The sequence below is a fragment of the Arthrobacter sp. sptzw42 genome (assembly GCF_059089685.1).
Genome location: NZ_JBNHEX010000012.1, coordinates 56,483 through 108,357, shown reverse-complemented (window position 1 = coordinate 108,357; position 51,875 = coordinate 56,483). Strand labels below are relative to the sequence as shown.

Genomic DNA, 51,875 nt, shown 5'->3' with positions numbered 1-51,875 from the left:
CACCCGGGAGGGTGTGGGAGAGTAGGTCACCGCCGGACAACCATTACCAGTAGGGCCCTGACAAACGACGTCAGGGCCCCACTGCTTTAACCACCACACCCCGGCGAGCATGGCCGGGCCTTGACCAACCGTCAGGGCCCCACCGCTTTAACCACCACACCCCCGGCGAGCAGGGCCGGGTAGAGTGGAGCACCATGAACAGCCTCTTCAGCCACGGCAACGACCCTTTTGGAAGCGATGAGAAGAGTCCCTTGGATCTCCTCGAACCGGTGGTCAACACGGTGGTAGTGCCAGGAAGCGTGGCCCATGCCTTCGCCGGATTCACGGACCACACGCATCTCTGGTGGCCCCTGGAAACGTTCGGCGTGTACGGCGCGGGATCGTACGTCGAGTTTGAGGAGAACCTCATCCTGGAAACAGCCGATGACGGCCGGACCAGCATTTGGGGCACCCTTGATGACTGGCAGCCGCCCCTTTCCTTTCACGCAACCTGGCATCCCGGCTCCAGTGCGCTGTGGTCCACGGAATTGGTGGTGGTATTCCGGGCAGTGGAGGACGGCACGGAAGTACGCGTCTTCCATGACGGCTGGGAAGGGGCTGAGAACCCGGCCGCAGCCCGCGCCCAGTACCTCGCCGCGTGGCCGCTGATTCTTGCCAGGTATTGCCGTTTCATGGGCGCCCCTGAAGCCGGGGCGGAGGCCTGACTCGGCGGAATGAAAGAGGCAGGGTCAGGGCAACCGGCGCAACCGTAGGTGAAGGCCGCGGGTCCTAGACTTGTGGGACATGTGCGGCGAGGGATGGAGGCTTTGTGGGTAGCGTGGTTGAGGAGCTGGAGACCGTGTTGGCAGCCGGCCAGGTGGACCGGACGGAAGCAACGCTCAGCCGGTACGCCGTGGACCAGGCGCCCATCCTCGACTACCAGCTGCCACTGGCAGTGGTCTTCCCGGAGTCCGTGCCGGAGGTGCAGGCCGTGGTACGGATCTGTGCTGACGGTGCTGTTCCCATCGTGCCGCGGGGGGCGGGAACCGGAGTTTCAGGCGGTGCCCACGCCACCAGGGACTGCATCATCCTGTCCCTCGAACGCATGGACCGCATCCTGGAACTGAACCCGGACGACGAAACAGCAGTAGTGGAACCGGGAGTCATCAACGCCGTGCTCAACGAGGCCGCTGCGGTGCATGGACTTATGTACGCCCCGGACCCGGCAAGCTTCCGCAGCTCCACCATCGGCGGCAATGTTGCCACCAACGCGGGCGGTTTGCGCTGTGCCAAGTACGGGGTTACCCGGGACTCGGTCCTCGCGCTGGACGTGGTCCTGGCGGACGGCTCGTTCATCCACACCGGCCACCAGACCTTCAAGGGCGTGGCCGGCTACGACCTGACCGGGCTGTTCGTCGGCTCGGAGGGAACGCTTGGCATTGTTGTGGGGGTGACGGTGCGCCTGAAGTACCTGCCCCGGGAGGTGCACACTGTCGCAGCTTTCTACCCGGACTTCCGTCTCGCTGCTGCCGGCGTCCTGGCAGTGGGAAGGGCCCGGGTGCAACCGGCCATCATGGAACTGCTCGACGGCGGTACACTCACCCAGCTGGATGAGATCCACGGATCGGACCTCACCGGGCGCGGCCGGTCTCTCCTTTTGATCCAGACGGACGGCTTCGGTGCTGCGGCAGAAGCCGAGGTAGTCCGGGAGGTTTTGAGCGCAGGCGGGGCGACCGTTACCACGGAAGCAAGTACAGAGGCAGAACGGCTGGTGGAGCTTCGCCGGCACAGCAGGGGTGTGGAGGTCGACGACGAGTATCGGGTGGGAGAGGACGTAGCCGTTCCCCGGTCGCGCCTCGTTGACTACGTCGCGGCCCTGGAAGCCATGGCCGCCGGTTACGGGGTGCACCTCAAGGTAGTAGCCCACGCCGGCGACGGCAACCTGCACCCCACCTTCTGGATAGACCGGAAGGACAACACGGTGGACACCGGGGCCATGGCCAGGCTCCAGCAGGTCCTGGACGAGTCCATTACTGCAGCCCTGCAGATGGGCGGGACAATCACCGGGGAGCACGGCGTAGGGCAGTACAAACTGCGGTGGCTTGGCCAGGAACAGGCGGAACCCGTCCGGGAGTTCCAGCGCAGGATCAAGGGCCTGTTCGATCCCGCCGGCATCTTCAATCCCGGTAAGGCGATCTGAACCTAGTCGTCCGAGTCCGGGTACTCGTCTATTGACTCGTCTTCGCCGTAGCGGGACTCTTCGGTCTCCACCTCAAGGATCTTGAGCAGTTCCGTGTCCGGGTTCAGCATAATGGCGGCTTCGTCGCGGCGGTGCCGCAGGATGGAGTCGATGTAGGACTGTACAGCTTCCGCCAACGGGATGTGCCGCTCCTGCTTTTCAGACATGTACCAGCGGTGCTCCAGGACCTCGTGCACCACTTCGGCCGGTTCGAGCTTGCCGGACAGGTCCCGCGGGATGGACCTGACGATCGGCTCGAAGATCTGGCTCACCCAAAGATGGGCGCTGTATTCCTCGTCCATGTCGGGGTTGTTGTCTGCCCGGAAGGAGTCCATGTCGTTCAGGAGCCGGCGTGCCTGGTTCTCCTGGGCGTCGATACCGGTGAGCCGCAACAGGCGGCGCATGTGGTGCCCGGCGTCCACCACCTTCGGCTGCAGCTGGATGGTGGCGCCGTTTTGGGTGGTCTTAATTGCATACTCCTCGACGTCGAAGCCGAGTTCGTTGAGCCGCCGGATGCGGGCGCCCACACGCCAACGTTCGCCCAGTTCGAAGGATTCCTTCTCCGTGAGCTCGGTCCAAAGGCGGCGGTAACTGTCCATGATCAGTTCGCTGGTGGCCACGGGGTCCACCTTTTCCTCGATCAGGCCGCCGTCCAGCAAGTCCATGAGCTCGCCCGCGATGTTAACCCGTGCAATTTCCAGGTCATACTCGCGTTGACCGGTAGAGAGGTCCGGATAGAGCTCACCGGTCTCGGCGTCCACCAGGTAAGCGGCAAAGGCGCCGGCGTCGCGGCGGAAAAGGGTGTTGGAAAGCGAAACGTCGCCCCAGTAAAAGCCGATCAGGTGCAGCCGCACCAACAGCAGCGCCTGTGCGTCGATAAGGCGAGTGAGCGTGTCCTTGCGCAGCATCTGCGAGAAAAGGGCTCGGTAAGGCATGGAGAACTTCAGGTGCCGGGTCACCAGCACGGGGTTCAGCGGCCGTCCGTCCAGGGTGGTACGGCCGGTGATGACGGCGACGGGCTCCACGCAGGGAACGTCCAGCCGGGCCAGCTTGCGGAGCATGTGGTATTCGTGCCGGGCAATGTGTTCCGAGGTTTCCTTGATGGCGATCACCGAGCCCCCGAGGTGGGCGAACCGGACGATGTGCCGGGAGATACCGCGGGGGAGTGCGGCCAGGTTCTCTGCAGGCCAGTCCTCCAGCGCGATGTGCCAGGGCAGGTCGAGCAGTTCGGGATCAGCCGCTGCCGCAGTGATGTTCAGGGAACTGTAGACCGAAGCTTTGCCGTCGTCCGCGCTGGCCGCCACGAACCGGGGGAGTTTCCCCACCTGCGCATAGTCGGTGGGTTCATCGTGCCACTGGGCGCTGTATTCCTCGGTCATGGGTCAATTCTTCCGTACAAGGGCGTGGCCAGCTAATCCTTCTGCCCGCGCAGTTAAAGGCCGACGGCGGCCCGTCCAGTAAGGAGGGGCCGCCGTCGGTTCATACGGAGGTTAGGGTGCCGGTGGGGAGGACTAGTCGCCCAGGCGCAGGCCGGTCTTGGTGTCGAACAGGTGCACGTGGCCCGACTGCGGGCGGACGTAGATGGACTCGCCCTTCATCGGGGGGCGGCGGCCGTCGACGCGTGCCACGATGTCGTGGTCCTTGCCGTCAAGGGTGGTGTGGCCGTAGACGTAGGCGTCGGCACCGAGCTCTTCGACGACGTCGACCTCTACCTTCAGGCCTTCGCCGTGCGGTGCGGTCTCGAGGTCCTCAGGGCGGGAACCGAGCGTCACGGTGGAGCCGTGGGCCTCTTCGAGGACGGAACGGGGTACCGGGTAAACCGTGCCGCCGAACTGCACACCGCCGTCGACCACCGGCAGTTCGAGCAGGTTCATGGCGGGGGAGCCGATGAAGCCGGCCACGAAGACGTTCTTGGGCTTGTCGTACAGGTTGCGCGGGGTGTCCACCTGCATCAGCAGGCCGTCCTTCAGCACGGCCACGCGGTCGCCCATGGTCATAGCCTCAACCTGGTCGTGCGTCACGTAAACGGTGGTGACGCCCAGGCGCCTGGTGAGGGATGCGATCTGGGTGCGGGTCTGCACACGGAGCTTAGCGTCCAGGTTGGACAGCGGCTCGTCCATGAGGAAGACCTGCGGGTTGCGGACGATGGCGCGGCCCATGGCCACACGCTGGCGCTGACCGCCGGAGAGTGCCTTCGGCTTGCGGTCCAGGTAGGGCTCGAGGTCAAGGAGCTTGGCGGCTTCACGGACGCGCTCGGCGCGCTCTTCCTTGGAGACGCCGGCGATCTTCAGTGCGAAGCCCATGTTGTCGGCCACAGTCATGTGCGGGTACAGCGCGTAGTTCTGGAAAACCATCGCGATGTCGCGGTCCTTCGGGGGAACGTCGGTGACGTCGCGGTCGCCGATCAGGATGCGGCCTGCGTTGACGTCCTCGAGGCCTGCTAGCATGCGCAGGGAGGTGGACTTACCGCAACCGGAGGGTCCCACGAGGACCAGGAATTCGCCATCGGCGATGTCGATGTTGAGCTTATCGACGGCGGGCTTTTCTGTGCCCGGGTACAGACGCGTAGCGTTATCAAAAGTAACTGTAGCCACAGTTATCAATCCCTTCACCGGCAGGTACGTGCCGGACGATCCGTTGTGAATGGTTCATGTTTATTCAGTTTTGTGGTGCAGGCGCTCCCGCATCAGTACTTGGGAGCGCCGAGTGACGCCGCACGGTGTCTGTGCGCCACATCACAAGCAAGAGTATGTCAGATGTTGTGCATTTGGGCTCAAATGTTACGGAGGTCACATGTGAGCTTGCTTAACTGCGGCCCTGGAAGCCCTGCTGGTCCTCCTCTGCGACCACCAGGCTCCGCTCCTGCAGCAGCACCTCCAGCATCTCTGCCACGTGCACCGGCGCCTCCACCCGGTACTGGGCCTGGGTGAAGTCCAGCCCCACCTTCACGCCCACGTCCCCCGGCTCCAAACGGGCCAGCGCGTCCTCGTCCGTGGTGTCGTCGCCGGCAAACAGGACAGCCGTGGCGCCGGTGACCTGCCGCAGGAAGGTGACCCCCTCACCCTTGGAAGCATTGACAACCGATGTTTCCAGGACCCGCTTTCCGTCCTTGAGGAAGACGCCTTTCCGGTCCTGCAGCAGTGAGCGCGCGGCGGATACGGCGTCCTGGGCTACGTCATCCGCAGCCTGGCGGGTGTGCAGCACCACGCCTGCCGGCTTGTCCTCGAGCATGGTGCCCGGCGCCTCCGCGACGATCTCCGCCAGGATGCCGCGGACCTCGGCCAGGAGGGCCTTTTGTTCCCCGTCCAGGGTCAGCCCGGTGGATCCAGGCCCCAGCCAGGCCTCGGCCCCGTGGCTGCCGATCAGCAGGGTGTCCACCGGCGGGGACGCTACGGCGCGCAGGCTGGCGAGGGCGCGTCCGGAGATGAGGGCCGTCGTCGTGCGGGGCAGCACGGCGAGTCCGGCGAAGGCCGTGGCTGCACGGGGAAGGGGACGGGCGTCGTCGGCGTGGCCCACGATGGGAGCCATGGTGCCGTCGAAGTCCAACGCCACCAGCAGATTGTCCGTCCTGGCGATGGTGCGGAGGGCTTGCCGGAGCTCCGGTGTCAACGCCAGCCTGCCGTTGCCGGCCCGGCTGTCAGGAGTCATCACGGACCACTTTTTCCTTCAACGCCTGCAGGAAGTCAGCGGACCAGTGGTCCACATCGTGTTCAAGGATCTGCTTGCGCATTGCCCGCATGCGCCGCGAAGCGTCCCGCGGCGACATCTCGACCGCCCGCATGATGGCGCTCTTCAGGCCGTCGATGTCGTGCGGGTTCATCAGCAGGGCCTGCTTGAGCTGGTCTGCGGCGCCGGCGAACTCGCTGAGCACCAGCGCACCGTCGTTGTTGGTGCGTGCGGTGACATACTCCTTTGCCACCAGGTTCATGCCGTCCCGCAGGGCGGTGACCAGCATGACATCGGCGGCCAGGTACAGGGCCACCATCTCCTCCACGGGGTAGCTGTGGTGGAGGTAGCGGACCGCGGTGTTCTCGAGGGTGTCGTAGGTGCCGTTGATGTGGCCTACCGTGCCTTCCACTTCCTCGCGCAGGAGCCGGTACTGCTCAACGCGCTCGCGGCTGGGGCTGGCTACCTGGATCAGGGTTGCGTCGGACACGGACAGCTTGCCGTCGGCCAGGAGCTCCTCGAAAGCCTTCAGCCGGTGCCGGATGCCCTTGGTGTAGTCCAGCCGGTCCACGCCCAGCAGGATGGTTTTTGGGTTGCCAAGGTCCTGCCGGATCTGCCGCGCCCGCTCGATGATCTCCGGCTTTTGGGCCAACTCGCTGATCTGCTGGACATCAATGGAGATGGGGAACGCCTGGGCCCGGGCGATGTGCGTTATCTTCCCGTCCTGGCCCTTGACGTGCACCTGCTGCTGCTTGACGCTGGCGCCCAGGAAGCGGCGGGCTGAACGCATGAAGTTTCCGGCGTCGCTCGCCCGCTGGAAACCCACCAGATCTGCGCCGAGGAGGCCGTCGATGATGGCCTGGCGCCAGGGCAGCTGGGCGAAGATCTCTGGAGGCGGGAACGGAATGTGGTTGAAGAAACCGATCCGGAGGTCGGCCCGCGCTTCCCGGAGCATCCGCGGCACCAGCTGCAGCTGGTAGTCCTGGATCCACACCGTGGCGCCCTCGTCGGCATGGCGTATGACGGCGTCGGCGAACCTTCTGTTGACCTTGCGGTAGGCGTCCCACCACGTCCGGTGGAATTCAGGGGGCGCGATGACGTCGTGATAGAGCGGCCACAGCGTGGCGTTGGAGAAACCCTCGTAGTAGAGCTCGACGTCGTCCGCGCTGAGCTGCACCGGGACCAGGTCCATTTCGCTGTGGCTGAAGGGCTCCACGGTCTCGTCCGGGGCGCCGTGCCAGCCCACCCAGGCGCCGTCGGTCTTGGTCATCATTGGTGCCAGCGCGGTCACCAGGCCACCGGGGGAGCGGCGCCAGCCGGAGCCGTCGTCGCCGTTTTCGCCGGGGGCGCAACGGTCTACGGGCAGTCTGTTCGAGACCACCATGAAGTCATACTTGGTTTCTCCGCCATGGCGTGAGCCGGCGGCGCCGGACCCGGCTGCGGTGGAAGGTTTTTCCTGGACGGGTGTTTGCATTGCGGCCCCCTGGGGTTGCTTGTGGCTCTTAGTTCACCCTAACGGGACGGAATCTTCCGTGCTATTCGTCCGTTGTCTATCCGGCAGAATACTTGAACAGGCAAGCTCTCAGTTTTCTCCCCTAAAATGGGAGGGTTGCCACGAAATGGTCCCCCTCGTCGATCGACCCAAGGAACACATGAGCCCCGCTAACGAAGTACGTAAGTCCAAAGCTGAGCGCACCGCGGAGGCCCGCGAAAAGGCGCGGCTGATCCGTGAAGCCCAGCTGAAAAAGGACAAGCGCAACAAGCTGCTGATCGGGTGGGGAATTGTGGCGGCCGTGGTGGCCATCCTGGCAGTGATCGCATTGGTGGTAACCACCGGAATCCGGCAGAACACCCCCATCGCGGACCAGGGACCGGTGCCTGCCAGCGCGAATGTGAACGGCGGTGTGACCCTGCTGGCGAACACCGAGGTCAAAAAGACGGACCCGGCGACGGTGGACTTGGCAAACCTTCCGGCCAAGCCTGATACGCAGCCCAGCCCCGTGGTGGCGCCCGGCGCCGAGGCCGAGCAGGGCCAGCCGGTGAAGGTCATTGCCTACATCGACTTCATCTGCCCGGTCTGCCTGCGGTTCGAGAACACGTACAACGAAGCGCTCACCACGCTCCGTAATGAAGGCAAGATCTCCATGGAGTACCGCCCGCTGGGCTTCCTGGACCGCCAGTCCACCACGAACTACTCCTCACGCGCAGCCAACGCTGCAGCCTGCGTGGCGGACAAGGCACCGGAAAAGTATGCGGAATACGTTGACGTCCTGTTTGCCAACCAGCCCGCCGAAGGCGGAGCCGGGCTCTCCGACGACAAGCTGAAGTCCCTGGCCACTGACATCGGGGCCGATATCAACAGCTGCGTGGACGACAAGACCTTCCGCCCTTACGTGAAGTACTCCACGGAGCTGGCGGCCAACAGCGGCATCACCGGAACGCCCACCGTCTTCATTGACGGCAAGCAGTGGGACGGCGCTGCCGACCTTAACGCTGAAATCCAGGCAGCAATCGACGCCAAGGCCTGATCGCGTCCGGCCGAAAGGGCCCGCCGCCGGACACGGTCCGGCTGCGGGCCCTCCCTTTTGGCGCCGGCATCCGCCACGGCAACCAAAACCCGGGCGTTTTTACCACCGGGAGGACTTGGGCTAACCTTATCTAGCGCCGTTCAGGCGCCTGCCCGCCAGGGCACGCCTCCTTAGCTCAGTTGGCCAGAGCACCGCTCTTGTAAAGCGGGGGTCGTCGGTTCGAATCCGACAGGGGGCTCTTTTTCTTCCCCCGCCTCCGCGGCCCCGGGCGGTAGGCCAACTAAGTCCCGGTCAACTAAGTCCCGGTCGGCGGGATGTTGTGGTTCAGGCGCAGCAGATTCTTCGGATCGTATTTGTCCTTGAGGGCAACGAGCCGCTGGTACTTGTCCGGGCCGTAGGCGCTGCGCGCAGCGTCCGCCTCCTTGACCCCGAGCTCTGCCCCCAAAAAATTCACATATTCCCCCTGCTCGGCGAACGGACGCATCAGCGCGTAGGCCTTGCGGGCGAAGGCGGTCAGCCGCTCGTCCTCGCCGGCGTCACGCCAGAACCCGTAAACGTTGAGCCAGTAACGCGCCGACCGGTTCGGGAACGCAGTCGCCTCCTCCGGAACCCGCCCGAAGACGCCCTCCAGATGGTGGATGTCAATGCCGGTTCCCTCCCATGCCAGTTCGGAGGCGAATCCCGCCACCACATCAGCCACCTCCTCATCCAGCCGCGAGAACGAAACGTTTTTCCAGTAGCCGCGTGAGCCCTTGGGAAACACGGCGTCCATGGCGGATTGCCAGTCCAACCAGGGAGTTGGTCCAACTTCCGCTTCGTCCGGGGGAGCGACCTCCCGGAGTTGATCCACAATGGCGAGGCCGGCCTGGTGGTCCTCGCCGGCCCAGGCGAAGCCGAGGACCATCCACGGCTCACTGCCCATGCCGAATTCCGCCGGAAAGACCAGGAAGGAGATGATCGGGTTCATCTGGTCAGGCAGGTCCCGGGTCCAGGCATCGAACGCGAGCAGGGCGTTCTTCCAGTGCTGTCGCCGGTAGAACAGGTTGCCACCCAGGGGCGCCGCCGGCAGGGGCATCGCACGGAAGGTGAAAGAGGATACGACGCCGAAGTTGCCGCCACCGCCACGCAACCCCCAGAACAGCTCAGGGTTTTCTTTTTCGCTTGCGTGCAGGTGCTCGCCGCCGGGAGTAATTACATCCACAGCGGCAAGATTGTCCAGGCTCAGCCCGCCTGTTCGAGTCAGCCAGCCCACTCCGCCGCCGAGGGTAAGCCCTGCCACTCCTGTCCCGCTGATGACTCCCAGGGGGACCACCAACCCGTAGGCGGCCGTGGCCCGGTCCACGTCAGCCAAGGTGGCTCCCGGCTCGACAGTGACGAGGCGGCTTTCGGCGTCGACAGTGACAGCACGGAGCAACCCCAGGTCCAGCACCAGCCCGCCTTCGACAGTGCCGTGGCCGGCGATGTTGTGTCCTCCGCCGCGCACCGCCAGCGCAAGGCCGCTTCGGCGTGCAGTATCCAGGGCAAGGTCAATGTCCGAGACGGCCTTCGCCCTGGCGATGGCGCGGGGACGGAGATTCACCATGCCGTTCCACACCGCCCGGGCTTCCTCGTACAACGGATCCTGCGGCTCGATCAACGTTCCCTGCAGCTGTCCACCCAGGTCACGCAGTGACTGCTGGACCTCAATCTCCGGGGTATTGGAATGAGCTGTGGCCATCGCTGTTACTTCCACATCAGAGGGCAAGGGCACTCAACCTGAAATGCCGATGGCGGGAGTTTAGGAGCAGTGCCCTTTGCGGGTCAACAGCCTTTGTGAATCCCGCTCCCTGCATCAGCAGCGGGATTAATATGTCCGAGACGGGGACGAAACGCGGCCACAACATTGGCTGCGTACGGTCGCGGCATGACAGCTCAATTTCCGGCCCGGATCCGTGCCTGGTTCGCGCATACCTTCTACTGCGAAACCCCTGGCCAGGCTGCAGATGACATGGCCGATGTGACGCGGTGGGCCTGGCTGCCGGCGCTCAGCGGCGTGGCAGTCGGTGGTGACCACGCGTATGCACGGCACGCCGAGGCCGCGGCGGAAGATCTGTTGGACCATACTGGCGCCCGCGGAAAGGCAGAATGACCTAAACTGCCTGAGGTGCCTGAAACGGCGCTGTGCAGCAAGGAAAGTGGAACACGCTATGGCTACCGATTACGACGCTCCGCGCAAGCAGGAAGAAGAGTCTCCTGCCGACTCCCTGGAGGCCCTTCAGGCCACCCGCGGCGCCACCGTGCAGACCGCGGTGATCGACCTCGACGAGAACGACACCGCCGAGGGCATCGACCTGCCCGGCGCCGATCTTTCCAACGAGGAACTGACGGTTGTTGTTGTTCCGGAACAGTCAGATGAGTTCACCTGCTCGTCATGCTTCCTGGTCCGCCACCGCTCCCAGGTGGCCCGCGAAAAGAACGGCATGAAGTACTGCCGCGACTGCGAAGGCTGACTTTCATACCCCGGGAGCGCCGGCCACCCTTACCGGGAGTGCGGCGCCCTTGAGTCCCTTTCGGACGTCGTTATCCGGCATAACGGCCGGGTCCAGAAACGGCACCGGAACGGTTAAAAAAGGCGGCGAAAGAACCCCGGATTTACAGTTGTGTGATGCGGATTCCGGCTTCCTTACGGTTCCGCGCCGAAGCGGCCACAGGCCTCGTATTCAGTAGTGCAGCGCTCCTACGCTTGAGCTATCCAACCGCTCCACTCCTCTGGATGGCACCACAATGAAAAAACTCCTCATCTGGCTCACGGCTCTCCTCATGGCTGTCGGGCTGGGAATTCTGGTTCCGGGGCCTGCCTCGGCTACCACATCGTATTGCGGTCTCCAGTGGGGGTCACTGGCAAAAGCCAACCCCACCTACAGCACCGCTTCTGTCACCAACGTCCGGACCGGGCAGCACTACTGCTTTGACCGGATGGTGGTTGACCTCAACGGCCCGGCTACGGGCTACACCGTCAGGTACGTCCGGAACATTGTCCAGGACGGGTCCGGCTTCACCATCCCGGTAAAGGGTGGCGCACGCCTGCAGGTCTCCGTGCATGCGCCGTCCTATGACCAGAACGGCAACGCCACGTACAACCCGCCGGTGAAGGCCGAACTGTCCAACGTGACCGGGTACCAGACCTTCCGGCAGGTGGTTTACGCCGGAAGCTTCGAGGGCCATACCAGTATTGGCCTGGGTGTCCGCGCACGGCTGCCGTTCCGGGTCTTTACGCTGGACGGCCCCGGATCGGGTTCACGCCTGATTGTGGACGTGGCCCACTTCTGGTGACCCAACAAAAAGGTGCCGCATCCCGGAAACGGGTTGCGGCACTTTTTGGGTATGCACGAAGGAAGACCGGATTACTCCGGAACCACCAGGGCGGGGGTGTCCCGCTTGAGGGTCCCGCCGCGGAAGAAGGCGGGACGCAGCCGGGACATCACCAGCATGAACACCGCGCCCAGGGCCAGGATGCCCACCCCGAGGACAAACACGAGTCCCACCCCGAACACCTCGGAACCACTGCCGAATTCGGGAGCCCAGCTGTCCACGGCGGTCTGGAGGAACACCACGAACAGTCCCACGCCGCCGAGCACCGGGCAAAGGAACCGCAGCAGGAAGTTGCGGAGGCCCTGGAAGGCGCTGTTGCGGAAGTACCAGGCGCAGGCAATGGCCGTCAGCCCGTAGTAGAAGCAAATCATCAGGCCAAGCGCCAGGATGGTGTCGTTCAGGACGTTCTCGCTGACTACGTGCATCACTGCGTAGAACCCCGCGGACACCAGGCCGGCGGCAACCGTGGCGTAGCCCGGCGTCGAGAAGCGCTTGCTCACCCGGCTGAACGGCTCCGGCAATGCGCCATAGTGGGCCATGGCCAGCAGGCTGCGGGACGGGGACATAAACGTGGATTGCAGCGAGGCGGCGGAGCTGGAGAGCACTGCCAGGGACATCAGGATGGCGAAGGGGCCCATGATGGGGGAGGCCAAAGCCGTAAAGATGTTCTCGTGGTTCTCGGTGTTGTTCAGGCCGTTGCCGGTGTCCCCGACGCCGGCGTACATCATGGTGGCGATGCTCACCAGCAGGTAGATCGCCAGGACAATCAGGGCGGTCAGCGTGCCCGCGATGCCTGCAATCTTTTTGCCGTTGGCGGTTTCCTCGTTCACGGTGAGGCAGACGTCCCAGCCCCAGTACACAAAGATGGACAGCGAAATGCCTGCGGCGATCTGCCCGAACGTCTCGATTTTGGTGACGTCGAACCAGTCCCAGCTGAAGGAGATGGCCGTTGCAGAGGCGGACCAGTTGGCGAAGGCCATGGCAACAAATAGCCCCAGTACCAGCAGCTGGAAGCCCACGAGGCCGTACTGCACCAGTTTGGTGGTGTGCAGGCCCCGGTAGCTCACCCACACCGCCAGGGCAACGAACACAAAGCAGGTCAGAACGTTCAGCGGCTTGTTTGCGGCCAGGTCGGCCAGTTCAGGCGAACCCGTGAGCTGGGAGAGGAAGAGGTAGAAGAAGTCCACGGCCACGCCGGCCAGGTTGGACAAAACGATGATGTTGGCGGCGAGCAGTCCCCATCCGCCCATCCAGCCAACCCAAGGACCGAAGGCCTTGGTGACCCAGGTGAAGGTGGTGCCGCTGTCCGGGGAGTCGGCATTGAGCTCCCGGTAGGCCAGGGACACCAGGATCATCGGAATGAACCCGATCAGGAAGATCACCGGCAACTGCAGCCCGGCTTCGTTGACCGTGGGGCCAAGCGCGCTGGTGAGCGTGTAGGCCGGGGCAATGGTGGAAATGCCAAGAACGACGACGGCGAGGAGCCCCAGCTGCCCGCCCTTCAGGCCCTTGGGGGTGATTCCGGAGGCGGCGCCGGGGGCATTCCTGCCGGCAGAGGAATCCGTGCGGATGGTTTCTGTCATGACACCACTTTCTGGAAGGCAGCAGGTTGCTGTTGGGTGATGCAGTGGATACCCCCGCCGCGGGCAAACAGTTCGCGTGCGTCGATGGCAACGATGCGCCGCCCGGGGTAGGCCTCCGCAAGGATCTGCAGGGCCTTGTCGTCCTGGGGGTCATTGAAGCTGCAGGCGATGACTGCGCCGTTGACCACCACGTGGTTGATATAGCTGTAGTCCACGAACCCTTCCTCGTCCCGGAGCATTTCCGGTGCGGGGACTTTGATGATGTTCCACTTCCGGCCCGCGGCGTCCGTGGTGCCGCTCAGGAACTCGATGATCTCCCGGCTGACCTCGAAGTCTGGGTGTTCCGGGTTTTCCTGGGCATGGACCAGCAGCGTGCCGGGGGAGGGTATGGCTGCAACGATGTCCACGTGCCCCCGGGTGCCGAAGCGCTCGGAGTCGCGGGTCAGGCCGCGCGGCAGCCACACCACGTGGGTGGCGCCGATGGTGCGGGCCAGTTCCTGCTCGACGTCGGCGCGGCTGAGGCCGGGGTTCCGGCCGGGATCGAGCTGGACGGTTTCGGTGACGAGGACTGTTCCCTGACCGTCCACCTGGATTCCGCCGCCCTCGTTGACGAGCGTGGACAGGATATGGCGGGCTCCGGAGCGGCCGGCCACCTCACCGGCGATCAGGGCATCCTTGTCCCATTGCGCCCAGTCCTGCCCGCCCCAGCCGTTGAAGACCCAGTCAACGGCACCAAGCTGCCCCTCACCATCCAGGACAAAGGTTGGACCGATGTCGCGCATCCACGCATCGTTCAGCGGGGCTGCGAGTACCTCAATCCCTGGGTGCAGGTAGGCGGCGGCCGTTTTGACGTCACCGGGGTCCACCACCATGGTGACGGGTTGGAATTCGACGGCGGCATTCGCCACTGCGGCCCAGGTGGACCTGGCTGCGTGGGCGGCTTCCGGCGATTCACCAAGGGTGTAGCCGCCGGCGGGAAAGGCCATCCAGAGCCGCTCCTGTCGGGCCGTTTCGGCGGGCATCCGCCACTGCGGGGCCTGCTCCGACTGCGCTGGGGTGCTGACGGCATGACGGAGCCCGGCGGCGGTCACGAGCACACCTCCGCGAACCCGCGCTCGCCGCCAATGGATTCGTTCAGGCGGACGGGTTCGGTGAGGCGGCCATAGGTATCAGGACGGCGTGTGGCGAGGAACGGGAACAGGGTCAGCCAGTCCTTCCGCTGGTCCAGGTCCAGGTCAGCCACCAGCACTGCAGAGGCGTCGCGGGGTGCCTGGGCGAGAATCCGGCCGTAGGGATCGGAGATGAAGGACGAACCATAGAAGTCCAGGGTGCCTTCGTTGCCCCAACGGTTCGGGGCAACCATAAAGAGTCCGTTGGCGATGCCGTTTCCGACGATCACCTGCTGCCAGAGCGGCTGGGTGTCGAAATCGGGGTGGTCAGGTTCGGAACCTATGGCCGTAGGGTAAACCACGATTTCCGCACCGCCCAGGGAGTAAAGCCGGGCCACCTCGGGGAACCATTCGTCCCAGCAGGTGGGCATGCCGAGCCGTGCGCCACCGAGTTCGGCGGGTGCATGCACCTCGTACGCGTCTGCTGAGGCCGGGCCCTTACGGAAGAACTTGTCCTCGTAGTAGCCGGCGGTCACGGGGATGTGGAGCTTGTGGGTCCGTGCCAGAAGTTCACCCCCGGGCGAGACCAGGATGGCTGTGTTCAGGCCCAGTCCGTCATCCTGTCCGTCCGGGTCCCCGGCGCGCTGGTACAGGGAAGCGTGGACAGATACCCCATGGCGCCGGGCAGCGTCTGAAGCGAATTGGAATGTGGGGCCTGTGAGCAGGTCCTCGGCGAGATCCGATGGCCGGGACCGGCCCGGGCCTTCAGCGGGATCGTTGTGCGGGCGCGTGTCGGCAGGGTATCGCGAGAGCGTCAGCTCAGGCAGGAAAACTACGGCCGCGCCCAGGTTGGCGGCGCGGCCGATGCCCTCGTCCAGTTCAGCCTCGACGGCGGCTTTGTCGGTTTGCCACCGGTGCTGGACCACGCCGACGCGCAGGGCCGGGCGGCCGGACGGCGATGTCCGGGCCGGGGAGGCGGGTGCGCCGAGGCAGGAAATTTCGATCATGTTGGCTACTCCAGTGAGACGATGGTCACTAAATGAATGACGTTCATTTAGTATGCGGTTCAACCGGCCCGGATGCAAGGAGAATATGAACCGCGTTCGTTTATTTCGGCGGAAGCACAATTAGTAAGCTCACTGAGAAATTTTGCCGGCAGGCCCGCCAGGGCCGCCCGCCGGGCTGGTAGCGTCGGAATCACAGGAACAATCGAGGAGGATGCATATGAAAGCTTCACCGACACTGACCAACAACCTGCAGGCCGTGCTCACTGACCTGATCGACTTGCACATCCAAGGCAAGCAGGCCCACTGGAACATTGTGGGGACCAACTTCCGGGACCTTCACCTGCAACTGGACGAGATTGTTGACGCCGCCCGCCAGTTCGCCGATGACACGGCCGAGCGGATGCGCGCCCTGCATGCCCTCCCGGACGGCCGCAGTTCCACGGTGGCCGAGTCCACCAGCCTCGCTCCCTTCCCCGAAGGCCTGATCAGCACCAAGGACGCCATCGAGCGGATCGTTGCGGCACTTGAGGCTGCCGTAGGCACCATGCGGAAGGTCCACGATGAAGTCGACGAGGAAGATCCCACCTCGGCCGATCTCCTGCACGAGTTCATTCTGAAGCTGGAACAGTTCGCATGGATGGTGAACGCCGAAAACATGAAGCCCACCGCCAGCGTCACTGCACCTGACGCACAGTAGTCCCGCTGCCCGCACGGGCAGGATCTGCAGGCGCCCGGCGTCGGAGGTTGTCCTCCGGTGACGGGCGCCTCTTGCTGTCCGGGCCGCGCCTCTTACGGCGCCTTGGGCACCTTCCGCAGCACGACGGCGGCGAAGACTGCCGCCGTCGCCATCAGCACCAGCCCGATTGCGGCGGTGATATGGACGCCGGAGTCGAACGCGGCGCCGGCTGCCTGCCGGAGTGCGTCAGCAAGGGGTGCCGGAAGGCTTGCTGCGAGCTCCATCGCTCCTGCCAGGGTTTCGCCGGCACGTGCGCTTTCGTGCCCGGGGGCGGCAGCAGCAAGGCCTTCCGGGAGCCGCAGGTTGTGCTGGTAGGAGGCTGTGAGAATGGAGCCCAGCACGGCGGTTCCCAGCAGGGCGCCCACCTCATAACCCGTCTCTGAGATCGCTGATGCTGCCCCCGATTTTTCCGGCGGTACGCTGCCGAGGATGAGGTCATTGGAGATGGTCTCCGCTGTTCCTACGCCAAGTGCCAGGACCAGCAGGGCAGCGAGCAGCAGTGCCGGGCCGTTGGTATGGCTGCCGAAGGTCACCATGCTGTAGCCGGCGGCACTCATGGCCAGTCCGGCGCCAACCACAAAACCCGGACGGATCCTCCGCACCACCGGCACCACCGCCAGGCCCGCCACAACGGTTGCCACCAGGGCCGGAACCATCGCCACTCCTGCTGCGGAAGGAGACATTCCCTCGAGGAGCTGAAGGTGCTGGGCCAGGAAGAGGATGAAACCGTTGAAGGAGAACAGCGCCAGGACATTGGCGGTGATGGCCATGCTGAACACGCGGTTGCGGAACAATGACATGTCCAGCAGCGGGCACTCGAGCCGCTGTTGCCGGCGGACAAAAACGGTACCCATTACCAGGCCGAAGGCCGTACTCCCCATTGCCAGTGCGCCGAAACCTTCAGTGGCGGTTTCCTTGATGCCGTAGACCACCGGAACCATGGTGAGCAGCGAGAGCAGGATGCTCGGCACATCCACCCTTCCAGGCGCCGGATCCCGGGATTCAGGGATAAACGCCGGGCCGAAAACCAGCAAAGGGATCATGATGGGCACAGCGACCAGCAGGACCGCTCCCCACCAGAACTGCTCAACCAGCCACCCGCCAAAAATAGGCCCGAGCGCCGCGCCTCCGGAGAAGCCCGCAGCCCAAATGGCGATGGCCAGCCGCCGGCGGTTCGGGTCCACGAAGATGTTGCGGATCAAGGACAGGGTGGAGGGCATCAGCATTGCCCCGAAAAAGCCCAGCGCGGCCCGTCCGGCTATCAGCCAGCCGGCGTCGGGTGCGAAGGCGGTTACTGCTGATACTGCCGCGAAACCAATGCTGCCGGTAATGAGCAGCCGGCGGCGTCCGATCCTGTCGCCGAGGCTTCCCATTACCACCAGCAGCCCGGCCAGCACCAGCGGGTAGGCGTCCACAATCCATAGGAGTTCCACTCCCGTGGTGCCCAGCGCACTGGCTATGGCGGGCAGCGCGAAGGTCAGCGCCGTATTGTCCACGGCAACCAAAAGAACCGGAAACATCAGGAGGGCCAGTGCGAGCCAATCGCGGCTGCCGCCGTTCGCAGAACCGGCGCGCCGCACGGTGGTGGCGGTGATGTTCGATGGGGAAGCAGGGGAAGACATCATCCTGGAACTATACCGTCCGGACGGTACAGTTAAGAAACCGGCCGCGACAATGCATGATGGAAGCCATGCCCCGAAAACCTGTAGCGCGAGACGCTGTCCTGGACGCCTTCGAAGAACTCCTGATTGACGTGGGCGAAAGGGCAGCCACCTTGGAGGCGGTGGCCAAGCGGGCCGGTGTTTCCAAAGGCGGCCTGCTGTACCACTTTCCCAACAAGGACGCCCTGATCACCGCCACCCTGGAACGGCTGGACCGGCTCGCAGGGGAAGATTTCGCTGTCATGGCGGCCGCGCCGGAGGGGGCGGCGGCGTACTTCATCCGGTCCTCGCTCTGGTCTGACACCCCTATGGACCGTTCCTTTGTGGCCGCAACGCGCCTGGCTGAGGTAGCCCATGAAGATGCCCGGCGCCGCTTTGCCGCCATCCAGCAGCAATGGCTGGACCTCATCGGCAAGGACGTTGGCGCGCCGATGGCAAAAGCAGTGCTGTACATGGGGGACGGGCTGTACTTCAACGCCATGTGGGAAAGCGGGCCATCGGGAAACCCCGCTGACAGGCAGGCGGAGGTGGACGAACTCCTTGCCGCCGTCCACCGGCTGAGGGGTTAGCCGGTATTTGCTCCTGCGCCCGGGGCGTAGGAGAATTGGCCATGTGCGGGCCGTGACCGGCCGCAAGAAAAAACAAAATGAATAGCCTTTGATCTGCGGCGGGAGAGTTCTGCCGGAAGGTACTGGCAGGCGCCGTAGGAGCAATACCTCCCCAGGAATCTCACAGGCCCATGTACCGCCGCGGCGAGGCAACTCTGGAAAGCAGCAGGCTGTCCGCAGAGGCATCCGGAATTTGGATACCAGGACTGCTGTGCTCACCGACGGTGCAAGCGGGCAGGCGGAAGCCGGCGTCGCGGAAACTCTCAGGTCCAATACAGAGCGGGGAGGGACCCGAATCGATGCGGCATACCCTGACGCCGCCATAACCATGGAGTTCCTCGTGACTGTATCCTCGGCCTCCGCCACTGCCGCCACCGCAGGCCACGCTTCTTCAGCTGCGGCCGCCGCTTTCGTTGACCGGCACATCGGCGCCCGCCGGGAAGACGACGTCGCCACCATGCTCAAGGCCATTGGCTACGACACCGTGGACGCGCTGGTTGACACCGCCGTCCCCAAGGACATCCGGCAGGACACTGCACTGGAACTGGCAGGCGCGCTCAGCGAGGTGGAGGCGCTGGCTGAACTGCGAAGGCTCGCAGCCAAAAACAAGACCGCCGTGCAGATGATCGGCCAGGGGTACTACGACACCGTGACGCCCCCGGTGATCCGCCGCAACATCCTTGAGGGCCCGGCCTGGTACACCGCCTACACCCCCTACCAGCCCGAGATTTCCCAGGGCCGCCTGGAGGCGCTGCTGAACTTCCAGACCATGGTCCAGGACCTGGTGGGCCTGCCGATCGCGAACGCTTCCCTGCTGGACGAAGCAACCGCGGTGGCCGAGGCCGTCCTGATGATGCGCAGGGCAAATAAGAATACAGAAGCCCGCGACGGCAAGACGGTGTTGGATGCCGACTGCCTGCCGCAGACCATCGCCATCGTCAGGGGCCGCGCCGAGGCGCTGGGTTTTGAGGTTGAGGTCGCAGACCTCTCCAAGGGCCTGCCCGACGGCGTCATCAACGGTGTGGTGCTCCAGCAGCCCGGTGCTTCCGGCCGGGTCTTCGACCACACCGCCGTGATCGCCGACGCCAAGGAGCGCGGTGCCCTGGTGACAGTGGCGGCCGACCTGCTCGCCCTGACCCTCATCACGCCTCCGGGGGAGCAGGGCGCGGACATCGCCGTCGGCTCTGCCCAGCGCTTCGGCGTCCCGCTGTTCTACGGCGGACCGCACGCCGCCTACATGGCCGTGCAGAAAGGCCTGGAGCGTTCCATGCCCGGCCGCCTGGTGGGTGTTTCCAAGGATTCCGCCGGGGTTCCTGCCTACCGCCTGGCCCTGCAGACCCGCGAGCAGCATATCCGCCGCGAGAAGGCCACCTCCAACATCTGCACCGCCCAGGCGCTGCTGGCCATTGTGGCCTCGATGTACGCCGTCTACCACGGCCCGGAGGGACTGAAGGCGATCGCCCGGTCCGCCCACGCGCACGCCAGGATCCTCGCCGCTTCCCTTGAAGGCGCCGGCTTTGAGGTGCTGCACAGGAGCTTCTTCGACACCGTCACCGTCTCCGCGCCCGGCAAGGCTGCGGGCATCGTGGCTGCCGCCGAGGCCAAGGGCATCAACCTGCGCAGTATCGACGCGGACACGGTGGGCTTCTCCACCGATGAGACCACGACGCCGGATGTCGTCGACGGCGTCCTGGCCGCCTTCGGTGCCCCGCCGGCAGAGGTGACAGGAGCGTTTGTCCTGGACGCCGCCGTCGAGCGCTCCTCGGACTTCCTGCAGCATCCGGTGTTCAACACCTACCGCTCGGAGACGCAGCTGCTGCGTTACATCCGGAAGCTTTCAGACCGGGACCTGGCGCTGGACCGCACCATGATCCCGCTGGGCTCCTGCACCATGAAGCTGAACGCCACGGCCGAGATGGAAGCTATCTCCTGGCCGGAGTTCGCCTCCATCCACCCCTTTGCCCCGGACTCGCAGACCGAGGGCTGGCGTGAGCTGATATCCGGGCTCGAAGCGGATCTTGCGGAGATCACCGGATACGACCAGGTGTCCATCCAGCCGAACGCCGGCTCCCAGGGTGAGCTCGCGGGCCTGCTTGCCATCCGTGGCTACCACCACTCCCGTGGGGACCAGCAACGGAACGTCTGCCTGATCCCGGCGTCGGCCCACGGCACGAACGCGGCCTCCGCCGTCCTCGCGGGCATGAAGGTGGTGGTGGTCGCCACCGCGGCCGACGGCACCATTGACCACGCCGATCTGTACGCCAAGATCGAGGCCAACAAGGACGGGCTGTCCTGCATCATGATCACCTACCCGTCCACCCACGGTGTGTACGACGCCGACGTGCGCGAGGTCTGCGACGCCGTCCACGCCGCGGGCGGCCAGGTGTACGTCGACGGTGCCAACCTGAACGCTTTGGTTGGCCTCGCACAGCCGGGCAAGTTCGGCGGCGACGTCTCCCACCTGAACCTGCACAAGACCTTTTGCATCCCGCACGGCGGCGGGGGCCCCGGCGTCGGCCCGGTCGCTGCCAAGGCACACCTGGCACCGTTCATGCCCGGCAACGCGGCCACCTGGACTGAAGGGAAGGACGTCCCGGTCTCGGCCTCGAAGTACGGTTCCGCCGGCGTGCTGCCCATCTCCTGGGCCTACGTAAAGCTCATGGGCGGTCAGGGGCTCACCGAGGCCACCAAGTCCGCCCTGCTCGCCGCGAACTACATCGCCGCGCGCCTGGACGATTCCTTCCCGGTCCTGTATACGGGAGAAGGCGGGCTGGTGGCCCACGAGTGCATCCTGGACCTGCGCGAACTGACCGCAAGGACCGGTGTCACCGCCGAGGACGTGGCCAAGCGCCTCATCGACTACGGCTTCCACGCCCCCACCCTGGCGTTCCCGGTAGCAGGGACCCTGATGGTGGAACCCACCGAATCGGAGGACCTCGCGGAGATCGACCGGTTCATCGAGGCCATGATCACCATCCGCGCGGAGATCGACCAGGTGGCCGACGGCGACTTCGCTGTCACCGACAGCCCGCTGCGCAACGCTCCACACACCGCCGCGGCCGCCATCAGCAGCGACTGGAACCGTGCCTACCCGCGGGAGCAGGCGGTGTTCCCGGTCAAGTCGCTCCGGCAGGACAAGTACTTCCCGCCGGTGGGCCGCATCGACGGCGCAGCAGGGGACCGGAACCTTATCTGCTCCTGCCCGCCGCTGTCCGAGTTCGAGAACTGAGGACCGGCGCCATGACGGAGAAGTACACCGCGCTCTACGACGAGCACAAAAAACTGGGCGCGTCCTTCACGGACTTCGGCGGCTGGCAGATGCCCCTGAAATACAGCTCCGAACTCGCAGAACACCACGCCGTCCGCAAGAGCGCCGGCCTGTTCGACCTCTCCCACATGGGCGAGGTCTGGGTCACCGGCCCGGATGCCGCAGCGTTCCTTGATTACTCCCTGGTGGGGAAGATGTCCGCCATGGCTGTGGGCAAGGCCAAGTATTCGCTGATTTGCAACGAAGACGGCGGCATCATCGATGACCTCATCGTCTACCGGCGCCCCGAAGGCACCGGAAGCGACGGTACCAACGTCTTCCTGGTGGTGCCCAACGCAGGCAACGCCGCGGTAGTGGCCGCCGCCCTTGCCGAACGCGCCGCCGGCTTCGACGTCGTGGTTGACGATGCGTCCGCAGCCACCTCGCTGATAGCCGTCCAGGGCCCGAAGGCGCAGGAGCTGCTGCTCCGCCTCGTCCCCGCAGCGCACCACGCCCTGGTGACGGAACTGAAGTACTACGCTGCCGCTGAGGTTCCGCTCCTGGTGTCCGGTGCCGGGATGGATCTTCTGCTGGCCCGCACCGGCTACACCGGCGAGGACGGGTTCGAGATTTTTGTAGCGAACGACGACGCCCCCGGCCTTTGGCAGGCACTCCTCGCCATCGCGGAGGACGGGGAACTGACGCCGGCGGGCCTGGCCTCCCGCGACTCCCTCCGCCTGGAGGCGGGGATGCCGCTGTACGGCAACGAGCTGTCCCTGCAGAGTGACCCCTTCGCCGCCGGGCTGGGACCCGTCGTCGGGCTTTCCAAGGAAGGCAACTTTGTGGGCAAGGCAGCGCTGGCGGCCAAAAAGGAAGCCGGTGCGGGCACGACGTCCGGCCGCAGGCTGGTGGGGCTCAAAGGCCTGGGCCGGCGCGCCGGCCGGGCACACTACCCGGTCCTCAACGACGGCGCGGTCATTGGCGAAGTCACCTCCGGCCAGCCGTCACCCACCCTGGGATACCCCATCGCCCTGGCGTACGTCGACGTCACGTTCACCGAAGCCGGCACCGCCCTCGAGATTGACCTCCGAGGCAAGGCAGAGCCCTTCGAAGTCGTCAACCTCCCGTTCTATCGACGCCCCACGTAGGTTTCCGTGGTTACCTTGGCCCGCCGCCTTGGTGATGCCTTGGCCGCTCCACCCAACCCGATCACGCACGTTTTAGTTAGGAACCACCATGGCTGTCGGAGTCTTTGACCTTTTCTCGATTGGGCTCGGGCCGTCCAGTTCTCATACCGTGGGGCCGATGCGGGCTGCCGCCGTGTTCGCGGAGGAGCTCAAGGGCCTCGGCAAGCTGACGGAGGTGGCGTCGTTGCGGGTTGACCTGTATGGGTCGCTCGCGGCGACGGGCCATGGGCATGGGACGATGACGGCGATCCTGCTGGGGTTGGAGGGGTTCCATCCGGAGCTGATCCTGCCCGATGAGGTGGAGGAGCGGCTGGCGGCCATTGCAGAGACGGGGATGCTGCAGTTGGCTGGTGCGGTGGCCCTGCCGTATGGAGTGAAGGACATGGTGCTGCGGCCGTTGACGGTGCTGCCGCGGCATACCAACGGGATGACGTTCACCATTTTTGATGCGGAGGAACAGATCCTGCATACGGCGACGTTCTTTTCGGTGGGCGGCGGGTTCATTGTCCGGGAGGGTGAGGAGGACGCGGCCCGGCAGGAGCTGGAGGAGTCCAAGAAGGAGCTGCCGTTGCCGTTCCGGACCGCTGCGGAGCTGTTGGAGCATTGCCGGGAGACCGGCCTGGGTATCAGTGATGTGATGCGGGTGAACGAGGAGGACAGCCGGACTCCGGAGGAGATCCGGGCGGGGCTGCTGCACATCTACTCCGTCATGGAAGGTTGCGTAGCCACCAGCCTGAAGCGTGAAGGCGTGCTGCCCGGGGGGTTGAAGGTCCGCCGCCGGGCCCCTGACTGGTATGACCGGCTGAAGAAGGAAAGTGCCCGCCCGGCCGCGGATGGCCAGGACACCGAAGGCCAGGAGGGGGAGTTCCATGACCCGAAGTACTGGCAGGAGTGGGTGAACTTGATCGCCCTGGCGGTGAACGAGGAGAACGCCTCCGGCGGCCGGGTGGTCACCGCGCCTACGAACGGTGCGGCGGGGATCATCCCGGCGGTGCTGTACTACGCGCTGCATTTCGCGCCGGGGATGGAGAACGCCAGCCAGGAGGACCGTGAGGATGTGGTGGTGAAGTTCCTGCTGGCCGCCGGTGCTGTCGGGGTGCTGTACAAGGAGCAGGCCTCGATCTCGGGGGCCGAGGTGGGGTGCCAGGGGGAGGTGGGTTCGGCGTCGTCGATGGCCGCGGCGGGCCTGGCCGAGGTGATGGGTGGTACCCCGGCGCAGGTGGAGAACGCTGCCGAGATCGCGATGGAGCACAACCTGGGCCTGACGTGTGATCCGATCGGCGGGCTGGTGCAGGTGCCCTGCATTGAACGGAACGCGATCGCCGCCGCGAAGGCGATCAACGCGGCGAAAATGGCGCTCTGGGGTGACGGCTCCCACCGGGTGTCCCTGGATGAGGTCATTGTAACCATGCGCGAAACCGGCAAGGACATGAGCTCCAAATACAAGGAAACGGCCATGGGCGGACTCGCCGTCAACGTGGCCGTGTGTTGAGGCGCCGCGCCCTTACTGGACACCCGTTCCGTGGTATCGCTCCGCGTCAGTTGTGAAGCGCAGCCCACCAGTTGAGCGTTGCCGCGAACACCAGCCAGCTGATGTACGGCAGCAGGAGCAGCCCTGCGGCACGGCTGATCGGGCCGAAATACAGGACGGTCACCGATACCGCGGCGATGAGTGCAAGGATGACGATCAGCGCAAGCCATAGGGCAGCTGAACCGATGGCGGGGTAGAGACCAAAAAATACCGGAGTCCACGCCATGTTCAGTACGAGCTGGACTCCGTAGACCGTCAGTGCACGCCCGGTACCTGGCTCCTGCTTCCGCCAGACCAGCCAGGCCGCCACGGCCATCGCTGTGTAGAGGACGGTCCAGACCGGGCCGAAGACGCTGTTGGGCGGCGACCAGGGCGCCTTGTCGGCCGTGGCATACCAGCCGTTCACATTATTGAACGTGGCGAGGGAACCCAACCCTGCAACGAGGAACGACGCCGCCAGGAGGGCAAGCAAAGCCGCTGTCTGCCTGCCGGCCCCCGGCCGCCCGGTGTTCTTGTCCTGCGGATCCGCCAACTTTCCCCGATACGGTTGCATGGCCCAACCCTTGCCAACGCCGTTTCCGGAGTCAAGGTGGCACTGGCGGAGCAGCGCGCACCCCCGCTATCTGAAAAGTCCGGACCCGCCGGACTGGAATGCCGGAACGCCGCCAGGCTTTAGACTTGAGGCTGCATGTCCGCACGCAGCCACGAGTACAGAACCGCGCACAACCCTGATTGGACACGGCCCCCTTGCGAGAATTCACCGCACGTTTTGCCACCGCCGAGGAAATTGAAAACTGGGACAAGCACGTCACTGCCAACCCGAACGGCGGCAACATGCTGCAGTCGGCTGCGTATGCGTCGGTTAAGAACGGCACTGGCTGGAAGGTCCGGTTCCTGGTGCTGGAAAGCCCAGGCGCCGCCAGCTACAACCTGGTACTCGAGAAGCGGTTCCCGGTGCTGGGCCGCCTCTGGTACCTCATTAAAGGCCCCGACCTCGCGGCCCCCGGGGACCTGAAAGCGGCCCTCGCCGCCTGTGCCGGCTTTGCCCGAGCCAGGAAACTGAACGTGTTCACCATCAAGATCGAACCGGACATCATTGACTCAGCCGGTGCCCAGGCGCAGCTCGCTGAAGCAGGTCTGGTAAAAGCTCCCAACATCCAGTCCAACGACTCCACCGCCCTGCTGGACATCTCCGGCCCGGAAGAAGCCGTGTTCAAGGCCATCTCCTCCCGCGCCCGCAACGCCATCCGCCGCGCTGAGCGGGAAGGCTGCCAGGTGCTCCGAAAGGAACACGGCCCCGAAACCTACAGGGCGCTCTATGACCTCATGGCGGACACGGTCAGCGCCAAGGGGTCCATGCCGCTGCGCAGCTACGACTACTACGCCGCATTCTGGGACGAGTTCTGCAACCGCGGCCAGGGCAACTTCTTCTTCGTCTACGAGGACGGCAAACCCAGCGTGGGGGCCTTCGTTATCAACTACGGAGCCAAGGCCACCTACAAGGACGGCGGCTCAACCCAGAACCGCAAGCAGTACGGTGACTCCCACCTGGTCCAGTGGGCAGCCATCAAGCGCATGCAGGAACTTGGCTGCACAGAATACGACTTCTGCGGCACGCCCCCCTCAGCCCGCATCAAGGACAAGAGCCACAACCTCTACGGCATGGGGATGTTCAAAACCAGCTTTACCAAAACCGTCACGGATTTTGTCGGATGCCACGATTACGTTCTTGCTCCCCTGAAGCACCGCCTCTGGGTCAAGGGCGCCGAAAAAGTCTTCCGGCGGATCGAAACCGCGCGGACCGGCCAGCAGTTCTACTGACCTGAGACACCCGGGCCAACCGCTGCCCGCTCCATACCCGTCATAGCCCTGCGCCCTTCATGCCACGGCCGCACTACCGCGAATGAGGAAAATCCCTTGAATCCAGTTACCACCGGCACCGATCTTGAATTTGCCATCCTCAGCGACGCGGAGTTTGGGACTTTCGCCCTGAAACACCCGCAAAACAGCTTTCTGCAGTCCGTTGACTTTGCGGCTTTCCAGCGCGCCCGCGGCCAGCAGGTGGAGCTTTTCGGCATCCGCCGCAACGGCGAACTCGTAGCTGCCGGAAAACTGAATTACACCACCACCCGTCTTGGCTACACGGTGTGCGAATGCGCCAAGGGGCCGCTGATGGACTACACCGATGCCGACCTGGTGAGCGCCGTCGTCGGGCTGCTCCGTCAACGCGCGGCGGAACGTAAAGCCGCCGAACTGCGGATTTCACCCAACCTTAAATACATTGCCCGCGACGCGGACGGCGCCGAACACCCGGAGATCGAGGACAACCGCCCGCTGGTGGCCCGGCTTGCGGCGCTGGGATTCCAGCACCAGGGGCTGGACATGAATTTCGTCAACGTGAACTGGATGTTTGTGAAGAGCCTTGCCGGCGTCAGCGACGCCGAAGAACTCATCATGGGCACCAGCTACCGGACCCGCAAGGCCATCCGCAAAGCGGAGAAAAACGGCGTGTTCTTGGAGCAGGCAACCCTGGAAACCCTGGACGAGTTCTACGGTGCACTGAGTACGGCCGGGGACGAAAAGGGCTTTGTCTACCGCGAACGCGCCTACTACGAACACCTGCTCCGCACCACATCCGCTGAGTTCACAAAGCTCATGATGGCCAAGATCGACATCCCCGCCTACCGGAAATCCATCACGGAGCGGCTGGAAGCGGAATCGGCGACGGCAGCCGAACTGCGCCGCGAAGTGGAAGAGACCGGCAGCAAGAAAAAGGCCAACCGCCTCAAGGTGGTCCAGGACCTCGTTGACAGCTACGAACGGAGCCTGAAGGACATCGAGCGGTTCCCCGACTCCGTGGGAGTGGCCACCGTAGCCGCCATCCACTTTGTCTGCTACGGCGATGAGGTGGTCTGCGTTATCGGCGGCACCGTTCAGGACTACATTTACTTCAACGGCGCCACCTCCCTGTACTGGGGCATGATGCTCCACGCCCTGGAAAAGGGGTACCCGCGGTACAACTTCTACGGAACATTCGGCATCTCCGGCCAGGACGAGGAAGGCCACGGCGGGTACGAGTTTAAGAAAGGCTTCGGCGGAGAAGTGGTCCAGCTGGTGGGTGACTTCGTCACTCCGGTACGTCCCGCCGTCTTCCACGCCAACCGGCTGGCCCGTACCGCAGCCGCTGCTGCCCGCACCCTGCTGGGCAAGCTGCCCTTGAAGAAGCATTCCGCCTGAAATACCAACCACCGCACAACACCGCGAAGAGGCAACCTTGACTGACCGGCCCGAACGTCCCGGGCGCAGGCCGCACACGGACGGCCTGCCCAAAACAGAGCCGCTGACCCCTGCCCAGGTCCGGCAGAACGCCGCTGCCAAGAGGATGCTGCGGCGCCTGGTGCAGGGCGAAAACCCGCCCACCGCGCCCATGAGCATCGTGGACCGGCTCACGGGAAGCCCGTACGCCAACCCCATGATCCAGGTGGGCGGCGTTGACACCTCCGCCCGTAAAACCCTCGACTTCGCACTGCACCTGGCCGAAACCATGTTCCGGTACGGAGCCGGCGCGCTCGAAGTGGAAACCAGCATCATCGCCGTCACCGCGGCCCTGGGGCTGAAAAACATCGAAGTGGACATCACCAACCAGTCCGTGGGCATCAACTACGCGCCCAAGGACCAGACACCCATTGCGCTGCTGAGGGTGGTTCGTTCCTGGACCAACAACTATGCCGGCCTGGCCAAGGTGCATCAGCTCGTGACGGACATTGTGGCAGGGGGAGTGGGCCGTGATGAGGCAATCCGCCGGCTGGATGAGGCCATTACCAGCCCCAAACCCTTTCCCCGCTGGATGGTTACAGTGGCGTTCGGTACGTTCGCGGCTGCTTTCGTGGGGGTTCTGGGCGGCGGACCCGTCGCCTCGACCATCGCCTTCGCGGCCAACATCGCCATCAGCCTGCTGGCCCGCCAGCTGGGGAGGTGGCGCGTGCCCGACTTCTTCATCACGGCCAGCTGCTCCTTTGTGGTGACACAGCTGGCGCTGGTGCTGTGGCAGTTCGGCTTGACCTCGTCGCCGGCCATCGTGGTGGTGGGAGGCATCCTCCTGCTCCTGCCGACAGGACGCCTCGTTTCATCCGTGCAGGACGCCATTAATGGCTTCCCCGTGACAGCGGCCGGCAGGTTCCTCTCAACCCTGCTCACCTTCGGCGCCATCGTGGCAGGGATTGCTGTCGCTTTCGTGGTGGGCGAGCTGAGCGGGATGCAGCGCATTGACGTCACACAAACCTTTCCGCCCGCGTACGACCTGTGGGTCCTGGTCATTTTTGTGGCGGTGGCCGTGATGGCCATCGGCATCACCGAACAGACCACCTGGCAGCTCCTGTTGCCCACAGCAGCCGTGGGAGTGGCCGGCTATCTCGTGCTGCTTGCCGCCGGCCAGCTGGGCGTGGGTGACCGGTTTTCCCCTGCAATTGCAGCTGTGGTCATCGGCCTGCTGGCGCGTGTGGTGGCGTTGAGGATGGGGGCGCCGCAGCTGGTGGTTGCCGTGCCGGCAGCACTGATCCTGCTGCCCGGCCTCACCATTTTCCGGTCCATGTATGTACTCACCATCGAGGAAGCCGAGATCCTGCTCGGCGCCGGCGGGATGCTCAACGCCGGTGCCATTGTTCTGGGAACGGCCGGCGGCATTGTCCTCGGTGACACCCTTGCCCGCCCGCTCACAGGCAGCCTGGCAAGCAATGAGCGGCGGCGGGCCCGCCGCCGCTAGCCAGGCACCCTGAATCGGCCTAGATCTGTCCCACGGGGAGCTTTTTCTCCGCTTGGAAGACGTCCTCCACCCGGCCCTTGGCCCAGTAGCCGGAGAGCGACACCTGGCTGCGTTCCAGGCCGCGCTGGTCGAAGAGGACCCTCCGGAGGGCCTTCATGTAGCCGCGCTCGCCGTGGGCGAACACGTCCACCCGGCCCGCCGGCCACTCGGCGTTGGCCACGGCCTGCACCAGGAGGTCGCTGTCTCCTGCGGGGACACCGTTGCGGGGCAGCCAGTGGATTTTCACCCCGGCGGGCGTGGCGATCGGCTGGATGTCGGCGTCGGAATTCACCTCAAGGAACGCCAGGCCGGCGGCTTCCGGCAGCAGTGACTCCAGGCAGGCCGCAATCGCGGGCAGCGCGGCCTCGTCACCGGCAAAGAGGTACCAGTCGGCATCGGGCGCCGGGTTGTAGGCCCCACCGGGGCCGGTAAAGGTCAGGGAATCGCCGGGCTGTGCCCCCGCCGCCCACGGACCGGCCAGGCCCTCGTCACCGTGGACCACAAAGTCAATGGCCAGCTCGCGCGCCGCGGGGTCCACCCAGCGGAGGGTGTACGTGCGGGTGAAGGGCCATTGCTCCCGGGGCATGCTCTCGCGGATGCTCCAGAGATCCAGGGGTGAGGGATACTCCACGCCCGGCTGGGGAAAAACGATCTTGACGTACCGGTCCACGAAAGCGTTGTTGACGAAGTCCGCGAAGCCGTCCCCGCCGGCGACGATCCGGACCATGTGCGGGGAAAGCTCTTCCCGGCGCACCACGGTGAGGTTGACCTGTGGACGGCTCTTCTTGCTGGCGCTGGTAGCGGCGGGAATGGTGCTCATAAGGCAAGCCTAAGCTAAGGCGCCGGGGGGAGCTCCCAGGTTACGCCAGGGGCGCCTTGTCCACTCAGGAGTTCGTTGACGCGGCTGAAGGGCCGGGACCCAAAAAAACCGCGGGATGCAGAGAGCGGACTGGGGTGCGCGCTCGCAACGGCGGGAGCCCCGTCCAGGAGAGGGCGGACACTTTCGGCATCCTTTCCCCACAGCACCGCGACCAGAGGCAGCCTGGACCCGTCATGGTTCCGCCGCTGGGCGACGGCGGAGACTGCCGCCGTCGTGATCTTCTCCCAGCCTTTGCCGCGGTGGGAACCGGCCGATCCCGCCCGCACGGTCATCACGCGGTTCAGGAGCAAAACGCCCTGGCCGGTCCAGGCGGAAAGGTCGCCGTGGACCCGGGCAGGCAATCCGAGATCCGCTTCCAGCTCGCGGTAAATGTTCGCCAGGCTCCTGGGAATGGGCCGCGTCTGCGGATCCACGGAGAAGGACAAGCCCACCGCGTGCCCGGGCGTCGGGTAGGGATCCTGGCCCACAATCAGGACCTTTACGCGGGCGAGGGGTTGCCGGAAGGCCCGCAGGACGTTCGACGGCGCCGGCAGCACCTGGTGCCCGGCTGCCACTTCGTCCGCGAGGAAGGCGAGCACGCCCCGGAGTTCGTTCTCCACCCCCGAGAGGGCGGCGGCCCAGTCGGGCGCCATGAGCTCCTCCAGGGGAAGTTCCGCCAGCCCCGCAAAACCGGGGCCCTGGGCCGGTTCCTGCCCCAGCCCGAACAAGGCATCTGATTCAACCACCGTCCCATTCTTGCAGGGCAACCGGCGGCTGGGTCCGGCCGGGCCTTCCCCGGCCGCAAATGACAACACTGTTATTCGTCCGTAGCATGGGGGTCAGACATTTACGTAACCAGCTTAGGAGTGTGCCGTGGCGGAACCAGCTCGGGAGCAGTTGCCGGAGCCGGAACCCCGGCAGTCCCTCCTGGCCGGCTTCACGCTTCGTGACTCACCGTTGAGCGAGCGTGACCAGCAGATGCTTGCCCTGGAACGGCAGTGGTGGAAGTACGCCGGCGCCAAGGAACAAGCCATCCGGGAGCTGTTCGATCTCTCCGCAACGCACTATTACCAGCTGCTCAATGCCTTGATTGACACCGAGGATGCCCTGGCCCACGACCCCATGCTGGTCAAGCGATTGCGTAGACTACGTACATCGCGTCACCGTGCACGGACTGCACGGCGCCTGGGGTCCGACGCGTAAAACGCTCGAGCTGAGCCACCAGCAGCAATCACCAAGGATATCTCCATGACCAAATACGCCCGCGATGAATTCGACAAGGTCCCGGAGGCTGCTTCGCGACAAGGTGTCCACCGCACGGCTTCCGCTCCCTCACGGGTGCGGCTCTGGCCGGTACTCGCCGTGGGCGTCGCCGCTTTGGCGATTGGATTGGTGTCCTTCCTGATCCTTCCCAAGCTCGGCTTCAGCACCCCGGACAACCAGGCCTCCGCAAGCCAGGAGGCGGCTCCGCTGGCCACCACAGGTTCCGCCGCTACGGCCACCCCCGATGCGTCTCCCGAACCCACTGCCGAACAAGCCGCTGCAGCCTCCACAGAGCCTGAAGCCAGCGCAGAGGCCGAGCCGGAGCCGGCCCGGCCAACGTCGGCTCCCGCGTTCATCGACAAGACTCAAAGCGTGGCAATCTACAACGCTGCCGGAACGGCTGGACTTGCCGGCCGGGTCGGTGGAACAGTCCAGGCGGACGGCTGGACGCTGGGACAGGTGGGCAACTGGTCGGGATCACCACAGCAGGCCTCCGTCATCTTCTACCAGGGAGCAGAACAGTTGCCCAGCGCCCAGGCACTGGGGGCTCTTCTCGGCATTCCCACGGTGGTCAACAGCACCGAGTTCCAGATGCCCCTGGTTGTGGTGCTTGGTCCCGGCTACCGGTGACTCCCTGACAGCCTCCGTCCCGCTTCCGGCAGTTACGCCTCAATAACTTCCGCCCAGCTGCCGCGGAACACCCCGCCGCCCCGGCAAGGTCTTCGCTAGAGTGACTCCAGTGATCGTTTGGGGCACCCGGACGGGCCGCACAGATGCAGGACACAAAAGGAAAAGAGTGGTCAGCATGGCACAGGGAACCGTCAAATGGTTCAACGCCGAAAAGGGTTACGGCTTCATCACCGTTGACGGCTCCGGCGATGACGTCTTTGTCCACTGGTCCGCGATCCAGGGTGAAGGCTACCGCGCGCTGGACGAGGGCCAGCGGGTGGAGCTCGAAGTGGGCGAAGGCGAGAAGGGCCCGCAGGCGGAAAGCGTCCGGCCGGCCGGGTGAAAGCTGTCAACCCGCGCCCTGCAACCCTCCGCCGGGCGCTTTCTTTGGCTACGGTCTGCTCTGCCATTGTTCTGACCGCCTGTTCCGGGGTTCCCGGCAATGCACGGGTCGAGGCCGCAGAGGCTTCCGGGGACGGTACCCTTCGCGTGGGACTGATCCTGGACAACACGGGCCAAAGCGGCTTCCTGAATGCACCGCAACTTGCGGCGGCCAAACTCGCCGTGCAGGAAATCAATGCGGCCGGCGGCCACAAGGGCAGGCCGGTGGAACTTCTTCCCCCAATCACGGGGCAAGCTGTGGCAGAACAGGCCCAGGCGTTGACGGCCGCGAAGGCGGACGTCGTCATCGGCCCCACCGACTCAACCAACGCGGCAGCGGCGATGGACGTCCTCTCCCGCTCCCGCACTCCGCTGATCTCGCCCGCCAACACTGCCGCCGGTCTCAGCAGCATCAGCAGCGGCGGCTACTACTTCCGGACTGCAGCGGCCGACGTCGCCCAGGGCCCGGTCCTGGTGAAGCTGGCCAAGGACGCCGGCGCCACGTCACTTGCAGTGCTGTACCAGGAAGGCTCCTACGGCAAGGACCTGTCGGACTTCGTCGCCGCCTCTGCCGGACAGGCCGGTGTCGAAGTGCGGTCCACCGCCGGCTTTGACCCGGGCGACGCGGGCAGCGCGGCCGAGGCTGCGGCGAAGGCTGGACCGGGCGCCGTGATTCTCATAGCCCGCGACGGTGCCCAGGGCGCCCTGGCGGAACTGGCCAATTCAGCTGTTCACGGGAAGCAACTCATCCTAAGCGACGGCGCCTTCGCGCGCTATGGCTCCGGAGTGGCCGCGGGGTACCTGGAGGGCGCCCGAGCCGTAATTCCCGGACAGCTTCCGGACGCCGACTTCCAGGCACGGCTCCTGGCGGTGGACGCGGGCCTGAAGGACGTGTCTTTCGCCGCCGAGGCCTATGACGCTGTTGCCCTTGCTGCCCTGGCCGCAGCGAGGGCCCAGGACGATGCCGGCAGGTCAATTGCCGCGAACCTGATCTCTGTTTCGGGAGGATCCGCGGAAGGGGCAGCGGCGGCCGGGGCAGCGGGGTCCTGCTTGTCCTACAAGGACTGCCTGGCACGTCTGAAGTCGGGGCAGGAGGCCAATTACGACGGCGAGTCAGGACCGATTGCCTTCGACGCCAACGGGGACATCACCTCGGCCACCTTCTCCGTCTTCACTTACGGTGCCGACAACCTCCCGTCGGTGAGCGGCCTTGAGACGGCGGGGCGGGCTTCGGACTGAACCCGCCGCTACGGGCCTGCCACGACGTTTTCCGTTCCCTTTCGCTTGCACTCTCACTTAGGGAGTGCTAATTATTGAGTTAGCACTCTGACGTACCGACTGCTAAGCGAAGCTGGTTCCGGCCGGCGGCGCACTGTACCGGTCGTGGAGCGAAGAAACACCTAACTGGAGTGAGATCCGTACCCGGAGGCATACAGAGGCCAACGGCCAAGGATCGTCCGTCGCGGGCACTGCAGCGAAGGTTAAATCTTAACGACTGTCCCGAAAGGACTACTGCCGTTATGGCCAAGATCATTGCATTTGATGAAGAGGCACGCCGCGGCCTTGAGCGGGGCCTGAACACCCTCGCCGACGCCGTTAAGGTCACCCTCGGCCCGCGTGGACGCAACGTCGTCCTCGAGAAGAAGTGGGGCGCCCCCACGATCACCAACGATGGTGTTTCCATCGCCAAGGAGATCGAACTGGACGACCCCTACGAGAAGATCGGCGCCGAGCTGGTCAAGGAAGTTGCCAAGAAGACTGACGACGTCGCGGGCGACGGCACCACCACGGCTACCGTGCTGGCACAGGCACTGGTGAAGGAAGGCCTGCGCAACGTTGCTGCCGGTGCCGACCCGCTGTCCCTGAAGCGCGGCATTGAGAAGGCCGTCGAGGCCGTCACAGCCGAGCTGCTGAACTCCGCCAAGGAAATCGAAACCAAGGAAGAGATCGCCGCTACTGCGTCGATCTCCGCCGGTGACGACGAAATCGGTGCCCTGATCGCCGAGGCCCTGGACAAGGTGGGCAAGGAAGGCGTCATCACGGTCGAGGAGTCCAACACCTTCGGCCTTGAGCTCGAGCTCACTGAAGGCATGCGCTTCGACAAGGGCTACATCTCCGCGTACTTCGTGACTGACACTGAGCGCCAGGAAACGGTCCTCGAGGATCCCTACATCCTGATCGTCAACTCCAAGATCTCCAACGTCAAGGAACTGGTTGCTGTCCTCGAAAAGGTCATGCAGTCCAACAAGCCGCTGCTGATCATCGCCGAGGACATCGAGGGCGAGGCCCTGGCCACCCTGATCGTCAACAAGATCCGCGGCACCTTCAAGTCCGTCGCCGTCAAGGCTCCGGGCTTCGGCGACCGCCGCAAGGCGCAGCTTGCCGACATTGCCGTCCTCACCGGCGGCCAGGTCATCGCCGAGGAAGTTGGCCTCAAGCTCGAAACCGCCGGCCTGGAACTCCTGGGCAAGGCACGCAAGGTTGTTGTCACCAAGGACGAGACCACCATCGTCGAAGGTGCCGGCGACGCCGACCAGATCGCCGGCCGCGTGTCCCAGATCCGCGCCGAGATCGAAAACTCCGATTCGGACTACGACCGCGAGAAGCTGCAGGAGCGCCTGGCCAAGCTGGCCGGCGGCGTGGCAGTCATCAAGGCCGGTGCCGCAACCGAAGTTGAGCTCAAGGAGCGCAAGCACCGCATCGAAGACGCAGTGCGCAACGCAAAGGCCGCTGTTGAGGAAGGTATCGTCGCCGGCGGCGGCGTGGCCCTCATCCAGGCCGGTGCCAAGGCATTCGCCAACCTGCAGCTCTCCGGCGATGAGGCAACCGGTGCCAACATCGTCCGCGTTGCCATCGATGCTCCGCTGAAGCAGATTGCCTTCAACGCCGGCCTCGAGCCGGGTGTTGTCGTCGACAAGGTCCGCGGACTGCCTGCCGGCCACGGCCTGAACGCCGCAACCGGCGAATACGTCGACCTGCTGGCTGCCGGTGTGAACGACCCCGTCAAGGTAACCCGCTCTGCCCTGCAGAACGCGGCTTCCATTGCCGGCCTCTTCCTCACCACCGAGGCAGTTGTGGCTGACAAGCCGGAGAAGAACCCCGCTCCGGTTGGCGGCGGCGACGACATGGGCGGCATGGGCGGCTTCTAAGCCTCCTGCGCCGGGCTTGTCCCGTAGACACACAAATGCGGCCCCTCTTCCGAGGGGCCGCATTTGTGTGTTCCGGCTTTTACTACTTCCTGGCGCCGGCAAGCATTCCTTCAACTTCCTTCCTGAAGGCTTCCGCGGCTGCCTTCGGAGTGAGGCGGTCGTAGAGGACTTCGTCCGTGTACCGCTTGATGACGTTCTGCACACTGCCGGCGCCCACCGGGGGAACGGGCGGAGCTTCCTTCATGTCAGGCGCGATGTCCTTCAGGAAGCCCACCACGGTAGTGTCCGCAGGCTTCAGGGAGGGCGTAATGCTGTCAACGATCTCAGGGTTGGTGGGCACGCCGCGGTCCGTCATCAGGATCGCTCCGGCTTCAGGGCTGTTGGCCAGGTAGTTGATGAAGGTGGCGGCGGCTTCCGGGTGCTTGGACCGTGACGAAGCTGACCAGAACATGGTGGGCTTGTAGTACATGCCGTTGCCTGCCGAGGAGCCGTCGTTGCTCGGTGCCCGGAGCATTTTGATGCTGCTGCCGGTGGTTGCCTCCAGGGAGCCGAGCTGGTTGGTCCACCACCATGCCATACCCACCCGGTTGGTGCCGAAGAGGCTTTCTTCAAGTCCAGCTCCGGAGTCTTCGGTGGCAACGGTGGCCGGCGGGCTCGCCTTCGAATCACGCTGTTCCTTCAGGCGCTCCCAGAATGACGCGGCCGTTGCCGTGTCGAAGTCCAGCTTGCCGTCCTCCGAGTAGAGGTTCTCGCCGTGCTGGCGCAGCCATATAATCAGGTCCGCTTCGTTGCTGCCATATGCCGCCCCATAGTTCTTGCCGTCTCCCGCGGCGCTGATCTTTGACGCTGTCTCAATGAATTCGTCCCACGTCCACTTGGTGTCGTCCGGAAGAGGCACATTGGCCGCCTCGAACACCTTCGTGTTGGCCATGACGACGTAGGCGTTCTGGCCGGTGCTCAGGCCGTACTGGGCGTCGTCATACTGGCCGGACGCCAATGCTTCCTTGTCCAGTTTGGATGTATCGATGCCGTCCTGCTTGGACAGATCCAGCAGGGCGCCGCGTCCGCCGTATTCAGCGATGTACTTCTGATCCATCTGGATGACATCCGGGGCATCATTTGCCGCTGTCTTGGTGGCGAGCTTGTCCCAGTAGCTGGCCCACTCGCCGGGTTCTGATTCGATCTTGATGTTGGGGTGTTCCGCTTCGAAGGCATCGATGACCTTTTCGGTCTGCGCATTGAGGTACTCGTTGCCCCACCAGGCAAACCGCAGCGTCACTTCCTCATTGCTGCTGGAAGTGGCGGACGTGCCACATCCGGTTGCGAGGAGCGAGAGGGCAACGGCTGCCGCGCCGAGCTGGAACCTTCTCCGGCTAACGGTTGGAATCGTCATTGATGGGCCTTCCTTGTTCTGATGATCCGCTTTCCCGGCGTTCCGGACAGCAACAGCGCCACCCGGTGAGAAAGCGTTTTCTCGATTGTCATCCGATTGTGCCGGGACTTCACTGCTTGAGTCAATAGATATCGGTAAACGCTTTCCTGGCCCCTTCGAAGGCGCCATCCCGGAGCCCGGCGACGGCACCTGTGCGTTGGTTCCGGCGGATCGCTCTATCCGCATCCGCCGTTGTCGTTGGCTTCTGGCAGGATGGACCGGTGACGATTACTGCAGCGGCCGACGGTTCGGCTTTGGGAAACCCGGGCCCGGCCGGCTGGGCCTGGTACGTGAACGACGACTGCTGGCGGGCCGGTGGGTGGCCCCACGGCACCAACAACCAGGGCGAGCTCATGGCCGTCCTGGATCTGCTGCGGGCAACGGCGCACCTTCGCCACGAGGACCTGCACATCCTTTGCGACAGCCAGTACGTCATCAACTCGATTACCAAGTGGATGCCCGGCTGGAAGCGAAAGGGCTGGCGGAAGGCAGACGGGAAGCCGGTGCTGAATGTCGATCTGCTCAAGGAGCTGGACCGGGAACTCGCCGGACGGAAGTACAGGTTCGAGTGGGTTAAGGGGCATGCCGGGCATGACCTGAACGAAGCCGCCGATGAGCGGGCCCGGGCAGCCGCCACCGCCTACCAGCAGGGCGTAGCAGCCCGCTCGGGGCCGGGATTTCCCGGCGCCCACCACACGGCAGCGGGCAAAGCCCCTGCCGCTGTTGACGCCGCAGCAGCGACCTTCGGCGATTTTGACCTCTTCAGCCAGCAGGACGCCGCTCCGCAACGCGCTCTTCACCAGGACACCTCTCAGCAACGCGCTCTTCACCAGGACGCCTCCCAGCAACGCGCTCCTCAGCAGGATGCCGCGTGGCGGGACATTGCCCGGCAAGGCGCTGCCCGGGAAGAACCTGCCGAGGAAAACTCTGCCCGGGAGGATTTTACCCAGCTGGACTTTGCCCAGCTCGACGGCGCTTTCGACCTCGCCAACGCAGGCGGGGCGAAAACGGCGGCGCCTGAAGCGCTGGTGGAAGAGCTGGAGCGGGAACTGCTCGGACCCCTGGTGCGCGGCGATATTGGCAGGACAGCGGTCCTGCTGCATCCTGATTTTCTGGAGATTGGCAGCTCGGGCAGGGTCTGGACGCGGGATGCCATGATGATGGCACTCGAAGAAGACCCGGGGGAGCGGACCGACATCGAAATCCTCGGTGCGGACCGCATCGGCAGCACCGCTGTGCTGCTGACGTACCGAAGTTACGCGCGCTCCGGCACCATCCTCAGAAGCTCACTCTGGGTACTGGACGGTGGCCGATGGCGGCTGCGGTTCCATCAGGGCACCCCCGAAGCCTAGGAACTGGCCGGGTTAACTGAACCGCTGGGTGTTTCCCTGCTCCGCCTGGGCGTAGGTGGCCGCAGCGGACGAGAGAGCCATGTTAATCGAGGCCAGTGAGGCCTCCACTCTTCCCTGCGTGATGGTCCACTCCGTGATGAGTGCTTGAAAGTTGGTGGCGGCGGAGCCGCGCCAACTGCCTTGGAGCTCGTCAAGCCCCCGCTTCATGGCCTGGACGTCAGCGCTGATCCGGTCCACTGTCGCCTGGACGGTGGCGGACTTGAGCTGGAGCAGTTCTGTATCGACGGAAATGATGCTCATGGCGTTGCCTTTCGCTGAAGCGGGCAGCGTCTGCTCCCGCGCCCGGGCTGTCCGGGCCACATTGACGAGCCTACGAAAGCGGTTTGCCAGCCGGCATGACCGGGACTCTATATGTGGATAACGCGTCCGTCGCTGCCCTTGGGGCCGTTGCCGGCAGCCTTGGGAAATGAACCGAGGCTCTCCACGCGGGTAGTGTCCGCGGACCGGTTCCCCGCTGCATCATCGCGGTGCGGGAGGGTGACCACAAGTGTTGCGCCCCCGCCGGCGGTGTCTTCCACGCGCACGGAGCCGCCGTGGGAGCCCACGATGGCGGCCACAATTGCCAGCCCCAGCCCGCTGCCGCCGGTCTCCCGTGTCCGGGAGGTGTCCGCCCGGTAGAAGCGTTCAAAAACCTTTGACGCGTCCGCCTCAAAAATACCGGGCCCGTGGTCGCGGACTTCAATGACTGAGCGGAGCTTCCCGTCCGCCTGGGGGCGGACACCAACCGCCAGTTCGATCGGGCTGTCCTCGGGGGTGTAACGCAGGGCGTTGCCTACCAGGTTGCCTACCACCTGGCGGAGTTTGGCTTCGTCGCCGAGCGCGGGCGCCGGAGCTGCCGGACCGCCGTCGAGTCCTATAAGCGATATGACCCGGGACCGGGCGCTGGCCTGCGTGTCCACTACCGCATCGTGGGCAATCAGCTGGAGGTCAACCGGCTTTTGCTGCAACGGGCGCTGCTCATCAAGGCGGGCCAGCAGCAGCAGGTCCTCCACCATGGAGCCCATCCTCTTGGCTTCGCTTTCGATCCTGCCCATGGCGGTGGCCACGTCCTCGTCGGTGGCCAAAGCCCCGTGCCGGTACAGCTCGGAGAAGCCCCTGATGGTTACCAACGGGGTCCGCAGTTCGTGCGAGGCGTCGGCCGCGAAACGCCGCATCCTCGCCTCCGACGCCGTGCGCGCGGAAAAGGCGGTTTCAATATGGGCAAGCATGGAATTGAGGGAGCTGCTGAGCCGGCCGAGCTCCGTGCTGGGGTTTTCCACTTCCACACGACGGGACAGATCCCCGGCGGCGATGGCGGCGGCGGTCTTTTCCACCCGGGCAAGCGGCCGGAAGGCCCGCGATACAGTCCAGCTGGCGATCAGGGACGCCAGCAGCAGGGTCAGCAGGCCCACGCCCAGGACAACCAGGGTGGCGTGCCTCAGGACGTCGTCAACGGTTTCCAGCGGCAGTCCGATGACCACTACCGCCGTGGTCTGGTCGTTCTGTACCGTCACCGCGATGACCCGCCAGTTCTGGCCGTCCGTGCCCCTCACCTGGAAGGGGGCTTCGCCATGCGCCTGGGCCTGTTCCACACTCATTGAGCTGATGTCCGGTCCGGTGTCCGGTTCTGCGCCGAACGGGAAGGGCTCTTCACCGGGCACGAACAGGATCAGCGCATAGTCGGTGGGAACTGCAGGGTTACTGGGTGCCCGCAACTGGAAAAAGGACTGTTGCCGGTCCGCCAAATCAACGGCTGCATACAGTTTGGCGTCCACCTGGTCCTGAAGGTAGCTGTGGAGCAGGGTCAGGGTGCCTGCCCCGGTCACCGTGAGGGCGACGGTGAGCAGGGCCATGATCATGGCCACCAGTTGTGTCCTGAGTGAAGCCGACTTCCACCGCTGCTGCAAGGTCAGCGCTTTTCTGCCGTCCGGAGCACGTATCCGACACCCCGCTTGGTCTGGATCAGGGCAGGAGCTTCAGGGTCGATGTCCACTTTCCGGCGGAGGTAGGAGATGTAGGACTCAACGATGGAGGCATCGCCGTTGAAGTTGTACTCCCACACATGGTCCAGGATCTGCGACTTTGACAGCACCCGGTTGGGGTTGAGCATGAGGTAGCGGAGCAGCTTGAACTCCGTAGGGGACAGCTCGATGACTGTGCCTCCGCGCCGGACTTCGTGGGCGTCGTCGTCCAGTTCCAGGTCATCGACCCGTATCACGGCGTCATCGTCGAGCTGGGGCTGGGTCCGGCGCAGGACGGCGCGGATGCGGGCGACCACTTCATCAAGACTGAAGGGCTTGGTGACGTAGTCGTCCCCGCCGACAGTAAGGCCTGTGACCTTGTCTTCCGTGTCGTCCCTGGCCGTCAGGAACAGAACGGGGAAATGCTTGCCGGAAGCCCTGAGCCGGCGTGTGACGGTGAAACCGTCCATGTCCGGGAGCATCACATCCAGGACGGCGAGATCCGGGGCGTGCACGTCGGCAGCGGCAAGGGCGTCGCGGCCGTTTGCGGCCGACACGACGTCGAAGCCGGCGAACCGCAGGGATGTCGAAAGCAACTCGCGGATGTTGGGTTCATCATCCACTACCAGGAGCTTCGCTTCAGGGCCGTTCTTGTTCATATTCCCATCATGCTCCCAGACGCTGGGAGTTGTCTGGATAGTCCTTGGGAGCCAGGTGGGGAAGCACGCGTTGCCGCCTACCAGCCCAGGGTTCCGGGTCCGCCCTTGAAGGGTCCCACTATCCGTGTGGTTATCCAGCCGCCGTAAAAGCCTCCGGATTGCCCGCGGACAACCTCACCGTCGACCTCGCAACGGTCCATCTTGGCGGGATAGACGGCAACGTGATCCAGGAGCGCGGCATATGCGGCAACAGGCTGAGGATAGAACCAGGCTGATCTTTCCCGGACCTGCCCGCCTCCGCGCACGGTAAGGTATCCCGCTGTGCCCTTAAACTCGCAGAAGCTGCTTCCTGGCGCGGGCTCCAGAGCGCCCGGGCAGAACTCAGACCGGGGCAGGTAATAGACCGGAGGGTGGCTGGTCTCCAGAACACGGAGCGAGTCCGTGGTGTCCAGAATCAGTTCACCACCCAGAACGATCCGGATCCGTTCCCTGCTTGGCTCCACGCGCGGCGGGCGGGGATAGTCCCATACTGACTCCTGGCCCGGCAGGGGAATGACCGGCTTTCCTTCAAAGTGCATGCCTCCAGTGTGCGCCCCATCATCGCCGGCCGCACTGGAGAGCCTTCGCGAAGGAAGCCGTCTATTCGGCCGTTTCCACGTCCTTGGCGTCCATGATGCGGTAGGCATAACCCTGCTCGGCGAGGAACCGCTGGCGTTTGGCCGCGAAGTCCTGGTCCAGGGTGTCCCGTGCAACCAGGGAGTAGAACCGGGCGGCCCGGCCGTCCTTCTTGGGCCGCAGCAGCCTGCCCAGCCGCTGTGCCTCCTCCTGCCTGGACCCGAACGAACCGGAAACCTGGATTGCCACTGAGGCTTCCGGCAGGTCGATGGAGAAGTTGGCCACTTTGGACACCACGAGCGTCTGGATCTCGCCTGCACGGAAGGCATCAAAAAGTTTCTGGCGGACCTTCACGGACGTGTCACCCTTGATCACCGGCGCGTTCAGGCGCACGCCAAGATCGTCGAGCTGGTCAATGTACTGGCCTATGACCAGCAGTTGCTCCCCGGCGTGCCGGGCAACGAGCTGCTCCACCACCAGGGTCTTGGATTCCGAGGTGGCGCAAAGCCGGTACTTGTCCGCGTCCTCGGCCATGGCATAAGCCACCCGCTCGTCCCGGGGCAGGTCCACACGCACCTCAACACAATCTGCAGGGGCGATGTAGCCCTGGGACTCGATGTCCTTCCAGGGCGCGTCGTAGCGCTTCGGTCCAATCAGGCTGAAGACCTCGCCCTCGCGGCCGTCTTCCCGCACCAGGGTCGCAGTGAGGCCCAGGCGCCGCCTCGCCTGCAGGTCCGCCGTCATCCGGAAGATCGGGGCGGGCAGCAGATGGACCTCGTCGTAGATGATCAGGCCCCAGTCGTGTCCGTCCACAAGCTCCAGGTGCGGGTACAGACCCCCGCGCTTCATGGTGAGGACCTGGTAGGTGGCTATGGTCACCGGCCGGACTTCCTTCAACGCCCCCGAGTACTCGCCGATCTCGTCCTCTGTGAGGGATGTGCGCCTGAGCAGCTCGTCCTTCCACTGCCGGGCAGCCACGGTGTTGGTGACCAGGATCAGGGTGGTGGTGGAGCCGGTGGCCATCGCCGCTGCGCCCACCAGGGTCTTGCCGGCACCACACGGCAGCACTACAACCCCGCTGCCTCCGGCCCAAAAGTTGTCGCTTGCCATCTGCTGGTACGGCCGCAGCTTCCAGCCGTCCTCATTCAGCGCAATCAGGTGCGGGGTGCCGTCAACGTAGCCGGCCAGATCCTCCGCCGGCCACCCGATCTTGAGCAGGAGCTGCTTGAGTTGCCCGCGCTGGGACGCGTGCACCACGACAGTTTCGCCGTCGATGCGCGGTCCCAGCAACGGTTGGATCTTCTTGGAGCGGATGACTTCCTCCAGGACCGGATAATCGTCCGTCCGCATGACCAGCCCGTGCTGTAAGTCCTTTTCCAGCCGCAGCCGGCCGTACCTGGACATGGTTTCCTCGACGTCGATCAGCAGCGAGTGCGGTACAGGGAACCGGGAGTACTTCAGGAGGGTGTCCAGGACCTTCTCGGCGTCCAGCCCTGCCGCGCGGGCATTCCACAGGCCCAAAGGGGTCAGCCGGTAGCTGTGGATGTGCTCGGGGGCACGCTCCAGTTCCGCGAACGGCGCGATGGCGTGCCGGGCTTCGGTGGCGAGCTCGTGGTCCACCTCAAGGAGGATGGTTTTGTCGCTCTGGACTATCAGGGGTCCGTCGTTCACGCGGGGGAGTCCTTCACTGGCGCAGTTCCTCTGCGGCCTCAATATCAATGATGCGGTGAATGGACAGCACCCGTTCGGTGTCCTTGGCGGGATCAAAGACCCGCACCCGTCCGCCGCTTACGGAAAGGGGAACAACGATTTCCAGGTTGGCATTCCCCATTCCGTCCACCACGTTCATGCTGATGCGCTGCTTGAGCCGGATGGCCCGCTGCAACGCCTCCAAACCCAGCTGTGTGGCCGCCTCACCGGCGTGGTCTCCGTCCGGGCCGAGGTTCCCGACGGCGGCAGGGCGGTGCCGCAGCACGTCAAGTTGTGCCTGTACTTCTTCCGCCGGCGGAGCTGTCCGCGGTGCCGTGTAGACGGGCCGTGACGGGGCAGACGACGCAGGAGCGCGCCGCAGCCGGAGCACCGGCTGGGCGGAATCGTCAAAGGAGGGGGAAAGACCCAGACTGCGAAGAACCTGCGCTGTTTCACGCGGCGGCGCCGAGGAGATGAGGACGGTGGGCGCAATCCGAACCAGGCCCAGCCCCTCTGTTTTCGGGCCGGTCAGCAGCCCCAGCAGAGCACCTTCGTCCTCGCTCTGGACAAAACTGGCGGCTGCACCCACCCGCAGCCGGCCGTGCCGGGCGGCCGTATCCTCCACCAGGTACTGCAGCGGCTGCGGTACTGCCGTGGCCGAGTGCTCCTTCAGGAACTCCAGCACAGTGGAAGCGTCATGACCGGCGTCCAGCGCGCGGCGGATGGAGCCGGGCGAGAACCGGTAGATGGTGGCCGGCCCCTGGCCTTCGGCGTCGGCCATCAGCAACAGTTTTTCGGTCAGCGCGGGGGCGAGGTATCCGGGCGCCACGGCGGTAAGGTCCGCCTGGAGCAGTACGTGGTTCAGTTCGGCGGGCAAGTGCTCACCAAGGATGGAAAGAGCAGTTTCCGGTTCGTCGTCCGCGATGGCCCTTCCAAGCTGGCTCAGGGCCCCGGAGCCCAGCAGGCCCAGTACCTCGGCTTCGGCCAGGACCCCGCGGATTAGCGAGCTGAAGCGCCGGGCCATGCGCGGCTGGGCCCACTCGGCCCGCTGAAGCACCGCACCCGCGTCCAGGACCGGCGCTGTTCCGTCCGGGGCTTCTGCTTCAGCGGTCAGTTCATTCAGGATCTCCAGGATCCGCCTGCGGACTACAGGTGCATCGGGCCGTTGCGCCTCGGCCGACAACGCAGTGATGGTGCTTCCGGAAGCTGCCCGGTGCGGGGCTGACCCCGGGGATCCATTGATGGGCTGCCCCACCATGGATGGCACGCGCTCGCTGGCCAGCCAGGCGTTGACCAGCCAGAGCCATTGTTCCTGCCGGGGCAGGGCAAGCCATTCCAGTTCCGGCGGCTGAACCCACGACGACGAGTCAACGTCCAGGCGGATCAGCCCGGCCAGCCCGCAGAGCTCGAGGAGAAGGCCGGCATGGGGCTGGTCGATCCTGAGCAGCTCGGCCAGCCGTCTCATCTCGCGGACGCCCACACCGCCGCTGCGCAGGGTGGCCAGGGGCTGGTCCCGCACCACATGCAGGATTTCGCCCACCAGCCGCAGGGTCTCGCTGATGGCTCCCAGGGCTGCGTTCCGCCGGAGGGCGGCGCTGGTGCGGCCAAGCTCGGGGACCGGCGGCGAAAGGCTGAAGTCGTTGATGATGGCACCGCCCCTCAGCGAGAGCCCCACGCTGTGGGGCAGCTCCACATGTGCGGCGTCCAGGGGAACCAGCAGGCCGCGCGCAAGGAGCCAGTCGATGGGTCCGACGTCGGATCCCTCGGCTGTGATGGATGCCTTGCGCTGCGCCTGGGGGACCGCACCCATGGCCCAGTTCCGGAACCTGGCGAGCAACGCCGTCGTCCTTTCCGGGGCGGTGGCCAAAATGTCCTGGAGGGCCTCGGGCGAGGACGTCCAGCGCTGCAGGGCAAGGGCAGCCTCCATGGGCGTGGTGGCTTCGTGGATGGTTGCGCCGCTGCGGTGAAGTTCGGACACGAGCTGGACCGCCCGCTGCGCGAACGCCGGCTGGAGGCGCACGAGCTCGGTGTAGCTGCGGCCAAGCCCCGCCGAATAAATCCCTACGACGTCCTTAAGGCTGCCCACAGGGAGGTAGTAGCGCTGCCTGTGGCCGGGGACTGCCCCGGGCGGGGGTTCGGCGCGGTGGACCAGGGCAAGTTCCTGGAGCGAGACCAAAATCCGTTCCACAGCCGCAACGGAGGAACCCGGGATCATTTTCCGCAATCCTGCGGCGGAGGCACTGTGCTCCGTATCCGTGTTGGTGCACAGATGGAGGGTTTCAAGGACCTGCATCTGCGGCCGGTTGAGCCGCTCCAGCGCGCGCTGGACGCTGACCCGCCCGCTGGCCCTGGCTGCGAGGGCGGCGAAGTCGGGAACCGGAGGCGAGATGAGGTCTGGCCGCGCGTCGAACAGTGCCTGCAACGAGTCATCGCTGCGGGCCTCCAGGTCCTTGCTGAGCGCGCGAATGAGGGACATCAGTCCAACGTTACCGTCCGTCCTGTTTTCCTGCCCTGCGGCGTCCGGCGGCGCTGTCCAGGACAAGGAACAGCATCAGGAGGAATGCCAGCGGCAAGCCGTAAAGGGCGGTGTACGTGACCCAAACCGGCGACACGGAACCGGCAAAGGCGAAGGCCATAACGGCAGCCACCGCTGCCAGTGAAATTACGGCAATGGCTGCGGCGAGGATCGTCAGGGGACGCCGGTAACGCGAGGGTGTCATGGATGTAACGCTAACAGTCCGGCCTGACAGCTCTGCAGGGGTGCGCCGGCGCGTTGCGGAGCGCCATCGAAAGCAGGATAACGGCAGTTGTCAGGATAACCTTGAGGGATACAGACCAACACGGTCTCCAGCCGTCATACCCTGAACCCGCACAGCAATGCGGATGCGGTGACGGCTGGCCGTGTCTCAAGACGTCAGAACGAAGAAGGTTGATTACGTGCCTACCGGCAAGGTCAAGTGGTATGACAAGGAAAAAGGCTTCGGGTTCCTCGCGGGCGAAGACGGACAGGAAGTCTTCCTGCCCAAGTCGTCGCTGCCCGAGGGCGTCACGGAGCTGAAGGCCGGCACCCGCGTTGAATTCGGTGTGGCCGATGGCCGCAAGGGCGCCCAGGCCCTGGGCCTGCGCGTGCTGGACAAAACGCCGTCCATCGCGAAGGCCAAAAGGCCCAGCGCGAAGGACCTTGCACCGCTTGTCCAGGACCTCGTGACCGTCCTGGACAACCTGTCCGGAACCCTCTCCAAAGGCAAATACCCGGAAGGCAATAAGGGCAAGGCCATCGCTGCCGCCCTGCGTAAGGTTGCCGACGAGCTGGACGTTTAGGCCCCATGAAACCGGAAGCTGATCAGCAGGACCCGCAGTCAACCGTCCCGGAACCGGTGGACCTGGCGTCTTTGGCCGCGGGCTCGCTGGACATTGAGTTGGTGGACCCGGTGTCGGTGGATCCCGCATCAGTGGACCTGGTGGCGCTTCAGGCAGGTGCCGCACCGGCCGGGGACGCCGATGTTGCTGCCGCCTCTGCAGGCCTTCCGCCTGCCGCGCCGACGGTTGCAACAGCCAAACCGGCCAAGCGGCGCGCAGGGGTGCCTGTGTGGCGGACCGGAAAGCCGGACGCTTTCCTTGCCGCTGCCGTGGACACTGCACGGACCGCCCTTGCAGGCATCACCTCGCCGTCAGACATTGGGGCGCACCTGGCAGCTAAAAGCGAAGGCGACCGGCTGGTAACCCACCTCTTTGAATGCAGGCTGCCCGGTTACGTCGGTTGGCAGTGGTTCGCCGTGCTGACACGGAACTCCCGGTCCAAGGTAGTCACAGTCAACGAGCTCGGCCTCCTGCCGTCCGAGGAATCCATCCTCGCGCCGGAATGGGTGCCGTGGGCGGAACGCGTCCGGCCCGAGGATGAGCAGGAGCCGGAACCGGAAACAGCCGAACAGCACGTCTTTGAAACAGCGGCGGAGGCGCCTGAAACTGTTGCGGTTCCCGATTCGACAGCGGACGCTGCCTCCACTGAACCTGACCCCACTGAACCTTTTTCCGGTGAACCTGCCGAGGGCGTTGCCGCTTCCCTGGATGCTGTCGGCCTGGGCGAAGCGCAGTCCGGCGAAGCACAGGACGGCGAACGGCAGCAGGGGGAAGAGCAGGACGCTGAGGCCCCGGCGCAGCCCTTCGACCACGACGCCGGAAGGCACTAAGGCTCAAAGTCACGCGAACGCGGGCTGAGTGACCAGCTCCGACGCACCAACGGCGCCGACCGGGAAACCCGGGCGGCGCCGTCGTACTTAACCAATAGGTGTTAAATTATTTGGGCTTCTGGCGCAGCCCCGTTTCGCGACGCAGCACGATTCACTTGCGCAGTTCGCCCACGACGTAGTCGATGCTGGCGAGAAGGGCGGAAACATCTGCCGGCTCGATCGCCACGAACGTCGCGATGCGCAGTTGGTTTCGGCCGAGCTTGCGGTACGGCTCCGTGTCCACGATTCCATTGGCCCTCAGGACCTTGGCAACCACGGTGGCGTCAACGGACTCATCGAAGTCAATGGTTGCGATGACGTTGGAACGCTCATCCGGGTTGGTGACGAAAGGGGTGGCGAATTCCGACGCCTCGGCCCAGCTGTAGATGCGTCCGGCAGAATCAGCTGTGCGGGCAGAAGCGAAATCCAAACCACCGTTGGAGTTCAACCACTGCACCTGCGCGTCCAGCGTTACCAGGGTGGACAGCGACGGGGTGTTGTAGGTCTGGTTCAGGCGCGAGTTGTCGATGGCGGTTTGCAAATCCAGGAAATCGGGAATCCAGCGGCCGCTGGACTTGATCCGCGCCGCCCGTTCCAGTGCGGCGGGGGAGAACAGGCCAAGCCAGAGCCCGCCGTCGGAGGCAAAGTTTTTCTGCGGCGCGAAATAGTAGACATCACTCTGTGCAACGTCCACATCCAGTCCACCGGCTGCGGACGTTGCGTCCACAAGCACCAGTGAGCCCTCGTCCACCCCATCGACTCGCTGCACGGGGGCTGCGACGCCGGTGCTGGTCTCGTTCTGGGGCCAGGCGTAGACGTCTACACCGGCTTCGGCCTGGGCGGAGGGGCGGGTGCCGGGCTCGGACTTGATAATGGAAGAGGCCTCCAGGAAGGGCGCCTTGTTGGTAGCCGCTGCGAATTTCGATCCGAACTCGCCGAAGGACAAGTGCTGGGCTTTCTTTTCCACAAGGCCGAAGCTGGCAATGTCCCAGAACGCCGTGGAGCCGCCGACGCCGAGTACAACTTCGTACCCTTGCGGGGCCCGAAAGAACCGGCCGAGGCCCTCGCGGACGGAGCCAACGAGGTTCTTGACCGGGGCCTGCCGGTGGGACGTACCCAGGATGTTTTTCGAGGCCGCGGACAGGGCATCAATCTGCTCCGGTCTGACCTTGGATGGCCCTGCGCCGAACCGTCCGTCCCGGGGCAGGAGGTCGGCGGGAATAGTGATGCTGGGTTCGCTCACAGGTGCTCCAATTTCGGCGTGGACACGGCTTTGGTCCGGACGGGTGCTGGTGGCCGGCAGCCGGTGACAGCTCCAACCAGGGCCTCCCTCATTCTGCCCTGTGGGACTGTTGGGGCGGGAACCGGAACCGTCATAGTCCAGTCAATGAGACGGTCACACAGCCCGCCGCAACTAATCGGACAAAGTCAAAATAGGCTAAGCTTTTCCACGGACTACGTCGCAGTTGAAGGCGATACGGTGGGACAACGCAAGGTACTGCGCTCGAGGAGCTGAGCTGGATGACGGATCTGATTGATACTACGGAGATGTACCTTCGGACCATTCTGGAGCTCGAGGAAGAGAACATCGTTGCCCTGCGTGCGCGTATCGCCGAACGGCTTCGCCACTCCGGGCCCACCGTTTCCCAGACCATTGGACGGATGGAGCGGGACGGCCTCGTAGTGGTCTCCGGCGACCGCCACCTGGAGCTCACTGAAACCGGCCGTAAGCGCGCCACCGAAGTCATGCGCAAGCACCGCCTGGCTGAGCGGCTCCTCGCCGACGTGATCGGACTGGACTGGGCCTACGTCCATGACGAGGCCTGCCGATGGGAGCACGTGATGAGCGAGCGGGTGGAACGGCGCATCTACGAGATGCTCGACCACCCCACCAAGTCTCCGTACGGAAATCCCATCCCCGGGCTGGCCGCGCTGGGCGGCATGCCTTCCCTTGGTTTTGGCGACGGGGCTGTCAGCCTTCTGGAGGCGATGAAGTCCTACGGTTCTGCCTCTGTTGTCACCATCAGCCGGCTTGCTGAACCCATCCAGGTGGAGCCTGAGCTGCTCTCGCAGCTTGACGAGGGCGGCATCCGGCCTGGCGCTGCTGTGTCGCTGGAACGGGTGGGTGACTACATCTCCGTCCGGGTCCCGGGAATCGAAGGGGCGCTCGAGCTGCCGCCGGAGGTGGCGGCCCACGTGTTCGTGGCCCTCGCCTGAGAATCCTCGTTGGGTGTCCTACCCCATGTGAAGTGGCTTACGCAAAGATAACGGAATTGTTACTTTGCCCCTTTTGCCTCTATAGTTGAACTGAAGTTGATATTAAAGCGTTACCTGATCCGGAGCCGAGCTCTGCCAGCGGATCAGGAGCACGAGTCGTAACTGGCAGAGGCGGGGGAACCACAAGCGGCAGCCGGGGGACTGCCTTGGGGTTAAGTCCGTCAGCAGCAAGCCTCTTCCAGTGAAGGATTCCTCCGGGATATCTCTGTGCCGAAGCTTGCTTACGGCGGACCGGGTCTTTGCACTCTCTGACCCGAATCCGACAGCTAACTTCGCAGGCTTTCCAGAGAGGACCCTTCTTGACCATGCACAATTCCAGGGGACGCCGCCGCGCGCCGGTCCCTGCTTCGACACCGCGCGTTGTCGAAGTCATCACCTCGGAACGCCCCCGCGATCCGCACCGTGATGCTCGCCGGCGTCGGGGTCCCTTCCGTCAGGTCACCGAATTCGCTGCAGCCAGCGGCATCGGCCAAAAGGCCGGCGTGGCACTTGCCGCCACCGGACTGGTACTCACCGTGACCGTACCGGCCACCAGTCCCGTCATGGCCACCGATACCTTGGGATCCTCTGCCGTTGCCGCGTCAGCTGTTGCCCCGCAGCCCCAGATCACCGCAGAAGCCGGGGCCGCGATTGACTTCAGCCGTTCCGCTGTAGTCACCCAGGCGGACCCGGACGGAAAGCTGAAGCAGCTGCTCAGCGCCCAGTCTGCCGGCGCCGTAACCCGCGCTGCTTCCACGGGAAGCCTCGGTGCCCCACTCGCTGCCTTGACCACTGCTTCGCCGTTCGGCTACCGCGTCAGCCCGATCACGGGAGGCTCCGGCGACTTCCACCGCGGGCAGGACTATGTGGCCCAGTGCGGCACATCCGTCCTGGCTGCGGCCACGGGAACTGTTACCTTCGCCGGCTGGCACGAGTACGGTGGCGGCAACCGCGTTGTAGTGGACCACGGCAACGGCCTGGAAACCACGTACAACCACCTCTCCTCCTTCAGCGTGAAGGAGGGGCAGACAGTTTCCCGCGGAGACGTTGTAGCCCTCAGCGGGACCACAGGTGCCTCCACCGGCTGCCACCTGCACTTTGAGGTCCAGGTCAACGGTGAGGTCGTCGACCCCACCAGCTGGCTCTAGTCAAGTGACCGCTTGCTATCAAATCATCTTGACCTGCCGTGACCTGAATGTGACATTCACGCAAAACTGCTGTACCGTCTAACTCGCGTCAACTTTTCCGAAGTTGACGCTCTTGTGCGGATTGCCTAACTCTGCCACCGCTCAAGGTCCGTTCGCATTTCATCGTCTGGCAGGGGCGGGGGAACCAATTGTGGCCTTTAGTTTCGAAGGCCTTGGGGTTAAGTCGCAAAAGCTTCCCAGGAAGCCGCGCGGCCGGGTGACTCCCATCCGAATCCGACAGCTCACCTCGCAGGCATTGGGAGAGGCTACCTTCGTGTCTTCACGCCATAATTCGGCGCGCCACCGCGCGCAACCGGTTCGTACCAACGCCCTGGACTCCATGTCCAAGGCTGTTAGTGCCAATGCCGGGACAGTAGGTCGCCAGGCTGCAGTCATCGCTGCTGCATCCGGCCTCATCCTGACCATGGGCCTGCCAGCCAATGCAGCAGATACCACTGCTGGTATCTCCGCTTCCACCGAGTCCGGATCCGCGCAGCCCGCCCTTGCCGTCACCGCGGCACCCACGGCTACCGTTTCCTTCGAACGGCCGGTTGTGACCACCATCGCCGCTCCTGTTGTGGAGCCTGTGACAGTCCAGTCAACCTCCGATGACGAGGACGCCCCCGCCGCATCGACTGCAGCGACCGCGTCAACTGCCCCCACTGCGGCGACTGCCACCACAGCAGCAGCAAAGAAGATCGCCGAGCCCGTCGCATCCGCGGCCAGCTCGGGCATCGCGGCCATCGCTTACACCGGCATCGGCAGCCCGTACGTCTGGGGCGGCACCACCCCCAATGGCTGGGACTGCTCCGGCTTCACCCAGTGGGTCTACGCCCAGGCCGGCATCAGCATCCCCCGCGTGAACGCATGGACTGCAATGAAGCCCACGTCCACGCCGCAGC

Annotated in this window: 46 protein-coding genes, 1 tRNA gene and 3 riboswitches (1 of these 50 cut by a window edge); of the genes, 26 read left to right on the top strand and 21 right to left on the bottom strand. The window is 64.8% G+C overall.

Features of this window, described 5'->3' with window-relative positions; genetic code table 11:
• Nucleotides 1-194: 194 nt before the first annotated feature.
• Together AC5RT4_RS14645 and AC5RT4_RS14640 are read left to right on the top strand one after the other, a co-directional pair.
• Nucleotides 195-704 (top strand): SRPBCC family protein, encoded by a 510-nt coding sequence (locus AC5RT4_RS14645; protein ID WP_494106207.1) that lies wholly within the window; start codon nt 195-197, stop codon nt 702-704.
• 104 nt (nt 705-808) lie between these two features.
• On the top strand, nt 809-2,179 hold the full coding sequence (locus AC5RT4_RS14640) for an FAD-binding oxidoreductase (RefSeq protein ID WP_494106206.1): 1,371 nt from the start codon (nt 809-811) through the stop codon (nt 2,177-2,179).
• A gap of 2 nt (nt 2,180-2,181) precedes the next feature.
• Here AC5RT4_RS14640 and AC5RT4_RS14635 read toward each other — a convergent pair whose 3' ends face one another.
• From AC5RT4_RS14635 to otsA, 4 genes are all read right to left on the bottom strand, one after another.
• Entirely contained in the window at nt 2,182-3,597 is a 1,416-nt protein-coding gene (locus AC5RT4_RS14635; protein ID WP_494042566.1) for a DUF4032 domain-containing protein, read from the bottom strand.
• A 132-nt stretch (nt 3,598-3,729) separates the two neighbouring features.
• Nucleotides 3,730-4,812 carry an ABC transporter ATP-binding protein gene (locus AC5RT4_RS14630; protein WP_142043703.1) on the bottom strand — a complete coding sequence of 361 codons (1,083 nt, stop codon included), beginning with the start codon at nt 4,810-4,812 and terminating at the stop codon, nt 3,730-3,732.
• Nucleotides 4,813-5,023: 211 nt separating this feature from the next.
• Nucleotides 5,024-5,866, bottom strand: a complete 843-nt coding sequence (otsB, locus tag AC5RT4_RS14625; protein ID WP_494106205.1) for a trehalose-phosphatase — start codon at nt 5,864-5,866, stop codon at nt 5,024-5,026.
• A complete protein-coding gene (gene otsA / locus AC5RT4_RS14620; protein WP_494106204.1) occupies nt 5,856-7,358 on the bottom strand; it encodes an alpha,alpha-trehalose-phosphate synthase (UDP-forming) in 1,503 nt (500 codons plus the stop codon). Before otsA ends, otsB begins: the two co-directional genes overlap by 11 nt.
• A 178-nt stretch (nt 7,359-7,536) precedes the next feature.
• On the opposite strand from otsA, the gene AC5RT4_RS14615 reads away from it, so the two are divergent.
• Together AC5RT4_RS14615 and AC5RT4_RS14610 are read left to right on the top strand one after the other, a co-directional pair.
• A complete protein-coding gene (locus AC5RT4_RS14615) occupies nt 7,537-8,412 on the top strand; it encodes a DsbA family protein (protein ID WP_494106203.1) in 876 nt (291 codons plus the stop codon).
• A gap of 164 nt (nt 8,413-8,576) precedes the next feature.
• Nucleotides 8,577-8,650, top strand: a tRNA-Thr gene (locus AC5RT4_RS14610).
• Nucleotides 8,651-8,707: 57 nt separating this feature from the next.
• On the opposite strand, the gene AC5RT4_RS14605 is transcribed toward AC5RT4_RS14610, so the two are convergent.
• The gene (locus AC5RT4_RS14605) at nt 8,708-10,129 is read right to left on the bottom strand and encodes an FAD-binding oxidoreductase (protein WP_494106202.1); all 1,422 of its coding nucleotides are present in this window, start codon (nt 10,127-10,129) and stop codon (nt 8,708-8,710) included.
• Between the two features lie 186 nt (nt 10,130-10,315).
• On the opposite strand from AC5RT4_RS14605, the gene AC5RT4_RS14600 reads away from it, so the two are divergent.
• The 3 genes from AC5RT4_RS14600 (at nt 10,316) to AC5RT4_RS14590 (ending at nt 11,724) form a co-directional block, all read left to right on the top strand.
• Nucleotides 10,316-10,540, top strand: a complete 225-nt coding sequence (locus AC5RT4_RS14600; protein ID WP_494042561.1) for a hypothetical protein — start codon at nt 10,316-10,318, stop codon at nt 10,538-10,540.
• Nucleotides 10,541-10,598: 58 nt separating this feature from the next.
• Nucleotides 10,599-10,901, top strand: a complete 303-nt coding sequence (locus AC5RT4_RS14595; protein ID WP_494042560.1) for a DUF4193 domain-containing protein — start codon at nt 10,599-10,601, stop codon at nt 10,899-10,901.
• A gap of 274 nt (nt 10,902-11,175) precedes the next feature.
• A complete protein-coding gene (locus tag AC5RT4_RS14590; RefSeq protein ID WP_494106201.1) occupies nt 11,176-11,724 on the top strand; it encodes an AMIN-like domain-containing (lipo)protein in 549 nt (182 codons plus the stop codon).
• A gap of 71 nt (nt 11,725-11,795) precedes the next feature.
• Here the strand turns inward: AC5RT4_RS14590 and AC5RT4_RS14585 are convergent, their stop codons facing one another.
• From AC5RT4_RS14585 to AC5RT4_RS14575, 3 genes are all read right to left on the bottom strand, one after another.
• On the bottom strand, nt 11,796-13,346 hold the full coding sequence (locus tag AC5RT4_RS14585; RefSeq protein WP_494106200.1) for an APC family permease: 1,551 nt from the start codon (nt 13,344-13,346) through the stop codon (nt 11,796-11,798).
• Entirely contained in the window at nt 13,343-14,368 is a 1,026-nt protein-coding gene (locus AC5RT4_RS14580) for an agmatine deiminase family protein (RefSeq protein ID WP_494106214.1), read from the bottom strand. Before AC5RT4_RS14580 ends, AC5RT4_RS14585 begins: the two co-directional genes overlap by 4 nt.
• Before the next feature lie 65 nt (nt 14,369-14,433).
• Nucleotides 14,434-15,462, bottom strand: a complete 1,029-nt coding sequence (locus AC5RT4_RS14575) for a nitrilase-related carbon-nitrogen hydrolase (RefSeq protein WP_494106199.1) — start codon at nt 15,460-15,462, stop codon at nt 14,434-14,436.
• A gap of 217 nt (nt 15,463-15,679) precedes the next feature.
• Between AC5RT4_RS14575 and AC5RT4_RS14570 the strand changes: the two genes are divergently transcribed.
• Nucleotides 15,680-16,159: a Dps family protein gene (locus tag AC5RT4_RS14570; protein ID WP_494042556.1), complete on the top strand. Its 480-nt coding sequence runs from the start codon at nt 15,680-15,682 to the stop codon at nt 16,157-16,159.
• 92 nt (nt 16,160-16,251) lie between these two features.
• On the opposite strand, the gene AC5RT4_RS14565 is transcribed toward AC5RT4_RS14570, so the two are convergent.
• Nucleotides 16,252-17,823 (bottom strand): MFS transporter, encoded by a 1,572-nt coding sequence (locus tag AC5RT4_RS14565; protein WP_494106198.1) that lies wholly within the window; start codon nt 17,821-17,823, stop codon nt 16,252-16,254.
• Between the two features lie 65 nt (nt 17,824-17,888).
• Between AC5RT4_RS14565 and AC5RT4_RS14560 the strand changes: the two genes are divergently transcribed.
• From AC5RT4_RS14560 to AC5RT4_RS14545, 4 genes are all read left to right on the top strand, one after another.
• The gene (locus AC5RT4_RS14560; RefSeq protein ID WP_494042554.1) at nt 17,889-18,428 is read left to right on the top strand and encodes a TetR/AcrR family transcriptional regulator; all 540 of its coding nucleotides are present in this window, start codon (nt 17,889-17,891) and stop codon (nt 18,426-18,428) included.
• Nucleotides 18,429-18,517: 89 nt separating this feature from the next.
• Nucleotides 18,518-18,616: riboswitch (glycine riboswitch) on the top strand.
• Between the two features lie 179 nt (nt 18,617-18,795).
• Nucleotides 18,796-21,696: an aminomethyl-transferring glycine dehydrogenase gene (gcvP, locus tag AC5RT4_RS14555; RefSeq protein ID WP_494106213.1), complete on the top strand. Its 2,901-nt coding sequence runs from the start codon at nt 18,796-18,798 to the stop codon at nt 21,694-21,696.
• 11 nt (nt 21,697-21,707) lie between these two features.
• A complete protein-coding gene (gene gcvT / locus AC5RT4_RS14550) occupies nt 21,708-22,862 on the top strand; it encodes a glycine cleavage system aminomethyltransferase GcvT (RefSeq protein WP_494106197.1) in 1,155 nt (384 codons plus the stop codon).
• Nucleotides 22,863-22,950: 88 nt separating this feature from the next.
• Nucleotides 22,951-24,393: an L-serine ammonia-lyase gene (locus tag AC5RT4_RS14545; protein WP_494106196.1), complete on the top strand. Its 1,443-nt coding sequence runs from the start codon at nt 22,951-22,953 to the stop codon at nt 24,391-24,393.
• 46 nt (nt 24,394-24,439) lie between these two features.
• Here AC5RT4_RS14545 and AC5RT4_RS14540 read toward each other — a convergent pair whose 3' ends face one another.
• Nucleotides 24,440-24,985: a TspO/MBR family protein gene (locus AC5RT4_RS14540; RefSeq protein ID WP_494106195.1), complete on the bottom strand. Its 546-nt coding sequence runs from the start codon at nt 24,983-24,985 to the stop codon at nt 24,440-24,442.
• Nucleotides 24,986-25,179: 194 nt separating this feature from the next.
• Between AC5RT4_RS14540 and AC5RT4_RS14535 the strand changes: the two genes are divergently transcribed.
• From AC5RT4_RS14535 to AC5RT4_RS14525, 3 genes are all read left to right on the top strand, one after another.
• The gene (locus AC5RT4_RS14535) at nt 25,180-26,253 is read left to right on the top strand and encodes a lipid II:glycine glycyltransferase FemX (RefSeq protein ID WP_494041323.1); all 1,074 of its coding nucleotides are present in this window, start codon (nt 25,180-25,182) and stop codon (nt 26,251-26,253) included.
• Nucleotides 26,254-26,349: 96 nt separating this feature from the next.
• On the top strand, nt 26,350-27,669 hold the full coding sequence (locus tag AC5RT4_RS14530) for a peptidoglycan bridge formation glycyltransferase FemA/FemB family protein (RefSeq protein ID WP_494041322.1): 1,320 nt from the start codon (nt 26,350-26,352) through the stop codon (nt 27,667-27,669).
• A 37-nt stretch (nt 27,670-27,706) separates the two neighbouring features.
• Nucleotides 27,707-29,194 carry a threonine/serine exporter family protein gene (locus AC5RT4_RS14525; protein WP_494041321.1) on the top strand — a complete coding sequence of 496 codons (1,488 nt, stop codon included), beginning with the start codon at nt 27,707-27,709 and terminating at the stop codon, nt 29,192-29,194.
• A gap of 19 nt (nt 29,195-29,213) precedes the next feature.
• Here the strand turns inward: AC5RT4_RS14525 and AC5RT4_RS14520 are convergent, their stop codons facing one another.
• Nucleotides 29,214-30,053 carry a siderophore-interacting protein gene (locus AC5RT4_RS14520; RefSeq protein ID WP_494106194.1) on the bottom strand — a complete coding sequence of 280 codons (840 nt, stop codon included), beginning with the start codon at nt 30,051-30,053 and terminating at the stop codon, nt 29,214-29,216.
• 14 nt (nt 30,054-30,067) lie between these two features.
• Nucleotides 30,068-30,838: a uracil-DNA glycosylase gene (locus AC5RT4_RS14515; protein ID WP_494106193.1), complete on the bottom strand. Its 771-nt coding sequence runs from the start codon at nt 30,836-30,838 to the stop codon at nt 30,068-30,070.
• Between the two features lie 127 nt (nt 30,839-30,965).
• Between AC5RT4_RS14515 and AC5RT4_RS14510 the strand changes: the two genes are divergently transcribed.
• The 5 genes from AC5RT4_RS14510 to groL all read left to right on the top strand — a co-directional run bounded on the left by AC5RT4_RS14510 (nt 30,966) and on the right by groL (nt 35,554).
• Complete coding sequence (locus tag AC5RT4_RS14510) at nt 30,966-31,295, top strand: DUF3263 domain-containing protein (protein ID WP_494041318.1); 330 nt, start codon at nt 30,966-30,968, stop codon at nt 31,293-31,295.
• A gap of 45 nt (nt 31,296-31,340) precedes the next feature.
• Nucleotides 31,341-31,985 carry a LytR C-terminal domain-containing protein gene (locus tag AC5RT4_RS14505; RefSeq protein WP_494041317.1) on the top strand — a complete coding sequence of 215 codons (645 nt, stop codon included), beginning with the start codon at nt 31,341-31,343 and terminating at the stop codon, nt 31,983-31,985.
• Between the two features lie 175 nt (nt 31,986-32,160).
• Nucleotides 32,161-32,367: a cold-shock protein gene (locus AC5RT4_RS14500; protein ID WP_494041316.1), complete on the top strand. Its 207-nt coding sequence runs from the start codon at nt 32,161-32,163 to the stop codon at nt 32,365-32,367.
• The gene (locus tag AC5RT4_RS14495; RefSeq protein ID WP_494106192.1) at nt 32,364-33,644 is read left to right on the top strand and encodes an ABC transporter substrate-binding protein; all 1,281 of its coding nucleotides are present in this window, start codon (nt 32,364-32,366) and stop codon (nt 33,642-33,644) included. The genes AC5RT4_RS14500 and AC5RT4_RS14495 overlap by 4 nt, the downstream gene beginning before the upstream one ends.
• 281 nt (nt 33,645-33,925) lie before the next feature.
• Nucleotides 33,926-35,554: a chaperonin GroEL gene (groL, locus tag AC5RT4_RS14490; RefSeq protein WP_494041314.1), complete on the top strand. Its 1,629-nt coding sequence runs from the start codon at nt 33,926-33,928 to the stop codon at nt 35,552-35,554.
• 82 nt (nt 35,555-35,636) lie between these two features.
• Here groL and AC5RT4_RS14485 read toward each other — a convergent pair whose 3' ends face one another.
• Nucleotides 35,637-36,947 carry an ABC transporter substrate-binding protein gene (locus AC5RT4_RS14485; protein ID WP_494106191.1) on the bottom strand — a complete coding sequence of 437 codons (1,311 nt, stop codon included), beginning with the start codon at nt 36,945-36,947 and terminating at the stop codon, nt 35,637-35,639.
• 260 nt (nt 36,948-37,207) lie between these two features.
• Between AC5RT4_RS14485 and AC5RT4_RS14480 the strand changes: the two genes are divergently transcribed.
• Entirely contained in the window at nt 37,208-38,338 is a 1,131-nt protein-coding gene (locus AC5RT4_RS14480) for an RNase H family protein (RefSeq protein ID WP_494041312.1), read from the top strand.
• A 12-nt stretch (nt 38,339-38,350) separates the two neighbouring features.
• Here the strand turns inward: AC5RT4_RS14480 and AC5RT4_RS14475 are convergent, their stop codons facing one another.
• The 7 genes from AC5RT4_RS14475 to AC5RT4_RS14445 all read right to left on the bottom strand — a co-directional run bounded on the left by AC5RT4_RS14475 (nt 38,351) and on the right by AC5RT4_RS14445 (nt 46,021).
• Nucleotides 38,351-38,638: a WXG100 family type VII secretion target gene (locus AC5RT4_RS14475; RefSeq protein ID WP_494041355.1), complete on the bottom strand. Its 288-nt coding sequence runs from the start codon at nt 38,636-38,638 to the stop codon at nt 38,351-38,353.
• Nucleotides 38,639-38,745: 107 nt separating this feature from the next.
• Nucleotides 38,746-40,236: a sensor histidine kinase gene (locus AC5RT4_RS14470; RefSeq protein WP_494106212.1), complete on the bottom strand. Its 1,491-nt coding sequence runs from the start codon at nt 40,234-40,236 to the stop codon at nt 38,746-38,748.
• A 50-nt stretch (nt 40,237-40,286) separates the two neighbouring features.
• Nucleotides 40,287-40,997 (bottom strand): response regulator transcription factor, encoded by a 711-nt coding sequence (locus tag AC5RT4_RS14465; RefSeq protein ID WP_494041311.1) that lies wholly within the window; start codon nt 40,995-40,997, stop codon nt 40,287-40,289.
• A gap of 77 nt (nt 40,998-41,074) precedes the next feature.
• Nucleotides 41,075-41,575, bottom strand: a complete 501-nt coding sequence (locus AC5RT4_RS14460) for a DUF427 domain-containing protein (protein WP_494106190.1) — start codon at nt 41,573-41,575, stop codon at nt 41,075-41,077.
• A gap of 61 nt (nt 41,576-41,636) precedes the next feature.
• Entirely contained in the window at nt 41,637-43,283 is a 1,647-nt protein-coding gene (locus tag AC5RT4_RS14455; protein WP_494106189.1) for a DNA repair helicase XPB, read from the bottom strand.
• 13 nt (nt 43,284-43,296) lie between these two features.
• Entirely contained in the window at nt 43,297-45,777 is a 2,481-nt protein-coding gene (locus AC5RT4_RS14450; RefSeq protein ID WP_494106188.1) for a helicase-associated domain-containing protein, read from the bottom strand.
• A 10-nt stretch (nt 45,778-45,787) separates the two neighbouring features.
• Complete coding sequence (locus AC5RT4_RS14445) at nt 45,788-46,021, bottom strand: hypothetical protein (protein ID WP_494041307.1); 234 nt, start codon at nt 46,019-46,021, stop codon at nt 45,788-45,790.
• 217 nt (nt 46,022-46,238) lie between these two features.
• Here AC5RT4_RS14445 and AC5RT4_RS14440 point away from each other — a divergent pair, with 217 nt between their 5' ends.
• Both AC5RT4_RS14440 and AC5RT4_RS14435 read left to right on the top strand, forming a co-directional pair.
• Nucleotides 46,239-46,622 (top strand): cold-shock protein, encoded by a 384-nt coding sequence (locus AC5RT4_RS14440; protein WP_013599963.1) that lies wholly within the window; start codon nt 46,239-46,241, stop codon nt 46,620-46,622.
• A 137-nt stretch (nt 46,623-46,759) separates the two neighbouring features.
• On the top strand, nt 46,760-47,491 hold the full coding sequence (locus AC5RT4_RS14435; RefSeq protein ID WP_494106211.1) for a DUF3027 domain-containing protein: 732 nt from the start codon (nt 46,760-46,762) through the stop codon (nt 47,489-47,491).
• 151 nt (nt 47,492-47,642) lie between these two features.
• Here AC5RT4_RS14435 and serC read toward each other — a convergent pair whose 3' ends face one another.
• Nucleotides 47,643-48,773 carry a phosphoserine transaminase gene (serC, locus tag AC5RT4_RS14430; RefSeq protein ID WP_494106187.1) on the bottom strand — a complete coding sequence of 377 codons (1,131 nt, stop codon included), beginning with the start codon at nt 48,771-48,773 and terminating at the stop codon, nt 47,643-47,645.
• Between the two features lie 278 nt (nt 48,774-49,051).
• Here serC and AC5RT4_RS14425 point away from each other — a divergent pair, with 278 nt between their 5' ends.
• The 3 genes from AC5RT4_RS14425 to AC5RT4_RS14415 all read left to right on the top strand — a co-directional run.
• Nucleotides 49,052-49,747, top strand: a complete 696-nt coding sequence (locus tag AC5RT4_RS14425) for an iron-dependent transcriptional repressor DtxR (protein ID WP_494041304.1) — start codon at nt 49,052-49,054, stop codon at nt 49,745-49,747.
• 144 nt (nt 49,748-49,891) lie between these two features.
• A riboswitch (cyclic di-AMP (ydaO/yuaA leader) is annotated at nt 49,892-50,103 on the top strand.
• Nucleotides 50,104-50,112: 9 nt separating this feature from the next.
• Entirely contained in the window at nt 50,113-50,934 is an 822-nt protein-coding gene (locus AC5RT4_RS14420) for a M23 family metallopeptidase (RefSeq protein ID WP_494106210.1), read from the top strand.
• 128 nt (nt 50,935-51,062) lie between these two features.
• A riboswitch (cyclic di-AMP (ydaO/yuaA leader) is annotated at nt 51,063-51,243 on the top strand.
• A gap of 70 nt (nt 51,244-51,313) precedes the next feature.
• Nucleotides 51,314-51,875, top strand: the 5' portion of a protein-coding gene (locus tag AC5RT4_RS14415; RefSeq protein WP_494041303.1) for a C40 family peptidase. 149 nt of this gene lie beyond the right edge of the window; the window shows 562 of its 711 coding nt (coding positions 1-562); it begins with the start codon at nt 51,314-51,316; its stop codon lies off the right edge, out of view.

Excerpts from the sequence above, each read along its gene's own strand:
- AC5RT4_RS14580 (WP_494106214.1), bottom strand. The coding sequence starts at position 14,368 with ATGCCCGCCGAAACGGCCCGACAGGAGCGGCTCTGGATGGCCTTTCCC.
- AC5RT4_RS14545 (WP_494106196.1), top strand. The coding sequence starts at position 22,951 with ATGGCTGTCGGAGTCTTTGACCTTTTCTCGATTGGGCTCGGGCCGTCC.
- AC5RT4_RS14425 (WP_494041304.1), top strand. The coding sequence starts at position 49,052 with ATGACGGATCTGATTGATACTACGGAGATGTACCTTCGGACCATTCTG.
- AC5RT4_RS14450 (WP_494106188.1), bottom strand. The coding sequence starts at position 45,777 with ATGTCCCTCATTCGCGCGCTCAGCAAGGACCTGGAGGCCCGCAGCGAT.
- AC5RT4_RS14575 (WP_494106199.1), bottom strand. The coding sequence starts at position 15,462 with ATGATCGAAATTTCCTGCCTCGGCGCACCCGCCTCCCCGGCCCGGACA.
- AC5RT4_RS14560 (WP_494042554.1), top strand. The coding sequence starts at position 17,889 with ATGCCCCGAAAACCTGTAGCGCGAGACGCTGTCCTGGACGCCTTCGAA.
- AC5RT4_RS14635 (WP_494042566.1), bottom strand. The coding sequence starts at position 3,597 with ATGACCGAGGAATACAGCGCCCAGTGGCACGATGAACCCACCGACTAT.
- AC5RT4_RS14600 (WP_494042561.1), top strand. The coding sequence starts at position 10,316 with ATGACAGCTCAATTTCCGGCCCGGATCCGTGCCTGGTTCGCGCATACC.
- AC5RT4_RS14570 (WP_494042556.1), top strand. The coding sequence starts at position 15,680 with ATGAAAGCTTCACCGACACTGACCAACAACCTGCAGGCCGTGCTCACT.
- otsB (WP_494106205.1), bottom strand. The coding sequence starts at position 5,866 with ATGACTCCTGACAGCCGGGCCGGCAACGGCAGGCTGGCGTTGACACCG.
- AC5RT4_RS14500 (WP_494041316.1), top strand. The coding sequence starts at position 32,161 with ATGGCACAGGGAACCGTCAAATGGTTCAACGCCGAAAAGGGTTACGGC.
- AC5RT4_RS14445 (WP_494041307.1), bottom strand. The coding sequence starts at position 46,021 with ATGACACCCTCGCGTTACCGGCGTCCCCTGACGATCCTCGCCGCAGCC.
- AC5RT4_RS14590 (WP_494106201.1), top strand. The coding sequence starts at position 11,176 with ATGAAAAAACTCCTCATCTGGCTCACGGCTCTCCTCATGGCTGTCGGG.
- AC5RT4_RS14645 (WP_494106207.1), top strand. The coding sequence starts at position 195 with ATGAACAGCCTCTTCAGCCACGGCAACGACCCTTTTGGAAGCGATGAG.
- AC5RT4_RS14595 (WP_494042560.1), top strand. The coding sequence starts at position 10,599 with ATGGCTACCGATTACGACGCTCCGCGCAAGCAGGAAGAAGAGTCTCCT.
- AC5RT4_RS14605 (WP_494106202.1), bottom strand. The coding sequence starts at position 10,129 with ATGGCCACAGCTCATTCCAATACCCCGGAGATTGAGGTCCAGCAGTCA.
- gcvT (WP_494106197.1), top strand. The coding sequence starts at position 21,708 with ATGACGGAGAAGTACACCGCGCTCTACGACGAGCACAAAAAACTGGGC.
- AC5RT4_RS14505 (WP_494041317.1), top strand. The coding sequence starts at position 31,341 with ATGACCAAATACGCCCGCGATGAATTCGACAAGGTCCCGGAGGCTGCT.
- AC5RT4_RS14520 (WP_494106194.1), bottom strand. The coding sequence starts at position 30,053 with ATGAGCACCATTCCCGCCGCTACCAGCGCCAGCAAGAAGAGCCGTCCA.
- groL (WP_494041314.1), top strand. The coding sequence starts at position 33,926 with ATGGCCAAGATCATTGCATTTGATGAAGAGGCACGCCGCGGCCTTGAG.
- AC5RT4_RS14460 (WP_494106190.1), bottom strand. The coding sequence starts at position 41,575 with ATGCACTTTGAAGGAAAGCCGGTCATTCCCCTGCCGGGCCAGGAGTCA.
- AC5RT4_RS14470 (WP_494106212.1), bottom strand. The coding sequence starts at position 40,236 with ATGATCATGGCCCTGCTCACCGTCGCCCTCACGGTGACCGGGGCAGGC.
- AC5RT4_RS14585 (WP_494106200.1), bottom strand. The coding sequence starts at position 13,346 with ATGACAGAAACCATCCGCACGGATTCCTCTGCCGGCAGGAATGCCCCC.
- AC5RT4_RS14485 (WP_494106191.1), bottom strand. The coding sequence starts at position 36,947 with ATGACGATTCCAACCGTTAGCCGGAGAAGGTTCCAGCTCGGCGCGGCA.
- AC5RT4_RS14615 (WP_494106203.1), top strand. The coding sequence starts at position 7,537 with ATGAGCCCCGCTAACGAAGTACGTAAGTCCAAAGCTGAGCGCACCGCG.
- otsA (WP_494106204.1), bottom strand. The coding sequence starts at position 7,358 with ATGCAAACACCCGTCCAGGAAAAACCTTCCACCGCAGCCGGGTCCGGC.
- AC5RT4_RS14565 (WP_494106198.1), bottom strand. The coding sequence starts at position 17,823 with ATGATGTCTTCCCCTGCTTCCCCATCGAACATCACCGCCACCACCGTG.
- gcvP (WP_494106213.1), top strand. The coding sequence starts at position 18,796 with ATGGAGTTCCTCGTGACTGTATCCTCGGCCTCCGCCACTGCCGCCACC.
- AC5RT4_RS14465 (WP_494041311.1), bottom strand. The coding sequence starts at position 40,997 with ATGAACAAGAACGGCCCTGAAGCGAAGCTCCTGGTAGTGGATGATGAA.
- AC5RT4_RS14475 (WP_494041355.1), bottom strand. The coding sequence starts at position 38,638 with ATGAGCATCATTTCCGTCGATACAGAACTGCTCCAGCTCAAGTCCGCC.
- AC5RT4_RS14540 (WP_494106195.1), bottom strand. The coding sequence starts at position 24,985 with ATGCAACCGTATCGGGGAAAGTTGGCGGATCCGCAGGACAAGAACACC.
- AC5RT4_RS14420 (WP_494106210.1), top strand. The coding sequence starts at position 50,113 with ATGCACAATTCCAGGGGACGCCGCCGCGCGCCGGTCCCTGCTTCGACA.